Annotated in this window: 54 protein-coding genes, 1 tRNA gene and 1 pseudogene (1 of these 56 running past the window's edge); 28 read left to right on the top strand and 28 right to left on the bottom strand. The window is 47.6% G+C overall.

Annotated features, from left to right (window positions below; all coding sequences use genetic code 11):
• The 3 genes from D6024_RS17720 to D6024_RS17715 all read left to right on the top strand — a co-directional run.
• Positions 1-56: the end of a nuclear transport factor 2-like protein gene (locus D6024_RS17720; RefSeq protein ID WP_121356093.1), read on the top strand. The gene continues 499 nt to the left of window position 1, outside the view; 56 of the gene's 555 nt are visible here — the last part of the coding sequence; its start codon lies beyond the left edge, outside the window; the stop codon is at positions 54-56.
• Between the two features lie 179 nt (positions 57-235).
• Positions 236-409: a hypothetical protein gene (locus D6024_RS26820; RefSeq protein WP_162944856.1), complete on the top strand. Its 174-nt coding sequence runs from the start codon at positions 236-238 to the stop codon at positions 407-409.
• A gap of 265 nt (positions 410-674) precedes the next feature.
• Positions 675-1193 (top strand): CinA family protein, encoded by a 519-nt coding sequence (locus tag D6024_RS17715; RefSeq protein WP_121356092.1) that lies wholly within the window; start codon positions 675-677, stop codon positions 1191-1193.
• 90 nt (positions 1194-1283) lie between these two features.
• Here D6024_RS17715 and D6024_RS26815 read toward each other — a convergent pair whose 3' ends face one another.
• Complete coding sequence (locus D6024_RS26815; protein ID WP_162944855.1) at positions 1284-1436, bottom strand: hypothetical protein; 153 nt, start codon at positions 1434-1436, stop codon at positions 1284-1286.
• 256 nt (positions 1437-1692) lie between these two features.
• On the opposite strand from D6024_RS26815, the gene D6024_RS17705 reads away from it, so the two are divergent.
• On the top strand, positions 1693-2175 hold the full coding sequence (locus tag D6024_RS17705) for a hypothetical protein (protein WP_121356090.1): 483 nt from the start codon (positions 1693-1695) through the stop codon (positions 2173-2175).
• Positions 2176-2401: 226 nt separating this feature from the next.
• Here the strand turns inward: D6024_RS17705 and D6024_RS17700 are convergent, their stop codons facing one another.
• Positions 2402-2890 (bottom strand): DUF6252 family protein, encoded by a 489-nt coding sequence (locus D6024_RS17700; RefSeq protein ID WP_121356089.1) that lies wholly within the window; start codon positions 2888-2890, stop codon positions 2402-2404.
• 237 nt (positions 2891-3127) lie between these two features.
• On the opposite strand from D6024_RS17700, the gene D6024_RS26810 reads away from it, so the two are divergent.
• Positions 3128-3538, top strand: coding sequence for a hypothetical protein (locus tag D6024_RS26810; RefSeq protein WP_162944854.1), 411 nt, complete (start codon positions 3128-3130; stop codon positions 3536-3538).
• 753 nt (positions 3539-4291) lie between these two features.
• Here the strand turns inward: D6024_RS26810 and D6024_RS17685 are convergent.
• Together D6024_RS17685 and D6024_RS17675 are read right to left on the bottom strand one after the other, a co-directional pair.
• Complete coding sequence (locus D6024_RS17685; protein WP_162944853.1) at positions 4292-5299, bottom strand: mechanosensitive ion channel family protein; 1008 nt, start codon at positions 5297-5299, stop codon at positions 4292-4294.
• A 34-nt stretch (positions 5300-5333) separates the two neighbouring features.
• Positions 5334-5951: pseudogene (locus tag D6024_RS17675) on the bottom strand (lysoplasmalogenase).
• 243 nt (positions 5952-6194) lie between these two features.
• Here D6024_RS17675 and D6024_RS17670 point away from each other — a divergent pair.
• Positions 6195-6794: a 5'-methylthioadenosine/S-adenosylhomocysteine nucleosidase family protein gene (locus tag D6024_RS17670; protein WP_121356083.1), complete on the top strand. Its 600-nt coding sequence runs from the start codon at positions 6195-6197 to the stop codon at positions 6792-6794.
• Positions 6795-6885: 91 nt separating this feature from the next.
• Here the strand turns inward: D6024_RS17670 and D6024_RS17665 are convergent, their stop codons facing one another.
• The 4 genes from D6024_RS17665 to D6024_RS17650 all read right to left on the bottom strand — a co-directional run bounded on the left by D6024_RS17665 (position 6886) and on the right by D6024_RS17650 (position 9886).
• Complete coding sequence (locus D6024_RS17665) at positions 6886-7797, bottom strand: phytanoyl-CoA dioxygenase family protein (RefSeq protein WP_121356082.1); 912 nt, start codon at positions 7795-7797, stop codon at positions 6886-6888.
• A 264-nt stretch (positions 7798-8061) separates the two neighbouring features.
• The gene (locus tag D6024_RS17660; protein WP_121356081.1) at positions 8062-8337 is read right to left on the bottom strand and encodes a hypothetical protein; all 276 of its coding nucleotides are present in this window, start codon (positions 8335-8337) and stop codon (positions 8062-8064) included.
• A gap of 265 nt (positions 8338-8602) precedes the next feature.
• On the bottom strand, positions 8603-9142 hold the full coding sequence (locus D6024_RS17655; protein WP_121356080.1) for a GAF domain-containing protein: 540 nt from the start codon (positions 9140-9142) through the stop codon (positions 8603-8605).
• A 162-nt stretch (positions 9143-9304) separates the two neighbouring features.
• The gene (locus D6024_RS17650) at positions 9305-9886 is read right to left on the bottom strand and encodes a hypothetical protein (protein ID WP_121356079.1); all 582 of its coding nucleotides are present in this window, start codon (positions 9884-9886) and stop codon (positions 9305-9307) included.
• A 444-nt stretch (positions 9887-10330) separates the two neighbouring features.
• Here D6024_RS17650 and D6024_RS17645 point away from each other — a divergent pair, with 444 nt between their 5' ends.
• The gene (locus tag D6024_RS17645) at positions 10331-10543 is read left to right on the top strand and encodes a hypothetical protein (protein WP_121356078.1); all 213 of its coding nucleotides are present in this window, start codon (positions 10331-10333) and stop codon (positions 10541-10543) included.
• A 246-nt stretch (positions 10544-10789) separates the two neighbouring features.
• Here D6024_RS17645 and D6024_RS17640 read toward each other — a convergent pair whose 3' ends face one another.
• On the bottom strand, positions 10790-11128 hold the full coding sequence (locus tag D6024_RS17640) for a DUF6799 domain-containing protein (protein ID WP_121356077.1): 339 nt from the start codon (positions 11126-11128) through the stop codon (positions 10790-10792).
• A 312-nt stretch (positions 11129-11440) separates the two neighbouring features.
• Between D6024_RS17640 and D6024_RS17635 the strand changes: the two genes are divergently transcribed.
• Positions 11441-11938, top strand: a complete 498-nt coding sequence (locus D6024_RS17635) for a deoxycytidylate deaminase (RefSeq protein ID WP_121356076.1) — start codon at positions 11441-11443, stop codon at positions 11936-11938.
• Positions 11939-11943: 5 nt separating this feature from the next.
• Here the strand turns inward: D6024_RS17635 and D6024_RS17630 are convergent, their stop codons facing one another.
• The 4 genes from D6024_RS17630 to D6024_RS17615 form a co-directional block, all read right to left on the bottom strand.
• Complete coding sequence (locus tag D6024_RS17630) at positions 11944-12528, bottom strand: M23 family metallopeptidase (RefSeq protein WP_121356075.1); 585 nt, start codon at positions 12526-12528, stop codon at positions 11944-11946.
• A gap of 247 nt (positions 12529-12775) precedes the next feature.
• The gene (locus D6024_RS17625; RefSeq protein WP_121356074.1) at positions 12776-12991 is read right to left on the bottom strand and encodes a hypothetical protein; all 216 of its coding nucleotides are present in this window, start codon (positions 12989-12991) and stop codon (positions 12776-12778) included.
• Positions 12992-13110: 119 nt separating this feature from the next.
• Entirely contained in the window at positions 13111-13680 is a 570-nt protein-coding gene (locus D6024_RS17620) for a TMEM175 family protein (protein WP_121356073.1), read from the bottom strand.
• Between the two features lie 240 nt (positions 13681-13920).
• On the bottom strand, positions 13921-15027 hold the full coding sequence (locus D6024_RS17615; protein WP_240410073.1) for a zinc-dependent alcohol dehydrogenase family protein: 1107 nt from the start codon (positions 15025-15027) through the stop codon (positions 13921-13923).
• A 270-nt stretch (positions 15028-15297) separates the two neighbouring features.
• Here D6024_RS17615 and D6024_RS17610 point away from each other — a divergent pair, with 270 nt between their 5' ends.
• Together D6024_RS17610 and D6024_RS17605 are read left to right on the top strand one after the other, a co-directional pair.
• Positions 15298-16116: an aldo/keto reductase gene (locus tag D6024_RS17610; RefSeq protein ID WP_121356072.1), complete on the top strand. Its 819-nt coding sequence runs from the start codon at positions 15298-15300 to the stop codon at positions 16114-16116.
• 170 nt (positions 16117-16286) lie between these two features.
• Entirely contained in the window at positions 16287-18134 is a 1848-nt protein-coding gene (locus tag D6024_RS17605) for a T9SS type A sorting domain-containing protein (RefSeq protein ID WP_162944850.1), read from the top strand.
• Positions 18135-18247: 113 nt separating this feature from the next.
• Here D6024_RS17605 and D6024_RS17600 read toward each other — a convergent pair whose 3' ends face one another.
• Positions 18248-18679 (bottom strand): hypothetical protein, encoded by a 432-nt coding sequence (locus tag D6024_RS17600; protein WP_121356070.1) that lies wholly within the window; start codon positions 18677-18679, stop codon positions 18248-18250.
• An 815-nt stretch (positions 18680-19494) separates the two neighbouring features.
• On the opposite strand from D6024_RS17600, the gene D6024_RS17590 reads away from it, so the two are divergent.
• Positions 19495-20211 (top strand): SDR family oxidoreductase, encoded by a 717-nt coding sequence (locus D6024_RS17590; RefSeq protein WP_121356068.1) that lies wholly within the window; start codon positions 19495-19497, stop codon positions 20209-20211.
• Between the two features lie 204 nt (positions 20212-20415).
• Here D6024_RS17590 and D6024_RS17585 read toward each other — a convergent pair whose 3' ends face one another.
• From D6024_RS17585 to D6024_RS17565, 4 genes are all read right to left on the bottom strand, one after another.
• Positions 20416-20724, bottom strand: a complete 309-nt coding sequence (locus D6024_RS17585) for an antibiotic biosynthesis monooxygenase family protein (RefSeq protein ID WP_121356067.1) — start codon at positions 20722-20724, stop codon at positions 20416-20418.
• Positions 20725-20859: 135 nt separating this feature from the next.
• Complete coding sequence (locus tag D6024_RS17580) at positions 20860-21852, bottom strand: hypothetical protein (RefSeq protein ID WP_121356066.1); 993 nt, start codon at positions 21850-21852, stop codon at positions 20860-20862.
• Positions 21853-22061: 209 nt separating this feature from the next.
• Positions 22062-23066: a magnesium/cobalt transporter CorA gene (corA, locus tag D6024_RS17570; RefSeq protein ID WP_121356064.1), complete on the bottom strand. Its 1005-nt coding sequence runs from the start codon at positions 23064-23066 to the stop codon at positions 22062-22064.
• 104 nt (positions 23067-23170) lie between these two features.
• Complete coding sequence (locus D6024_RS17565; RefSeq protein ID WP_205573309.1) at positions 23171-24820, bottom strand: peptide ligase PGM1-related protein; 1650 nt, start codon at positions 24818-24820, stop codon at positions 23171-23173.
• A 111-nt stretch (positions 24821-24931) separates the two neighbouring features.
• On the opposite strand from D6024_RS17565, the gene D6024_RS17555 reads away from it, so the two are divergent.
• Positions 24932-25249: a hypothetical protein gene (locus D6024_RS17555; protein ID WP_121356062.1), complete on the top strand. Its 318-nt coding sequence runs from the start codon at positions 24932-24934 to the stop codon at positions 25247-25249.
• Positions 25250-25486: 237 nt separating this feature from the next.
• Here D6024_RS17555 and D6024_RS17550 read toward each other — a convergent pair whose 3' ends face one another.
• Positions 25487-25936 carry a tetratricopeptide repeat protein gene (locus D6024_RS17550; RefSeq protein ID WP_121356061.1) on the bottom strand — a complete coding sequence of 150 codons (450 nt, stop codon included), beginning with the start codon at positions 25934-25936 and terminating at the stop codon, positions 25487-25489.
• A 508-nt stretch (positions 25937-26444) separates the two neighbouring features.
• On the opposite strand from D6024_RS17550, the gene D6024_RS17545 reads away from it, so the two are divergent.
• Entirely contained in the window at positions 26445-27434 is a 990-nt protein-coding gene (locus D6024_RS17545; protein WP_121356216.1) for an aldo/keto reductase, read from the top strand.
• A 64-nt stretch (positions 27435-27498) separates the two neighbouring features.
• On the opposite strand, the gene D6024_RS17540 is transcribed toward D6024_RS17545, so the two are convergent.
• Positions 27499-29928 (bottom strand): zinc-dependent metalloprotease, encoded by a 2430-nt coding sequence (locus D6024_RS17540; RefSeq protein WP_205573308.1) that lies wholly within the window; start codon positions 29926-29928, stop codon positions 27499-27501.
• Positions 29929-30181: 253 nt separating this feature from the next.
• Here D6024_RS17540 and D6024_RS17535 point away from each other — a divergent pair, with 253 nt between their 5' ends.
• From D6024_RS17535 to D6024_RS17520, 4 genes are all read left to right on the top strand, one after another.
• Positions 30182-30937: a ThuA domain-containing protein gene (locus D6024_RS17535; RefSeq protein ID WP_121356060.1), complete on the top strand. Its 756-nt coding sequence runs from the start codon at positions 30182-30184 to the stop codon at positions 30935-30937.
• A 41-nt stretch (positions 30938-30978) separates the two neighbouring features.
• Positions 30979-31485, top strand: a complete 507-nt coding sequence (locus D6024_RS17530) for a GNAT family N-acetyltransferase (protein ID WP_121356214.1) — start codon at positions 30979-30981, stop codon at positions 31483-31485.
• Between the two features lie 250 nt (positions 31486-31735).
• Positions 31736-31978, top strand: a complete 243-nt coding sequence (locus D6024_RS17525) for a hypothetical protein (RefSeq protein ID WP_121356059.1) — start codon at positions 31736-31738, stop codon at positions 31976-31978.
• Between the two features lie 328 nt (positions 31979-32306).
• Positions 32307-32834 (top strand): DinB family protein, encoded by a 528-nt coding sequence (locus D6024_RS17520; RefSeq protein WP_121356058.1) that lies wholly within the window; start codon positions 32307-32309, stop codon positions 32832-32834.
• A gap of 121 nt (positions 32835-32955) precedes the next feature.
• On the opposite strand, the gene D6024_RS17515 is transcribed toward D6024_RS17520, so the two are convergent.
• Entirely contained in the window at positions 32956-33300 is a 345-nt protein-coding gene (locus tag D6024_RS17515) for a HesB/IscA family protein (RefSeq protein ID WP_121356057.1), read from the bottom strand.
• 92 nt (positions 33301-33392) lie between these two features.
• Between D6024_RS17515 and D6024_RS17510 the strand changes: the two genes are divergently transcribed.
• Entirely contained in the window at positions 33393-33890 is a 498-nt protein-coding gene (locus D6024_RS17510) for a DUF7935 family protein (protein WP_121356056.1), read from the top strand.
• Positions 33891-33975: 85 nt separating this feature from the next.
• A complete protein-coding gene (locus tag D6024_RS17505; protein WP_121356055.1) occupies positions 33976-35538 on the top strand; it encodes an acyl-CoA mutase large subunit family protein in 1563 nt (520 codons plus the stop codon).
• A gap of 175 nt (positions 35539-35713) precedes the next feature.
• Here D6024_RS17505 and D6024_RS17500 read toward each other — a convergent pair whose 3' ends face one another.
• A complete protein-coding gene (locus tag D6024_RS17500) occupies positions 35714-36340 on the bottom strand; it encodes a DUF4142 domain-containing protein (RefSeq protein ID WP_121356054.1) in 627 nt (208 codons plus the stop codon).
• Between the two features lie 66 nt (positions 36341-36406).
• Positions 36407-37969 (bottom strand): histidine ammonia-lyase, encoded by a 1563-nt coding sequence (hutH, locus tag D6024_RS17495; RefSeq protein WP_121356053.1) that lies wholly within the window; start codon positions 37967-37969, stop codon positions 36407-36409.
• 56 nt (positions 37970-38025) lie between these two features.
• Between hutH and D6024_RS26805 the strand changes: the two genes are divergently transcribed.
• From D6024_RS26805 to D6024_RS17475, 4 genes are all read left to right on the top strand, one after another.
• Positions 38026-38526: a hypothetical protein gene (locus D6024_RS26805; RefSeq protein WP_162944849.1), complete on the top strand. Its 501-nt coding sequence runs from the start codon at positions 38026-38028 to the stop codon at positions 38524-38526.
• A 61-nt stretch (positions 38527-38587) separates the two neighbouring features.
• Positions 38588-38661: transfer RNA gene (locus D6024_RS17485), tRNA-Arg, on the top strand.
• 280 nt (positions 38662-38941) lie between these two features.
• A complete protein-coding gene (locus tag D6024_RS17480) occupies positions 38942-39973 on the top strand; it encodes a tyrosine-type recombinase/integrase (protein ID WP_162944848.1) in 1032 nt (343 codons plus the stop codon).
• A 114-nt stretch (positions 39974-40087) separates the two neighbouring features.
• A complete protein-coding gene (locus D6024_RS17475) occupies positions 40088-41437 on the top strand; it encodes a DDE-type integrase/transposase/recombinase (RefSeq protein ID WP_162944847.1) in 1350 nt (449 codons plus the stop codon).
• Positions 41438-41517: 80 nt separating this feature from the next.
• Here D6024_RS17475 and D6024_RS17470 read toward each other — a convergent pair whose 3' ends face one another.
• The 3 genes from D6024_RS17470 to D6024_RS17460 all read right to left on the bottom strand — a co-directional run bounded on the left by D6024_RS17470 (position 41518) and on the right by D6024_RS17460 (position 47108).
• On the bottom strand, positions 41518-42183 hold the full coding sequence (locus D6024_RS17470) for a membrane dipeptidase (RefSeq protein ID WP_121356049.1): 666 nt from the start codon (positions 42181-42183) through the stop codon (positions 41518-41520).
• 74 nt (positions 42184-42257) lie between these two features.
• Entirely contained in the window at positions 42258-43082 is an 825-nt protein-coding gene (locus D6024_RS26800; protein ID WP_240410083.1) for an adenylate/guanylate cyclase domain-containing protein, read from the bottom strand.
• Positions 43083-43598: 516 nt separating this feature from the next.
• Positions 43599-47108, bottom strand: a complete 3510-nt coding sequence (locus D6024_RS17460) for a D-arabinono-1,4-lactone oxidase (RefSeq protein ID WP_162944845.1) — start codon at positions 47106-47108, stop codon at positions 43599-43601.
• 349 nt (positions 47109-47457) lie between these two features.
• Here D6024_RS17460 and D6024_RS17455 point away from each other — a divergent pair, with 349 nt between their 5' ends.
• Both D6024_RS17455 and D6024_RS17450 read left to right on the top strand, forming a co-directional pair.
• Positions 47458-49602: a neutral/alkaline non-lysosomal ceramidase N-terminal domain-containing protein gene (locus tag D6024_RS17455; protein ID WP_162944844.1), complete on the top strand. Its 2145-nt coding sequence runs from the start codon at positions 47458-47460 to the stop codon at positions 49600-49602.
• Positions 49603-50044: 442 nt separating this feature from the next.
• Entirely contained in the window at positions 50045-51334 is a 1290-nt protein-coding gene (locus D6024_RS17450) for a metallophosphoesterase family protein (RefSeq protein WP_121356042.1), read from the top strand.
• A gap of 26 nt (positions 51335-51360) precedes the next feature.
• Here D6024_RS17450 and D6024_RS17445 read toward each other — a convergent pair whose 3' ends face one another.
• Positions 51361-51579 carry a hypothetical protein gene (locus D6024_RS17445; protein ID WP_121356040.1) on the bottom strand — a complete coding sequence of 73 codons (219 nt, stop codon included), beginning with the start codon at positions 51577-51579 and terminating at the stop codon, positions 51361-51363.
• 197 nt (positions 51580-51776) lie between these two features.
• Here D6024_RS17445 and D6024_RS17440 point away from each other — a divergent pair, with 197 nt between their 5' ends.
• The 3 genes from D6024_RS17440 (at position 51777) to D6024_RS17430 (ending at position 54213) form a co-directional block, all read left to right on the top strand.
• Positions 51777-52085, top strand: coding sequence for a hypothetical protein (locus D6024_RS17440; protein ID WP_121356038.1), 309 nt, complete (start codon positions 51777-51779; stop codon positions 52083-52085).
• A 93-nt stretch (positions 52086-52178) separates the two neighbouring features.
• A complete protein-coding gene (locus D6024_RS17435; protein ID WP_121356036.1) occupies positions 52179-52715 on the top strand; it encodes a hypothetical protein in 537 nt (178 codons plus the stop codon).
• A gap of 940 nt (positions 52716-53655) precedes the next feature.
• Positions 53656-54213 carry a lactonase family protein gene (locus D6024_RS17430; protein WP_121356034.1) on the top strand — a complete coding sequence of 186 codons (558 nt, stop codon included), beginning with the start codon at positions 53656-53658 and terminating at the stop codon, positions 54211-54213.
• An 854-nt stretch (positions 54214-55067) separates the two neighbouring features.
• Here D6024_RS17430 and D6024_RS17425 read toward each other — a convergent pair.
• Positions 55068-56231 carry a lactonase family protein gene (locus D6024_RS17425; RefSeq protein WP_121356032.1) on the bottom strand — a complete coding sequence of 388 codons (1164 nt, stop codon included), beginning with the start codon at positions 56229-56231 and terminating at the stop codon, positions 55068-55070.
• Between the last annotated feature and the right edge of the window lie 1077 nt (positions 56232-57308).

The raw sequence follows: 57308 nt of genomic DNA, 5'->3' as shown, positions 1-57308 counted from the left end.
AGGTGAAAAACGGGAAGATTGTCTGGTACGCACAATACAAGCGACCGAAAAAATAAACCGGCACTTGCCTGCCTTGCAATCGCTCAACTGCCTTTTGCCGAACGAAAGCCTGCATTACAAACGCAGGCTTTTTATTTTTTGCCTGCACCGGTTATCTATCGTTGTTATCGCTGCAGGGCAAGCCCTCTCCGGGGCATGATTTTCGATTATTCCATTTTTACTAAAATCAAAAACAATGAAAGAAGACGACAAAAAGCCACAGGAGCCGGAAAAAACGGCTGTGAAACCAACCGAAGAAGGCAAGGATGAAACAACCGAGATAGCAGACAGTGCTGTTTCACCCGAAACAGAAGAGAGTGATGACGAAGGCTATGTTGTGGTTGAATCGGGTTTGGGAATTGATGAATAACTAGCCCTTTTCCAGGTCAATTATCCAGTACCGGTTGGCATCCTACAATTTATTGTACAGTGGCAACGTTCGCCGGTAGTGGCGTGTGGCCAGGTTCGGTGTGGAACTGCGCTTTGGTGGGTCTTTTACACGAATTATTTCCTGGAACCTGGCATTGGCAATGCCACTCGTTGAGTCATTATTACGAAAAATTCCGTTTGCAAACCGGGCCTGTTTCAACACAGCATACCGGCTTTTTTATCAAGGCAGTTAATACGAAATCTACATGTTTGATAAAACGATCTTGTTTACCATCGGGCAGCAAATGAAGGATAAAGGGCTGTCCGTGGCGGTTGCAGAAAGCGTGACGAGCGGATTGTTGCAATGCGCCTTCAGCAATATCCCGGATGCTTCCGGCTTTTTCCAGGGTGGAATGACGGCCTATAATATCGGCCAGAAGTGCCGGCACCTGCTGGTGGAGCCGCTTCATGCCATTGCCTGCGATTCGGTTTCAGAAAAAGTGGCGCAGGATCTTGCCATGAATGTTTGCACGCTCTTTACCAGCAATTACGGTATCGGTATTGTCGGCTATGCCGCCCGGGTGCCGGAAAAAGGCGTTCGTTCACTCTACTCTTTTTTCGCCATCGCATTTGATGGAAAAATCGTTCAAACGGGAAAAATTGAAACGGATGCGGAAGAAGGTTTCCCGGCACAGCAGTACTACACCGAAACGGTCTTGCGAAAATTTTTATCCAACCTCGGTACTCATTCAAAAAACACCATTAACCACCACCAGGCGGGATAAATTACCGGGCAGACTGCCGCGTTTTTGTGGGAATTGTGTTACGGGGCAGTCGTTGATTTTCTTTTCCCTGGAAATCGCTGGCCACCTACGTTATTTTCCATGCTTGAAAGCCTGGATTTCTCGTTCGTGCTTCTTTGCCGCTTCGAGGCTGGGAAAAGTGCCAAGGTTTCGCCGCTTCCCGGTTTTTTCATCGGGCTTGCGGGAATAGATACGGTACTCACCTGATTTTAATTTCCTGATCATGTTTTTTTAAGATGCGGAACAATCCGCGTGCCGTATTGCTTCATTCCGGATTTTTGACCAATAACGGAACCGCCCGGAGCAAAAAAGAAATGGAGTTACCGACACCTCTCCTGTCTCGCTCTTTTACCCGGTTGCCCGGGAAAATGCGGAAGCCGGATTTGGAACCCTTGCCGATCCGTTTTAATTTGGGATTGGCTTCAAATTCCGTTGACACCTGAATAGCCAACGGGTTTCCGTAAATTCTTATTGAATAAAAATGGCCTTTTTCCAAACCATATCGGAGGACAAGTTCCAGGCAGATGCCGATTTCGTTGTCAAGGAGTCAAAAAAAATGCGCCGCATCATCGGCTCTTTCTTCCTGCTTATTTCGCTTTTTATGTTGAAAGATGTGTTATGGATGGGACTTCTTACCGCATCCATTGGGATTGGCGCTATCATTGCCAGCATGCGGGATGAAACGATCATGAAGATCAACAGGGACGGCTTTTTTTATTACGGCCGCCTTCTTACCAATTGGACAAATTTTGTTTCTGCCGAATTTATTGATGAAATGCCCGTTCAGTCGAGCAGTTCGGCCGGCCTTTCCGACCAGTTCTTTCTCTACATCAAATATTTCAAAGACGACAGCCCGGGGTGTTTTGCGCTGAAAATTCCGCTCACCAACACGCAGGATAAAGCGGAAGAAGAGATTCTTGCCGCCGTTCGTTTTTATTACCGAAAGAGTACAGTGATAGACTGAAATAGTTTCTCCACATTAATTGAAATGGTGTAAATTTTTGTCGACTAAGGCGGCTCTCCACATTGAATTGTTTGTCCTCACAGTCGATTTAAAATTTGCTCTGTACCTAACAAACCTCTGCTAATTTTATCGCTAAGTCATAAAATCACATTGAGCATAACAAAAGTCGATAAAACAGCAAAAACCCTTGCCTGTGCAAGGGCGAGAGGTTCAAAATGAAAGACCGTTAATTAACAATGATCCGTACATCGGTAAAACTTCCCTCGGTGACTGTCTTCGTCCCGGTTGCATTGGACCCGCCGGTTGCTGGCGCGGTAAACGAGAAAGTCCCGCTCATCTTTTTTGTAGTCAGGTCATATTTTGTGATCGTAAAAGTAGCACTGCCGCCGGTATTTGCTGTCAGGTAAACGCCTCCATCACTCGTTGTGTAAATTCCATCGGTATCGGCATCGTTTGCAGAAGAATGCGTTCCGGCCGTGTTGTTACCCGAAATTGCTATGCTGTTGCCTTTGTCATCGGTTGCAATCAATGTAAAAATATGGCTATCGATCGGCTGTGTGGCCAGGGCATCGTTCGACTGAAAACGGACACCATCAACTTTCGCTGTGACCGATGTATTCTTTGCGGGATCAGGATTGGTTGTCGTTTCTTTTTTGCAGGATGAAAAAATGACGACCAAGGCGGTTGCTACGATGCTTACAATTTTTGCTCTCATGATTTTTATTGGTTTTGAATGAGCTGCAAAAATGGAAATCGAGCCTCATTCTATTCTACGGACAACCAGCGATTTCCGGAAATCCGTAGTACTACGTATGACACCTTCATTCAATTCCGGAAAGGCTGTGATTGCTGCGTCCGTTCTGTGCGTTGGCTGCGTTTACCGATCGAGACTTATCAAATATTTATTTGATCGGTTTGGGGAATCAAAGTAGCTTTAAGAAAACCAATTGACATGAAAACAATTTTTACATGTCTCGCGGGCTTTACTCTTCTTGCTCTTACCACGTTATCCTGCCGCAAAGAAGGTCACGATGAAAAAAGACAATTCGTCGATTCACCCCAAACGGTTACCGCCACTGTACCAGCCGGTCAAACTTACACGATGACGATGGCCACTGAAAGCGTTGCCACCATTTCCCGGCAAGCCTCGCATTACGAACGCAGTGAAATCCTGCGGTCACTCGACGGCAGCACGGTTTACCAGTATGTTGCGGCAAAAGGATACACCGGGGCGGATGAAGTGACCCTACAACAGTCCATCACCTCGGCCACGTCGGGCGGTGGCTGCTCGGGTAGTTATGGCTCCGCACAAGCGACAACGACGTACAAAACGATCGTGATCAAGTTTGACGTCGCGAATTAGTTTTCCCGCCTGCACTTCCATTTTTATGCACGGACAGTATCGGCCTTCGTTTATGACGAAGGCTTTTTTTAAAACCAGTATCCGTGCATAAAGACCGATTACCGTGATTTCGCACGAAGAACACCTGGCCCGTAATTGCCATTCTGCTTACTTGCTGATCGCCTTGCACAATTAATTGTATAGGATTTGTGCTTGTGCCTGGACACGAGCAGACCATCTTCATCGACTACAAAACCAATCAAAGGAAACTGCAGACGTGCGGCGAGTAAAATCGAAGGCAAAGGAAAATTTTAACTCTCCGTAGCCGGTGTTCAATAAAATGAGGAAGGTAGAGTTGCTTCGTGCTAGAGCCGGGGAATTCTGTTGTGGATACGAAACTTGCGGCTGTTTCTGCGAATGCTCCAAAGGTCCATCAATCCGAACCGGTATGTCGCTGTACCCTGTTCTTGTGTTGCCTGCTCCAGGTTTTTTCCGTTTTCTGTTTTAATGTCTGTAGTACTTAAGTCGTTCTGCGTTGTTTGTAACGAGTTGTTCATGTAAAAAAGTTCAGGTTCGTCAAATGCAGTCGTGCGGACCATCTGAGAAAGATTGTATCACCTGTTTGAACACTTGTCCGGATACTGAATTTTTCAAACAGGGGTGCAAAGGTACTGGCGGTTGCGCTGCCAAACGCAGTCTACACGTTTTCGTGATGTTAAAACTCTTTCATGGTTCTGAATTGCCAGGTTTCTTTATTGTACAAAAACTATTTTTTCACCGTGCATTGCTGTTGGGGAACATTACCTTTCCCGGCTCCTTCAACAGTTCGTGTACGATCGCTTTGACCAGGCGGTTGCGAAGGCTCATTGCTTTCTTGGGAGGCACCAAATAGGTCACGACCACTTCAATCCAGGTATTGGCGTTGGTACGGAATGCGACGAAAGGATATTCCTTAATCTCCAGTTCATCCACCGGTGTTTGCTCCACCAGTTCTTTGAATTTACTGATGGCTTCTTTCATATTGTCGCCCAGTTCCCGTTTGGCCACTTCTTTAATGGTCTGTTCTACGTAGGCAAAATCGCTTTCGTAGGCGATGTGAAACGGGATCTCGTTCCAGATGAAAGGAAATTTTCGCCAGGAATAATTGTATACTTCCGATTGCAGTACAAGCGTGTTGGGAAAGCGAATCAGCCGGCCGCTGGGCACATCGTTGGAAAGATAATCGCCGTGGAATTCCCAAAGGGTGGTGTCGAGATAACCGATTTCCACCACGTCGCCGGTGAATTGACCAACCTGTATGCGATCACCAATCCGGTAAGGAGTCCGGATAATGATATAGAACCAGCCAATAAGCGATGAAATAGGTGTTTGCAGGGCAAAGCCGAGGATCAGCGAAACAAGTCCTAGGGAAACGGCCGCGGTGTACCATTTCGAAAAAAGAAACGTAACCACGATAAACGCGGCCAGCAGGATGCTTAGCAGGCGAACAAGACGGATGATATTGTATTCCGCTTTTTTTGTGTGGGCTCTTTTTGCAACGACGGCTTCGATGCTCCGCGCAACAATCAGCACAATGGCGATTGCAGAGCCGGCCAACGCCAGTCGCTGCAAAATTGTACGATAGGTTCCGAAGAGATCAAATACATGAAAACGAAGAAGAAAATAGGTGGCGATACAAACCAAACCGAAAATGATGTAGGTGATGATCCAGGCTTTGTGCGGGCCCTCTGCCTTAACTTCCCTGTATTCCTTGTTGATTTCCCTGTTCGTTTTGACATCCATGAAAAAACCACAGCGATAAATGTGCCGCACCCACCTATGGTCGACTTTCGCGGGACAAAGCCCGGGTTTCTTCGTACCGCAAGGCCCCTCTTACAATGAGGTATTGCGCCGCGGCGTAGGTCGCCATTACCATTGAACCGAGTTGCCAGAGCTTCAGCACGAAAAGATTGATGGCCAGGACGGAATCTGAAAGCACAAAAAGAAAGGCTCATGCCATGAAGTAAGCAGAGACAGCGGGTGAAATTTGCCGGCGGGTATTGACGGCCAGCAGCAACATGGTACCGATGGCCAGGCTATAAAAAATGACCGGCGCTGTCAATTCGCCCAGATGTGGAATGAGAAAAGCCAGCAACAACAAAATATACAAAAGCACTGGTATCGCCACCAATGGTTGCACATGTAGCAAGCCTTTCTTCTCCTTGCCAACCTGTAAAAAATAAAAGACATAGGAAACATGTGCAAGCAGGAAGGCCGAAAGGCCGGGAATGAAAAATCCTTTCGCCTGCAACAGCATATCACCGCACCACGAAAAAAACAGCGCTGCAAGAATGAAAACAACCGGCCGGACTGTTGGAGGTTTATTATAGGAAAATATCGCCAGCAATAGCAACGGCATGAGTAACGGCTTTGCGAGCCATCGCAATTCTTCCATTTGAGTCCAAATGAAAAACTGGTCAAGGAGGACAAAAAGGAAATAAACCCCGAAACATGTTTTGGCTGCTTTCATTACAGGATGATTACCGCACCAAAATAAAAAATTGGTGATCCTCCGGCAATTGTCATTGCTGTGGAATTTTTTGCAGTCATTTTCGGCAGACCGACCCTGTCTTTTGTCGCTAAATTCAAAAGGTCAGAAAGGCTTTGCCGTACAAACGGGGTTGTTTAGGTTTGCAGCATGCCATTACATTTTTCCGATTCGTCTCTTCATCATTTGGATCTCCACCGGGACGCCCTGTTTGTGTTTGCGCTTGGCATTGAAGCCGCCGGCGAGTTCGAAGATGTCAACAAGGTAGTAACCGGTTCGGGAAAGGTGGCAGCGGCCTATGAACTGACAAAAGCCGTTCAGCAGCACAGGCCCAAACTCCTTATCAACCTGGGATCGGCGGGAAGTAACCGGTTTAAACGCGGTGAGGTTGTTTGTTGTACACAGTTTATCCAGCGGGACATGGATGCAAGGGGACTTGGCTTTCAAGCCTACGAAACGCCGTTTTCGGGAATGGAACCGGTTTTGGAATACGGCATCACAATCGAGGGCTTGCCGCCGGGTATTTGCGGCACAGGCGACAATTTCGAAATGAACCACCTCTCCACCGACTATACCGTTGTCGATATGGAAGCTTATTCCTTTGCCTACGTTGCCCAGAAAGAACAAATTCCCTTTCTCTGCCTCAAATATATTTCAGACGGTGCCGACGGCGCAGCTGCAGAAGACTGGCTGGTGCAGGTCCACCATGCCGCAGTGGCGTTCAAGAATATTTTGTTTCCCCGCCCCTGATCGAAGACAAATGTTGCGGCTGACGTCCAGCAAAGCTGGATAACCGGTTGCTTTTTGAATTTGCGCGAAAAGCCATTAAGTAAACAATGGCTCAAATCCAGACCGGCTGCGCTACATAGTTGTCCGGATCGTAGGTTATGTATTGAACAAAGCGGGGGACCGTCCCGTGATTGGCTGTCGCACAATGTGGGAGGGCCTGGTGCCAGATCACCAGGTCTCCGGCATTTCCCGTCACCGGAACAGGCTGCAAGGTTTTTACCGCTTCGTCACGGGGATTGACACCTGGCGGCAATTTCCGTAACCATGATTCGACCTGGTGATGAAATCCCGGTACGCAATGAAACGCACCCATTTTTTCATCCACATCATTCAGATAAAGCAATCCCTGGAGCTTGAATGGAATGGGAAGTGATAGACTGACATCCCAATGCAATGGACTTCCCTTAAAACGAAATGTCGCCGTTTCCGGCGGGTTGAAACTAACCTTGTCGACCACAAGATGAATCGGCGCCTGCCCGTACAACTGGTCAAAAGCCTTCCGGATGCGGGCCGCTTTCCGGTTCGCCTGCAGTGCAGTGTGATGGTAAAATGTTACCATCAGGCCACGCAGGTCTTCCTGTTCATTGTACCAACTGGAAGGGGCGTCCAGGCGAGCACCCAGGTGGTAAAGAATGGCCGCAATTGCATCGCGGCATTGTTCAGGAGGCACGGCATCACGTAAAACGACGTAGCCATGTTCGTGAAAAAAGGCAAGTTCGTTTTCATCCAGTGCATTTACTTCGTGCGTATCTGTTTGCACCACAGAATTTTCAGCAACCATCCACGCCAAAAACGCCTCCAGAGACGGCCTTTCGCCGTAAAGAAAACGAAGCGTTTCTTCCAAGCCCTTTCCCTGCTTGTTTATGATCTGTAACAGCTCGCTCCACTTGCTGCTTTCAACCGTTTTTTGCTGCAGGGAGTTTCGCCATAACTCTTCTAAAATCGCTTGGGTGTCTTGCGCCATTGGGGAAATGTAAAGATTTGTTCACAGGCAATGGCAGGTTCCGGAAACCTGTTTCGTCGTGGGAAAAGCACTGTATTTGTCCTGTCGCTCGTTGAATTATTGAAAAAAAAATCGCAGCCACCGGCGCATGTTTTTATCGCGACGTGTGTTTTGGTGAAATAAGTTGAATGGGAAAACGTATTCCCATAAACCGGTGGCCTGTTTTTGCATTGCCGATGGACCACCTCACCGGCGAATGAGTAGGTTCCAGTGGGAACCAAACGATCAGGCACCTTCGGGCACCTCGCCCAGGTTGTTGTCGGAATAAAACTTATCCCGTACAGATGTAAACTCGCTGATCAGAGACGTGCTTTCTGTTACCATTGCATCGATCTTTTCGTGAAGATCAGGCAATTTGTCTTCGAGCAGTTTATTGGCCAGGTTCATATTTTCCGTTTCTGCCTGCGCCACTTTCTTCAACAAAGCCGTACTGCTGTTTTGGATATCTTCCAACTCACGCAGAATCTTGTTCATAATGGCCAGCTTTTCAGTATTGTCCATGGTATCTTTTTTTATGCGTTGACGAAAATCCCGTAGGCCCGTTGCCGGTTGGGAAAAGTTACGACAATAATTGCAAGTCGACGTTTCAGTTCTCGTTGAGGGCTGAAAAATTGGCAAGTTTATTTAGCGCCGGTTTCAAAGAATAGAGGCAGACGATATGGCTTTGATTAAAGCGTCTATCCATAACCGTCTTTAAGTTTTGGCTGAATGTTGGTGCCATGTTTAAGAGGATCCGTAAAAAATGGAAAAGAAGTGCAAAAAGGAATTAAACGAGCAGTTGTGCTGCGAAATCTGCCAGGTGTTTCACTGCCGCCATTTCTGCATTTGTAGGTTCCCGCTGTTCTTTGAAGTAAGTGCCAAAGGTACCCAATACCTTACCTTCACTTGTTTTGATGGGCATGCTCCAGGCACCGGCAAAACCCAGGGACAGTGGTAAGTGTCGTAATTCGGCCCATTTATCGTCCGATTTAAAATCCTTTGTAATCACAAGCATACCGGTCGCTGCTGCCGACGCGCAGGTGCCGAGAAAAGGATTTGGTTTTAACCCGTCGATAGCCGTTAGGTAATCCGTGGGAAGTTTGGGCGAGCTACCGTTTCGCAGCAAACCTCGATTGTCGAGCAGGAGGATCGAACAGACAGCGCCGTCACCAGCAATTTCTTCACCGGCATTTATAAGGCAGGCAAGCATCTCGCTTTGTTTTTCGCCATCTTTATGCATCTGTAAAGCATGACTCTCCGCTTTTTCTACAATTTCATCCAGTTGACGAAAGTGTGAGGCCATTTCTTCCTGTTGTAGATCGTTCATTTGCACATGTAACCGGTTGATTCGAATGCACTAAATATCCGCATTTTTTGCGGATTCGGGCATGGAAATTCGGGTAAAAACTGTTTCGCCTCACTGTTAGTTACCGGTTATTTTTTGGCATATAAAATCACAATCGTGATCGGCTTGCAGGCAGGAAGCGGATCAGTATCCTGCTTTCACCTCTTTTTCTGCTTCGGTACAAAGGGCTGCACGATGGAGAATTAGTTTTTCTTTATCCATATCAAACGTAAGCTCGACCCACCCTTGGTAATTTTTACCTTGCGTCTCGAGTTGTATGGGAAGATATTTATGAACTGCATTCTTCCAGGCTCCCTCCCAGTAACTTCCTGCAATCATCATGATTTTTTCTGTGAGGACAATAGCGGAAATCTCCCACCAGTCGTAACCGACCATAATTGGAGAAATTGGGTCCATCCTGTTCAGCACCGGCGAGTGGTCGTCCGGGTCATTCAGCAAATTGCTGTGGATGGTAGAACTGGCAATGAATTGCAAACGATCGCGTTGCAACAACGGGTCACCAACCAGTTGCACATGGAACCAAAAATCAGTTTTTCCATCGCCATTGATGTCGAATCCTTTGCCCTGCAGATATTTGACTTCTGCATTGCCTAAGTCGAGGTAATGCATTTGCGGGTGCTGGTTAACCGGAGATGGCCGTTCCGGTTGTTTGTGGCAGGCCGTCAGCAGCAGCGTAGCCACTGTAAAAATGAGAAGATGGCGCATGACTTCATCCTATTTTATAGATGGATAAGTCAAATTTCAGGCTTCTTCTGTCGGCTGAAAAGCAAAAAAGGAAGAATTAGTGAATGTGTTAGATGAACTGTCGAAAAGTGGTCGCAGGTTGTTTAAAGACTAATTTTTTTTCATATTCAACGGTTTGGTCCATGATCTTTTTCATCAACCAGTATAACTGCTCCTACTGATTGAAACCGAATGGTTCGGACACCCACCGCAAGGCAGTTAGCAGTCGTGTATAGACTTGGCCGTCGACTCAAAAAGTACTCGTATTTGTTGCAGCCTACTGCCATATTGACCAACAATTTCGCAGTCCGCAGAAAGTTTTGTATAAAACGAACACTCATTTTTCGAAACGCATAACGGGGTATGCATCGTTATTCATTCGAAATGTGGCCGGTAATTTGATGAAGTATTTTAAACTTTTTGATTATGGCAAATGATAGAAACAATATCAATAGAAATAGATTAGATAACAGGGAGGACAGCAAGGGATTGAATCCTGACCCCGAAACGCTTCATACAACAGACCCACAGGAACACATGGATGGCCCTGTTTCCTCTTTGATGCACAAAACAGGCGAAAGCTTTGAAACAGATCAAACAAAAAATGAGGCAGACAACGAAAAAGAAAGAAAAATGTAGGTTCTGCTTTTACAGTAATTCAAAGGTTATTCACAGTCGTCAACTAATCGTACGGCCTGCATGAAAATTGTAGGCCATTGTCTTTTTCGAGACTCAGATCACTTCAATTTTAGACCTGGTGAAACATCTCCCCATCCGGTTAACGCCCTTGATTCAAACTTTTCGCATGAATTTTTATGGGCAAAAAACCGGCAACCCCACCGTTTGGCCAGTACGATCGCCGGTTGAACAAACCAAAACAAATGATCAGCTGGTTTTATCTTTCATTTTGTTTTTGGTTTTCATTCCTTTTTTCATGCCCATGTGCTTCACAGTGCCATCCATCATCACGCAGTCACCATTTTTTAGCATCATGGTTTTGCCATCTTTCATTTTCACCGTGCCATCTGTCATGACAATGGTGCCGTTTTTCATCGTCATGTCTTTGTCCATCATCATGGTCTTACCACCCATCATGCTCATCATCTTCCCGTCTTCCATCATGACACAGTCTTTGGACATCTTGTCTTTGTGTTTGTTTTTGTCCTGGGCTTGCATCGTCAAAAATCCCAGGCTGAACAGGCAAAGGAGAATCAGCTTTTTCATGATTGTTTGTTTATGGTTAGTGAATAAGAGACATGCTGGTTGGTCAGGGTTTTTCAGATGAAAGGAACTGAACGCTTCACAAGGGTAATGATCGTGTATTGATTTTGTGGGCGGTTTGCAGCCTTTAGTTTCCGTGACGGTCGTTAACAAAGGGTCCGTATCCTAAAATTAAAAATTGGAAGGGGAAATCGCCAACTAATTTTTCCTGCGTCGTTACATGAGTAGCCTGCTTTCCGCGCAGATTTTTAGTTCACCGTGAATCGCGGCAAACGCCTTTTGAAATATCTTCATCTTTTTTTCAACTTACCTGCAATGGGAAAACGAACCGATTACATTAGCTGGGACGAATATTTTATGGGGGTGGCGCTGTTAAGTGGCCTGCGAAGCAAAGACCCCAATACACAGGTTGGCGCCTGTATCGTCAGCCGTCAAAACAAGATCGTTGGTGCCGGCTACAACGGGCTTCCGATGGGTTGCCAGGACGAGGCGTTTCCATGGGAGAAAAACGGTGATTTTCTTCAGACCAAATATCCCTATGTCTGCCACGCCGAACTCAATGCAATCCTAAACAATATTGGAATGGACCTGACGGACTGCCGTATCTACACGGCTTTGTTCCCATGCAACGAATGCAGCAAGGCCATTATCCAGTCGGGTATCAACGAAGTCATTTTCCTGAGTGATAAATACGATGGTTCCGACGTTTCGGTAGCCAGCAAGCGTTTGCTCGATACGGCAGGCATTGTTTACCGGAAGGTGGATGTACAACGGGATGGAATTGTGCTTTCGTTTGATGAAAAAAGCGTGTAGGCTGCCTATCGCCTGCTATGCCGTTTTGCACGACGGCTGTTTTTTGCCACCGCCTTCTTCTTTGCCGGCATTTTCGCAACGGTAACCTTGGGTGAGTATTTGACATAAGGCATCGGGTTCAGCCAACCACTGCCTGGCGAAATCCCAAAATGAAGGTGCGAAGGCATATGGCGTGCATTGCCGGTATTGCCAACCGTACCGATCACCTGGCCCTTGCGAACGTGCTGCCCTTCTCTCACCAGTTGCCTGTCGAGATGAGCATAATAGGCCGTCCACGGATGACTTGCCGATTTCAGCCAAAGCGTATTGCCGCCAATTGGGGTGTGGTCCTTATTGACAATAACACCGTCACAGACTGCGACGACCGGTGTTCCTTTCCGGGCATAAATGTCGATGCCCTTGTGCAGCCGCCGGCCACCATCACGACTATCACCCCAAAAACCTTTGATATTGCTGCGCTTCCCTGCAACCGGGAAATCCAGGGACCGGCTTAGAGCCCTGGTCGGCGACTTCCGCGCCGGGTTTGTGGCAAACGAAAACGAAATGAGAGCAATCGAGAGGAACAGGAGGCAAAGAGACAATTTTTTCATCCGGCAACTGCTTTGTCTTATTAAAGGAATCCGGGATGTTTTATTTTCCGGTTTTTGCTAATAGTTTCTTAATAGCGCGGAAGATTTGCCACCCCTTCACGGTAGAAGGGGTACGAAGGCCTGGTGCAGATGCCACCGGTACAAACTGCAGGTGGCTCCAAAGACCGGAAACATGACAGAAGCATACAATCAGCGCTAGTCCGGCGATTGTACGTTCAAATCTCTTTCGTAATGAATGACCAAAGGTTCAGTAGGCAAGCCCCCGGTTGTGTGAAACGCTTTCAATCCAGGCTTTTACTGCTGGCACGTCCTTGTTCAGCTTTTGCGCAAGCCTATTTAACATCGCGTCTTCTCCATCAGCCTCCAAATCCAGATCTTCCTTTGTCAGTTCCGGGTTAATTTCCAGCAGCATTTCCCGGACTTCCGCCCAAGGCGCCTCCAGTTTCAGCGTATGGTTTCCCATTTTTTCTTTTAAAATTAGGCTATTCTTCCGGCTCAGGAAGAAGAGCCTCCTATCCTGCCGGCTGTATTGCTTTACTCCCGGGCAAGGCCTTCAACCAAGATGGAATTAGCCTCGTTGGATTACTCCCTGTTTTCAAACCGCTTGTCGGGAATAAACCAGATGATGGCCACCAATACATATAATGCAAAGCCGATCAGGGGATGCAGAAAACATAAGCCGATACCGATACCATAAATGGCAACCGACAACTTTCCCTTGCGGTCATTCCCCAGCGCCCTTGCAAAGTCGGAGTTTGTCCCATGCAGTTGAGTGATCGCATGTGCCAGGATGTAATAGGCAACGCCGGCCATGAGCATGATCGCCCCATACAATGCGACCGGCGCCGTCGTAAACGAATTTTCTCCCATCCACCCCGTTACAAAAGGCACCAGTGACAGCCAGAACAGCAGGTTCATATTGGCCCATAGAACGCGGCCGTTGACCTTCTGTGAAGCATGCAACATGTGGTGATGGTTGTTCCAGTAAATCCCGATGTAGATAAAACTTAAAAGGTAGCTGGCAAATACCGGCAGCAGTGGCTGCAGGTCGGCCAGCTTGTCGCCGTGCGGCACCTTCATCTCCAGCACCATGATGGTAATGATGATGGCCAGCACGCCATCGCTAAATGCAACCAGACGTTCTTTTCCCATACGTTAGGATCCGACGAAATTATTGCTAATTGTAAAACCTGCCAATATGCTGGCGACTTGACAGGCCTCCGCATTCCCAAAAAAACGTTTTCAACCAAAGTGCTCTGTTCTTCCGGTCGCCACCTGCCCAGTTGGTCCCAGCCATTTTCAGGAAAAAAAATGGGCCTTTTCAAGCCCATTTACAGAACAGATGTTAATCCCAGCCGTTTGCCGGTAGCATGGTGCAATTACATTAAACGATCATCCTGCAACCATTTCTTCTTTCTTCTCACCTGCGGCCACGTTCAGCGTTTCGGCTCCTTCACAGACAATGATGACTTTGATCGCATTTTCCAGGCCGGCATTCCCAAAAACCTTGTACGCTTCGAGCATATCGCTCAACGTAAAGTGGTGGGTGATCAGTTTCTTCGGCTCCAGTTTGCCGGATGTGACGTTCTTCAGCAGCATGGGCGTGGTAAACGTACTGACAAGGCCCGTCGTCAGGGTGATGTTCCTGATCCACAACTCCTGCAGGCGAAGATCGACACTGTGACCGTGAACACCGATGATAGCGACATGCCCACCCGGTCTGACGATCTGCTGGCAAACATCAAATGTCGCCGGGACGCCAACAGCTTCGATGGCGACATCCACACCGTCCTTTGTTTCTGCCATTATTTTTTTGACAGGATCTTCCGTTTCTGAATTGATAATATCCGTCGCACCAAATTTTTTCGCCACGGCCAGCCGGTTGTTATCGAGGTCGATCATGTAAATTTTTGCCGGCGAATAGAATTGAGCGGTCAGCAAGGCCGACAGACCGATCGGCCCAGACCCAACGATGGCCACGGTGTCGCCGGGCTTTACCTGCCCGTTCAATACCCCGATCTCGTAACCGGTCGGCAAAATATCGCTTAACATGACCAGGGCTTCCTCATCGGCACCGAAGGGGATGTGGTGAAGACTGTTGTCGGCATGCGGTATGCAAACGTATTCGGCCTGTGTACCGTTGATCAGGTGACCCAGTATCCAGCCACCATCTTCGCAGTGCGCATACATGCCTTTTTTGCAATATTCACAGGTTCCGTCGGAGGTAATGCAGGAGATCAGGACCCGGTCGCCTTTTTTAAAATTGCGGACAGCGGCCCCGACTTCTTCCACCACGCCTACCCCTTCGTGGCCCAGTGTGGTGCCGGGCCTGACGTCGGGAACCTTTCCTTTAAGGATACCAAGGTCTGTTCCGCAGATCGTCGTGCGGGTCAGCCTGATCAATGCATCGGTGGGTTTGCTGATCGTGGGAACCGGCACCTCTTTCAACTCGATCGTGCCCGGGCCTCCATAAACCAGCGCTTTCATTGTTTCTTTCATGTCCAGTTTTTTATGTGTGATAAAATGTAGCGTTGTCGCAATCGGGTAACGATTTGTTTGAAAAGGGAGACGGATGATTACCAGTTACACGTTTTTCAAACCCTGAAATTACACCGGCCGACAGCCTCGGGGTCCTGACAGTCATCAACGAACCGGCTGACACCTATTACCCTTTCTGAACCGAGACGATCAAGCCGGCAACGCAATTCCTGCAGAACATCGATTGAGCTTGAACTGTTCTCCGCCCGCGGGACACTGTATCTTTACCACATGCTTACCCGTATTATCCCATCAACCGGTGAAACACTGCCGGCCATCGGCCTTGGCACCTGGCAAACATTTGATGTCACGCCACCCCGCTATCCGGCTTTACAGGAAGTGCTCAGCACCATGCAGTCAGCTGGCGGCCGCTTGATCGATACCTCACCGATGTATGGCAAGGCAGAAGAAGCCCTGGGAAATGTTATTGCCGGTATGCCCGGGCAAAACAGCTTTTTTTATGCCACCAAGGTCTGGACACAGGGCGCAGAAGCCGGGCGGTCGCAAATAGAAACGTCTTACCGCCTACTGAAACGGGACTCGATGGATCTTATCGAAATCCACAACCTCGTCGACTGGAAAACGCACCTGCCCTACCTGCGCCAATTGAAAGATGCGGGACGGCTTCGTTATACCGGCATCACGCACTACCTCGACAGCAGCCACGAAGCCCTTGCGGATGTCATCCGGGAGGAGCCTGTTGATTTTGTGCAGTTCAATTACTCCATTCTTTCGCGGCATGCCGAGCGATTCCTCCTGCCGCTGTGCAGTGAAAAAGGTGTGGCAACCCTTATTAACCGGCCATTTGGCGAGGGAAGTCTTTTCCGTAAAGTTGGCGACAAGCCGCTGCCTTCCTGGGCAATCGAACGCGGCATCAAGGATTGGAGCGCTTATTTTCTTTCCTTCATTCTCTCCCACCCGGCCGTCACCTGCGTTATTCCTGCAACGGGCAATGCTGCTCATGCCCTGCAAAATTTTAAGGCAGGCAAAGCAGCACTGCCTGACGAAGAACTTCGAAATAAAATGACTTCTTATATCACCTCGTTATAAGCAACAGAAATCCGTCAGTTTATCCAAACTGGAAAGTTGATTCAGGTGATTCAAAGCGGAGGAAATTTTTGTACCTTTTATATCCCATTCTCCCAGTGAATTAAACCACAACTCCCTGCTCTGCGAAGACGGCCTCTTTGATTTTTTTCTCCATCAAAACGCTGTCAATCATGAAACGAATCTGTTTACCACTTTTGCTTCTTTTAGGGTTTGTACACGCATCCGGCCAGCAACGACTGCTTACCCAGGGCGCAACCGTATTAAAAGGAACCCTTGTCCGCGTTTCGGACCCGTTTCACCCGGACCGGAAATTCCGTCCCGCAGTGGTCAGGAACGAAGAAGGGATTATTGGCAAAAAAGAACAGGCCGAATTTCAACCGGTATCTCCCTATCCACTCTTGCAACAAAAACGGGATGAAGGCCTGCAATCCACCGCTGCAAATAGGCCGCCGGAGTCAGTTGCCGCCTTCGACGGTCTTGGTTATTCGAATGTCTGTCCCGCCGACCCGACAATGGCCGTCGGTCCAAACCACATCGTTCAGATGGTAAACGACCGTTCCGGCACCGATCTGCAGATCTGGGACAAGGGCGGTAATGTGCTGATGGGGAAAAAATTGCTAAGCGACATCACCGGTGTCCAGGGATATGGCGATTGTATCGCCCTGTATGATGCACTTGCAGACCGGTTTATCCTAACGGAAATCCAGTTTGGAAGTGCTCTTGGATTTACCATCGCTATTTCTGCGACCGGAGACCCACTTGGCGCTTATTACACCTATGTTTTTCCCAATACGGTCCTGACCGACTATCCCAAGTATTCGGTTTGGACAAATGCCTATTATGCCAAAACAAATGACTTCCGTCCGCAGGGCGGTAGTTTCAGCTATGTTGGTGAAACCCTGTATGCCTTCGATAAACAGGGCATGCTTAATGGAAACAAGACGATTGATGTGCAGACACTCAGCTTGCCGCCATCGAATGCGTTTTTCTCCATGTGCCCGGCAGGTTTAGCCGGTGCAACGCCCCCGCCTTCCGGTACCGGCGGCCTGTTTGCCTACATGAATGATAACACGTGGACAAAATCCGGCACAGACAGCATTGGCGTCGTGGAATACAGCGTCGATTTTACCAACCCGGCCAACTCGCATTTGACGTCAACCAGCTTTGCCGTCGCTGCCTTTGATCCCGGCGTTCAAAACATTGCCCAGCCCCGGTACCAACGACTCGATGCCCTGAGCATGCGTATAATGAACCAGCCGGTCTACCGACAACTTTCTGCGTCGGCATCCCTGGCACTCGCTTTCCCGGTGTTGGTGAACAAAGGAAAGCCTGTTGCAGGAATCCGGTGGTTTGAATTGAAAAACGCCTCCGGTAGCTGGCAGGTGAACCAGCAAAGCACCTTTTCTCCGGACAATATGGAGCGCTGGCTTCCGAGTATCAGTATAGATGGCGAAGGCGGAATTGGCCTGGCGTACAATGTTTCGAGCCTTTCACTCGCTCCCTCGATCCGCTTTACGGGGCGACGCAGCACTGACCCGCTGAACACCATGACAGTGGCGGAAACATCGCTCCAGGAAGGAAGCAGCGGCAGTATGTGCTACGGCCGTTATGGCGATTATAACCATCTCGTCATTGACCCTTCCGATAACAGCACATTTTGGTTCACTGCCATGTATAACAGCAAACCGCAATGGTCAACAAAAATCGGCTCGTTCAGCATTGGCAGCAGCCTTTCACCGGCTCTTACCGTGCGAAACACAACTGCCGGCGACCGTGTGGCGGCGAATACATTCCGTGTTTATCCAAACCCGGCTCACGACAAACTAACGGTAACCATTCCCTCGTCAATGACGAAACCCGTTTTGCAGGTTCTCGACATGAACGGAAAGGTTGTTGGCCTTTACCGGCAAACCGGACAAACTGTGGATGTAAACACGGCCGGCCTGCCACGGGGCATTTACCTGCTCCGGATAACCGCAGGAACTACGGTGCGCCAGGTGAAGTTTGCAAAAGAGTAGCCTGCGCATTTTGAAAATTGCATGTGCAACATTTTAACTGCACGCAAATTCAAAGGGCATTTTCGACCGAAAATGCCCTTTTTCAAAACGAACCCTGCCTGCCCGGTGGCAGGTTACTGTTCGATACGCTCCCAGGTGGTTTCACTGGTGGCTTTTACCTGCATGGTGCCATTGGATGTAATTTCGACATTGCGAAGCCGGTAGTAACCGGATACGTAATCTTTGGGAATGGAAAATCCATCCAGCGTGGCTTCTGAAGGAAGGCTTCCGCCATCGCCGGCAGCAGTAATCCGGAGTACTTCAATTTTTTTCATGGGACAGAAGTACAAAACGGCTTCATTCCAAAAACTTTTTTCCAACCTCACTGGCGAAATATTGGCGGTTACCGTCTCGCCGTGTGTCATGTTTTCATCCTGCATTCTTTGTTTGAGAACATGAGGTTGGGAAGAAGTCGTCAGAACAACCTGCGTGGTTTTTTGCTGCGCCGGTGCAGACCCTTTGGCACCGAAAATGCTTCCGAAAAAGGAGGTGTTTTCTTTTTTCATATGTGGTGTTTTAATGGTGAAAAAATCCATCGTGCGTCTATCGGTTACGGATCGGGACAAGAACACCTTTCCTGGCTGAAGATTTTTCCAGATTATTTGTACAAAGCCGGTACAGAAGTCAGTTCTGGAGGAAGACGAACAAGCGGAAGAAAACCATTTTTTGCAGGAGAGCCAGATTAATGCGATGACAAAACTTCTACGTCGCTAAGGCCTTGTTCGCAATAACAATTTAGGAAAAAATGTGCAGACTTCCATGCAGGTATTTTATTTTTCTGATGGCTTTTTTTATACTGCATTCTTGCGGTTCATTTAAGATGGGGGATCGAAATTCTGACCAAGGAAGGCTTTCTGCTGCCGGGAAATTTCTTCATTTCAAAAGACCCCGGAAGATGTCTTTTTAATACTGGTAGCGCACAGGTTATAGAAAGCAAGGAACAGTTTTCCAGTGATCATCCCTTCATTATCCAACGAGACAAAATTTGCCCGAGCAGTGCTTGCCCATCTTAAGCGCAAACTTTCCAGTTCACTTGCGAAAGGATAAATGAAACTAATTTTTTCATTTGCCTTTTGAAGACCATTTTTGACGCCCGACTACAGATAGACGAAACAATCACCGCTGGGGAAAGCATCGCTTTCCTCCCTTCTTTCATCTGTCATCCTTCATCATGCATCCATTCGCGACACCAACTTTGTAACGGGATAATGTAAGTTGCTTCCGCTGGCAGCAAGCTCACCTGTTGGCTTCTGCGATCCTTTCTTTTCTTTGTATTCAAACTACGGCTTTTTGCCAATCATGAGAAAAAACAGAATCAATCATGAACAATTTGAAAGACAAAGTTGCCTATATCACAGGCGGGAGCAAAGGAATTGGTTACGGTATTGCCACATCACTTCTGGAAGAAGGCATGCGGGTCGCGATCACCAGCCGCCACCTGGCTGCGGCACAAGAAGCCGCGTCTTCTCTGAGTAGCGACAGTTCGCGGGTACTGGCGCTGGAATCGAATGTGGGAGAGTTAAAAAGCGAACAGAAAGCAATTGCCGCGGTGCTTGCCCATTTCGGGCAACTGGATGTCGTGATTGCCAATGCAGGTGTTGGACATTTTGCCCCGATCGATCAACTAACGGAAGAAGACTGGAAACAAACGATCGACACGAACCTAACCGGTGTTTTCAACACGGTGAAAAGCAGCATCGACGCTTTAAAGTCAGCACAGGGTTACATCATCACGATTGCCAGCCTTGCCGGCACCAACTTTTTTGAAACCGCCTCGGCCTACAACGCCAGCAAATTTGGCCTCGTCGGTTTTTCGCAGGCCATTATGCTCGATTTGCGAAAATACGGGATCAAGGTTACGACCATCATGCCGGGCTCCGTGGCCACACATTTTAACGACCATACGCCGTCTGAAGCCGATGCGTGGAAGACCCAGCCCGAGGACATTGGTCAAATTGTAAAAGACCTGCTGCACATGCATCCGCGAACCCTGCCCAGCAAGGTAGAAGTCCGGCCATCGCGTCCGGCCAAGGGCTAGTGCCGGATCCAGATTGATATTGGGATAACTGGATAGTGGATGATTTTATGCCAGGGTATTTAAATATCGCAATATCCTGTCAGCCGCTACCGGGGTGAACATAGCAGAAAATTTCAAAAAAGGATACAAAACTTACCTAACATGAAAAGGGGTGCGAAACATTTTGTTTCGCACCCCTTTTTTCAAAAAATCAACTCTCACCTGTTAATGCACGGCAACAAGGGTTTCTTCGGCCTGGTAGGTTTTCAGAACAGGCTCTTTGCTGAAAAAATCCTTTAGCTTTCCAACCAGCTCTTTGTAAAGGCCCGATCTTTCGTACGCCTCGGCATCGGCCTGTGATTGCCATTCGGTCAGTGAAATGAAATCTTCCGATTTGTCATTTGGTTCCAGTAAACGTACGTTCAATAGACCCTTTTGTTTGCGAAGTGCCGGAACGATGTCCTTCATGTAAAGTGCTTTTGCTTCTTTGACAGCTTCCGGTGAGAATTTGCAGAATGTAAGCCGAACGATCATATATGCCTCCTTTTTTTGAAGTTGCTGGACAACGTTTCCAGGGAAGGCGAATTGCTGGATAAAGGTAAATGATTCTGACAGCTACCAGCTTTTATTTCCGGAGTTTTCGAGACCCTGCTTTTTCGCATTGTGCAATTAAAAAATCAACATGCCGGTGTTCACGAGGAACGAAACGCTGAAGTTATCATTGGCCGCGGGAAGGTAGTAATCAAAAATTGCCTGGGGCTGCAGAAAAAACTTTCCCCTGGCATATTCGGTTTTCAGCGTTGCATTCAACGAAAGCGGCTGAAACTTCATGACATTCGTCAGCACCAGGTTTTGCGGTCCCGTGATGGAGTATTTTGAACTGTTCTTGCCCGTTGCCGTCACGTTGCTGGTTTGGTTAAAGCCAAACTGTTGGGTACCGCTTATAAAACCCAGTTGCGGCGTTACCCGCAGGTAATCGTTTGCCGAAAAGACCTGCGGCCAGGAAAAAGTATAGCGTAATGAAGCCAATAAATTGAAGTCAGCAACCTGGTTGATTGTTGTAATAGTGCGGGTGATACGGAGCTTTTTGATCTTTTCACTTTGTACCGTTACGGCTTTTTGACTACCCCAGCCATAATGTAGGGCAAGGGAAGGCCGAAGGCGGGATTCCCGGTAGGTGAAATAAGCAAAAGCCACATTCTGCAAGGGGGAAACATAAAACGGCAGCGCTGCTTTTTCGAAATACCGGGAGTACGATGCACCGGCAATGATGGCTCGACTGCGCAGGTAATCGTATGAACCGGTGAGTAAAAACTGGAAGGGTACGATGCCCGTACCGTCGTTGACAATATCCGTTTCGGCAGCAATGCCAAAACCTGATTTGTGGAAGTAGGCCAGCGATGGCGACATCACGATTTTTTTAGCGACCGTGGCACTCTCTTCCACCCCTCTGACAAAGTTGAAGTAGCCATTGCTGACGCCCAGGTTGACCACCGCAAAACTTCGCGGACTTGCCAGCACGTCGGCCATATCGTCAAGCGCACTTAAAATTTCCTCATCTGTCAGTAAAGTAGAGTCCGCCGCGGCCGGTGCTTTTGTATGCTTTTGAGCATGGCATGTCAGGGAAACAAAAAAAATCACTGCCGGAAGAAAATGCTTCATAAAAATGGCTATTGACAGTTTTGTGCTGGGGAGATAGGCTAACGGGGAAAGGGAGCAAAAAGAATTCCAAGTTCGAGCCGAAACGGAATTGGCAGGAGAAGGATTGGCATTTTGCCGGAAATTGTTTTGCCGTGCCGGAAAACCTGATGCAAATCACGGCGCACTTTAGCTATTTGTACGAGCCGATGACGGCATGGCACCGTTTACTTTCAAAGCCAGCCTGACCGCTTGAAGAACACGTAGAGCAAAAGACAGGCAGCCAGTGTAACCACCAAAATTGCATAAAAGCCAAACTCCCACTCCACCTCCGGCATAAATTTGAAATTCATGCCATAGAAACCTGCGATCATGGTCGGCACGGCGATGATCGCTGCCCAGCCGGCAAATTTTTTCGACACGTCGTTCTGCGAAATGGAGATCAGCGAGAAGTTGGCTTCCAGTGCGGTGTTCAGCAGCTCACGGGTATTTTCCACCATTTCATTGATGCGAATAACGTGATCATACACATCGCGGAAGTACGGTTGTGTGTCGGTCGAGATACATTTGATGTCGAACCGCATCAGCCTGTTACATACATCCACCATGGGCGAAATGCTGCGTTTCACTTCGAGCAATTCTCGTTTCAACTGGTAAATATATTCTGTCGTTTCGCGGCTTGGTTTGCCTTTGAAGATCTGGTCTTCGACCGTTTCCAGTGTCATTTCCAGTTCGTGTACCACCGGGAAATACTGGTCAACAATGAAATCCATCAAGGCATACAGGGCAAAGCCCTGGCCTTTGCAGAGAAGATGGGGCGAGCTTTCGCACATGGCCCGCACATTTGCATAGGAAACGGACGAGTGGTGCCGCACAGTGACGATAAAATTGTCGCCGACAAAAAAATGCGTTTCTCCAAATTCGATCCGCCGTTCCGCGTTTATCTGCGCCGTACGCATCACTACGAAAACGGTACTGCCATACTGCTCGATCTTAGGTCGCTGGTGGGCATGGTGGGCATCCTCCACGGCCAGATCATGCAAGCCAAACTCCTTTTGCACCTGCGAAAGAATTTCTTCCGATGGTTCGTGCAGAGCAATCCACACAAACTGGTCTGGCGCTTTCAGTACTTCGTGCACCTGGTTCAGCTCCACATCGGCCACCCTTCGTCCACGGGAATAAGCAGCGCAATTGATGATCTCTTTTGTGCCTTTATTGTCTGTGGTAACAGCATCCATTTGACTGCGTTTGTTATTTAAAAGGTACGACTTCTAAATACAGGAAGCGTCGGCCGCGTTCGAAAGGGAAAGACAGGTGATCCGGCTTCCAGTCGATCACCGGATCAGCGGCGGCCTTCGCGGTTCAAAACATCAACAATTTTCCGGTAATAATGTTCTGCATGTTCCGGTGTGGCGCCGATACAAACTACGCCAAGTTTTCCGTACTGCGATAAGGCGCTGATCAGGTGAAACATGACTCCTTCCTGCGTTGAGCCATCATAAAGCAGGTCGCTGCACATGGCAATGTCAATCATATCATGTGGCGTAAGGCCCTTGTACAAATCGCTTTGAAGGTTATCGGAACAAACATAAAATCGAGGCTGGCCGTTGGCTGCATAATACATTCCCTTGTCCGCATGATAGATGCCGTTTGTCAGAAACTCCAGCATCAGGAAGGGGTGCGTGGTGCCGCCTTTACGCAAGTTGATCTCGATGGCATAGTGCTTCCATTCGTCCCCGTTGTGTACGGAAATAAAATCGACGGCAAATCGTCCCAGCACGCCGTAAAACCGCAATTCTTCCGCGATCTTCCGGCCCATTTCCGCGATCATTGGCGCATACTCCTGCCGTGCAGGGAACGAGGCGCCCAAATATACCTGCCCGCTTTCCCCTCCCAGCATTTGATCGTGGGTTGAAATGATCTCGATCTTGCCCAGGGGATTGATCCTGCACTGTACGGATGGCGAATGTTTCCGGTCTCCTTCAATGAAGACTTCGACCACGCCGCCTGCCGCGCCGAATTTCTGCATGAATTTTTCCGGAGTCAGGTCTTTGGCGATGACGTGCAGATTTTCCAAAAGATGATCGTTCAGCCAGGTAAAAAGTTTGCTGCCGTTTGGTGCGTTTTCAAACGAAAAAATGGCGTTTCCGTCGCCGGAAAAACCTTCATTGATCTTGACAACGGCTTTTCGCAGGCCCGGTTCATCCATCTTCAGCTGGTGCAGCGCATCGGCAATATCTTCTTTTGTGTAAAGGTCTTCATAACCGGTCGGTGTCGGAATGCCGCACGTGCGAAACAATTTGCGGCTGTTGCTCTTGTTCCCAAGATCCTGCAGGTCGGGATCGCAGCCAAAGACAGGGATTTCCAGTGCCACCGAAAGTTTGCGTTCCGCCTCTGTCACGTTGAAGCAGGACAGGTGCGCCTGGAAACGATCCTGTATACAGTCTTTGATCCGTTTCAAAAGACGCGGACGGGCTAGAATTTTTTCCGTAAGCGAACAACTCGATGCGTCAAAACAACTCAAAAGTGTCAGTCGCTGTACCGCGTGGTAAGCGGTAATACCCGGCAAGAGGTGGAGGTAATAATCGACAATGGCCGGATCGATGGGCATGCTGGTGACATAAACCACATGTGTGCGGGGCATGCGGAGCAGCATGAGCAGGCAAAGCATGCGTTCTTCATAATAATTGGCGCCGTCGATTTTCTGCAGGATTTCGCTGTCGAGTGTGAGGCTGGGAACAATCACCACTGTCTTGGGCGCCATGCGATCCGGAAAGGAGCTTTCAAATTGCGATGCAAAATTTTGTTGCAGCTTTTTAAACTGAGCTCTTTCCTCGTCCAATTCCGGTTCGGCAGAAAGTGGGGCAACGGTGCATTTGGCTATCGGTTTGGGGAAAACTTCCATGTTGCAGTTTGACGTACAGTTGATCGTTTCTTTAAATTTAAAGATCACCGGAGGAGTTACCAAAAAAGGCCGGGTGATTTTGTTCATGTTTTTTCAAAGTCATCACGGGAAGAAAAACGTGATCTTTATTCGGTCCTTTCAATTGAAAGAATTTTGTCTGTCGGAAAGTTCCGGTTTCGATTCCAAAAATGTCCTGCGATGAATAAGCATTTCCTTTCCCTTCTCATCCTTTTCAGCAGCCGATCCTCTAATGGACAATCGCCTGTCGATACTTCGTTAACAGGGTCATGGCAAGGCCGGTCCATTTGCCAGATCAGGCCCTCTCCCTGCAACGATGAAATCGCCGTATACCATATTTCAAAGGATGGCAGTGACAACAGTTATCATATCGTGATGAACAAAATGGTGAATGGTCGTGAAGAAAGCATGGCAGAATACGACTACCGGTATGAAAACACCAAACGAACGCTGACTGCAACTGATAAAGTACACAACCTCACCTGGCATTTTTGGTAAAAGAAAAACAGATGGAGGGAACATTGGTTCGCCGCGACACCGTTTACCGGGTCATTCACCTGCATAAGACCTGGTAGTACATATGAAAATGCCTTCAAACCTTTCTTTCATGCCGGGTCATGTATTTTGAATTCCTGACCAGGCGATGGCAAAAAGACTACTTTTTGTTGCCGGGAACGATACACCCTTGCGCAACTGCTCTATTTAAAGCGCACCCGTTCAATGGTTCTCGGATTTTTATTTGGGAAGAGTCGATTTTTCATCGCCGTGCATCCCGGAAGAATTTAATGTCAATCCGGTGGAACTGGTTTCCCTGGCAAAGCGTTCTTTGAGCGAAGGATAAGCAGCAAAGGCTTTTGCGAGGTAGTCCTGAACATTCTTACTGTTTACAGGTGTGTTTTGCCGTATCAGGCAAATGGCTAACTGGTAGTTGGCATAGGCATTCGCAGGATCTTTGTGCAAGACATCTTTGAAAAAATGGGCGGCTGCCGGGTAATTTTTGTTGTCAAACTGTCCCTGTCCATAAAGGAAAAAGCTTCCGGCTGACATGGAAGCTGTTTCTACACCACCCACCGCCTGTGAAATGCGCAAACGGGTCACGTATTTGTCCAGTTCGTCTTGCGCCAGCACTTTTTGCGCCACAGCCAAAAACAAAAAAGCCATAAGTGCCGAACGTACTCGTTGCATAAGATGCCTGCCGTTTTTCAAAGCAGTAATGGAAAATTAAGAAAACATCTCAATGGCTGTTGCAGGAAACAGCCCTCCTTCCATTTTCTTGATGCAGGTAAAGCGTAAACGACTGCTTCGTTGTTTTGCCGATCTATTCAATTACACAAACGAATCATTTGCTACGGACGTTTTGCCGTCGCTGCTCAATCACTGTTTGAGAGAAATGGCGTTGCGTTTTCCAGTTTAAACCTGTTTTCGTTTTCCTGCTGTCCGGCTTCGCAAGTCTCGCGTTGATGTCATCCGTCACTATTTTTCGAGGATCGACAGGATGACGGATATTGGAAAGCTAGAAAATGAGATCGTTTCTGCTTATATAAAACACAACGCAACATCTACGTTCAATCAGACTAAGTAAAAACGGAAGAAACAAACCTTTCAAAACGCTGAAAATTATTTCATCAAAGTGGCCTGTTGGGATTTCCAAAAAACAATCCGGTTGTTTCTTTGCAAAACAAAACCCGTGAACATGCAAATGAAACCTCTTGGCAGCACTGGCCTGCAAACAACCCGCCTTGGCCTTGGATGTATGGGTATGAGCGATTTTTACGGCCAGCGAAACGACGAAGAATCAATCCATGTCATCCGCCGAGCCTACGAACTCGGCATCCGCTTTTTCGATACGGCCGATATGTATGGTCCCTACACCAACGAAGTTTTGGTAGGGAAAGCTATCAGCGATTTCCGAAGAGAAGTTACCCTGGCCACTAAATTCGGCATTGTCCGTGATCCGAACGATTCAACGAAACGCGGCTTTAACGGCAGCCCGGAGTACGTTCGCTCTGCCTGTGAAGGAAGCCTGAAACGGTTGGGTGTTGAAACGATAGACCTTTATTATTTGCACCGCAAAGATCCCGACACGCCGATCGAAGAAACCGTCGGTGCAATGGCCGATTTGGTGAAAGAAGGAAAGATCAGGGCTATCGGCCTGAGCGAGGTAAATGCCGATACGCTGCGCAGAGCCCATGCAGTGCACCCGGTCAGTGCGCTGCAATCGGAATACTCGCTCTGGACCCGCGATCCCGAAGACGGGACCTTGCAGGCCTGTCGCGAACTGGGCATTTCCTTTGTCGCCTACAGCCCTCTTGGCCGGGGCTTTCTAACAGGACAGTACAAGTCGTTCGACGATTTTGCACCGGATGATTACCGCCGGCATTCTCCGCGGTTCCAGGGAGAGAACTTTGCAAAAAATCTTCAACTTGTTGAAAAAATCAAATCGCTGGCCGCACAAAAAAACTGCTCGGCCGCACAACTGGCACTGGCCTGGGTGTTGGCACAGGGCGATGATATTTTTCCCATTCCCGGCACCAAGCACGTCACTTACCTTGAAGAAAATATCGGGGCACTTGATGTACGCCTGACAAAAGAAGACCTGCAGGAAATTGAAGCCATCGCACCAAAAGGTGTTGCGGCCGGACTGCGCTACCCGGAAAACATGATGCATTCGGTGGGGCGATAAATTCTGTAACCCCATAAAAAAAACAGGCTGCATACATGCAGCCTGTTTTTTTTAAGAAACATTTTTACCATTCCGGCTCACAGGCCGCCTGCATATCGCCGATCGGTGCTCCCGGTGGAATGACAACGTGCTGCGTCGGCTTTGCTTTCTCCGGCGCCTTGATTCGTTCGAGTGCCAGCAGATAATTGCCTTTGGTTTTGCCAGCAGTCCTTGCCTGTTTTGTCGCAATCGATTTAATATCGTCGATCGCCTTCAACGCGGCGGCTTTTGTGGCAAAGCTGGCATCGTCGCTAACCGATGCTGCCAGCAAATAGGTCAGAACCAGTTGGCAGTTCTGCGCTTGAATCAGTCCCAGTGCGCCTTCAACCGGCGTTGCTTTCCAGGTACGGTCAATCACCGTGTTGATCATTTCACTTAAGCCAAGCGAATGATCGTCCGCCGCATTTTGTGCAAGGCGGTTGAGCCGCGCCGTGTTGAAAAGAAAGGAAAGCGGCAGGTCGGCCGCTGTTTCGGCCGCTGCCAGCGGATCGAAGGACAGGCCTGTACGGCGGTTGAAAAGTTCCCGGTTATAATCGTATCCTGCTGGCCGTGGTGGCAACAACCTGACAATATTTTGTGGCAGATGAAGAAATACCGGGTCGATGCAATCCAGAGCAGCGTTGAGTGCTTTTACCTGTTCTTCCCTGGAAATGGGTTTGGTGACCAGTTGCCCGTCGCCGCGAACAGCGTACGTGTACTGCTGTCCACCCACAAGCTTGGTGACGGCTTCCACCTGGTAGCGGTGAAAAAGGTAAACAGGAACCAACACGTCTTCCAGCAAAGCCATTGGCTGCCTGGCACGGATATTGGCTTCGCCGAATTTCGACAGTGCTTTTGCCCGAACCTGTACAACGTCGTGTAAACCTTCAATTGCGCTGCGGCCTTCGTCCCATAAATGGGCTGCAGGATGCAGGCCAGCAGGATCGCGGGCATCCCTGTCGGAAATAAAGGTGAGTCCTTTGTTAGCCGCTTCTTTCAAAATACCATCCAGCGATGCTTCTTCGTCTGTCCCCTGTTGAAACTGTGTGTAGCCATAACGGATACTCACTTTGTCCCAGTCGCCGATGCTGTTGGTATAGGCATCGCTCAGATCGATTTCTCCTTTCGCTGTGAGCTTGACAACCGGTGGCGGGTAGTCCATTACGCTTGCCCTGCCCTGCGAGCTGGAAATATAATTATGCATCAGGCCAAGGGTATGTCCTACTTCATGTGCGGCCAGTTGCTTCAACCGTTGCAGCGCCATCTGGAGCATTTTGTTGTCGGCCGGAACACCGTTTTCGAAGGGCGCCAGCAGTCCCGTGGCAATCAGGTAATCCTGTCGTACACGCAGCGAGCCGAGGGTCACATTACCTTTTATGATCTCTCCCGTCCGCGGATCTACCACCGAAGCGCCGTACGACCAGCCACGGGTAGAGCGATGGACCCAGTTGATCATGTTGTAGCGAAGGTCCATTGGGTCGGCTGTATCGGGAAGGATTTTCACCTGGAAGGCATTTTTGTATCCTGCTGCCTCAAACGCCTGGTTCCACCAGGAAGCGCCTTCGAGCAACGCACTCCGGATTGGCTCCGGCGTGCCATTATCGAGATAGTAAACAATAGGTTTAACTGCTTCGCTGATGGCGGCACCAGGCTCCTTTTTTTCGAGCCGGTGGCGAAGAATGTATTTTTTTTCGATAGGCTCAGTCACCGGAGTGCTGTAATCGTAAAAGCTGCGGGCAATAAACGGTGAACGGGCATCGTACAACCGCGGCCTGTACTTATTATCGGGCAATTGAACAAACGAATGGTGCAAGCGCAGGGTGACGGCATCGGCTGCTGGCGAAACAGCGGAGACGAATGCTCCCGGCCGGCCGTCGGTGTTGACAAACGTCAGCGTAGATTCCATTTCCGTATTGAGCGGAAAGTTCCTGGTCCGCGGCAGGTAAATGGCCGAACGGCTGACATCTATGTTATAAGACCCCTGCCCGGTTCTGCGAAGCGTGTTGACAACCTGCATGGCGTCCCGCAACAAAAAAGCCGTGGCATCTACCAACACCTCATTCCCGTTTTCGGCCTCAATGGTAAAGCCCCAGAGCGTGGACGAAGCAAAGGATTCTTCAACGGCTTTGCGTTCGGCCGCCTCATCACGTAAAGCCCTGTACTGGTAATTGGGTGCGGTGAGGAGTATTTTGTTGCCAACGCGGTTGAATTTTACGATCTGGGTTTGCCCAACAATACCGCGGTCGAGACCAACGTCATTCGAACCAAGTCCGGATGGAAGTGAAGGCTGGTAAAGCACCTCCTCGTTGAATTTCCCGATTTGCAACCAGATCTTGCCGGTCGATTCTTCCCAGTAAAACGGGAAGAACCCGGGAAAGGGTTTCATGTTCTTTGTCTTGTCTTCAATCGATACGACTTTCTGCGCCAAAAGAAGAATCGGCAGAAAGCAAAAAGTGAGAAAAAGGCATTTTTTCATAACAGTGCATTCGGCACTCAAGATACAGTCCTTTGCGAAATACCCATCGCAAGACAATGCATTTCCGCAAAGGCAATTAATGGACCTATGATTGCAAGAGTACCATTCCTGCATTGCATCAAAAGCCGGCTTTTTGTAATTGGTACAGGTATTGACTTTTCAGCTAAAATCCGATCCAATCCAACTTTGGTTCTTCGCTCCCGCTTCTTTCATCAACGTATCCTCCTTATCTTCCGGTTAAATTGCTTCTGTCATGAAATTCCGTTTGCTCTTCCTGTTTCTTCTTGGCCAATTCTACTTCACCGGCGTACATGCACAAAAACAGTTTAAAGCCCTGATGGTTACCACCACCCGTGGCTGGCACCACGAAGCCTTGCATACCGCCGTACTGACCCTCCAGCAACTGGGACAACGAAACAATTTTGACGTCGTGCTGCTGGAAGATCCCAATGGCTTTACCGACAAGTACCTATCGCAATTCAGCGTCGTCATTTTTGTGCACACGACAGGCGACATTTTCGACACGGCACAGCAGAAAGTCATGGAGCGCTTCATCCAGTCGGGCAAGGGGTATGTTGGCATCCACAGCGCATCGGATACCGAATACGATTGGGACTGGTATACGAAGCTCGTAGGCCGTATGTTCCACATCCACCCGGCGGTGCAAACGGCAAAGCTGACCGTGAAAGACAACAGCTTTCCCGGCTTGCAGGGATTTGCCGGTGGGCGGCTTTGGACGGACGAATGGTATGAATTCGGACCTGAAAAAACGTCGGGCTTACACTATGTACTTGCAGTTGACGAAACCAGTTACAATCCAAAAGTGCAATGGGGGGAAAAGAAAGGTGAAGGCATGGGTGCGTTGCATCCTGTTGCCTGGTACCACGACTACGATGGCGGACGGGCATTTTACACGGCTCTTGGCCACGTGCCGCAAAACTTCAGCGATCCCGATTTCCAAAATCATTTGCTGGCCGGCATCCGGTGGGCAGCAACAGGCAGGAAGTAAACCCCGTTGCGTTGCAGGCTCGGCCATCTTACCTTCGCGTCATGAAAATCAGACCAGCCGTTCCTGCCGATGTGCCGGCTCTTAACCAACTTGTGAACAGTGCTTACCGCGGCGACAGCTCTCGTGCAGGCTGGACGACAGAAGCCGATCTTCTCGAAGGCATTCGCACCAGCGAACCAGCCCTCGCTGCCATGATCCAAAAAAACAACGCGGTCATACTTGTTTGTGAAGATGACGATCAAATTGAAGCCTGTGTTTACCTGGAGCAAAAAGGCACGGTGCTTTACCTCGGCATGCTAACCGTGCGGCCTCCTTTGCAGGGGAAAGGAATGGGTGCGCTTATGCTGCAGGCAGCAGAAGACAGGGCTCGTGCACTTGACTGTGCTGCAATTCAGATGACCGTCATTACTGAACGAAAAATCCTGATTGACTATTACACACGCAAAGGGTTTGTCGATACCGGCGAACGGCAGCCATTTCCAAATGATCCCGCATTTGGTATTCCCAAAATCCCACTTTCATTTCTCGTCATGGAGAAAAAAATTTAGATTGGAAGTTTTCTCAAAAAAAGTTTGGAGATTTCTTCGTGTGCTAAAAAGTTTTTGCACCAACATATTCAATCCATTGCACACCCGGCAGGGTATTCAGTTGGAGCTGCAATCTTCTTTCCGTGTCCGTTGAACCGGCTAAGCCTTTAGTTTGGAACGTCCTTTGAGCAGTTAAAGGGCAGCACTTACAGCGAATTGACTGGAAACGACCTTTTGAAAATAGATTTCAGAATTGCAAAAACACCAACAAATGAAAAACATTTTACCAGTTGCCCTGTGTATCGTGTGCTACTCCTGTTTTCCCTCCCGTGACATCCAGGCCGAAATGGTAGACGCCACGCTTGTAAAAGTGCAAGAAATCAGCCGCTATCCCGACATCAAACAAAAGATGCTGACCTGGCAAACCAACAAAGCCGTTTCTTTTGTGACCTACGAATCGGTCACGGTCGACATACCTATCGGAACACAGGCGAAGGTACTGTTACAGAAATAGGCAGGTTGCCCAACGGCTCCAATCAAAAAATGATAACTGCAAAAAATGTGGTCCGGCGGGCTTTGTCCTGCTTCAGGCGGTTTGTGTCATGCCCCGGCAGGTCGGCCGGCAAACGAAAAACGGAAACCCTGAACTTGCCTGTATTCTCATGTGAAACGGACCTTTGGTCTCACTGGTCTTCGATCTTTAGAGTTAAAATGATTCGCAGGCAGTTTCCACTGCCTGCTTTCTTTTGGTGGTGCAGGCGAAAAATCCAGGTTGGTTTCGAAAAACGGCGGAGAGACGTCTTTGCATTCAGATTACCGCAAATTGAATTTACTTTGAAGACATGACGAAATCTCCCCTTCCCGAATACTGGCTAAGGGGCCCAGTTGATGGCATCGCTCCGCTATTGCAGCCGGTTGCCCATGCCCTGCTCCAGGCCCGCGATGAAATTTCGGAACTGGTAAAGGACTTCCCCGAGCACCTTCTTTGGGAAAAACCGGCCGGCCTGGCCTCTCCCGGTTTTCACCTCCAACATGTATGCGGCGTAATTGACCGATTGTTTACCTATGCAGACGGCAGGCCGTTGACGCTGGAACAACTGGCGGCGCTGAAAGCCGAAGGCGTACCTGCAGAAGGGTTGACTGTGGAGAAACTAATGTCGGCTTTCCACCAGCAGGTTGACAAGGCAATCGAAAAGCTGAAATCGACTGATGAAGACTCACTGACTTCTGTTAGAGGCGTCGGCCGCTCCCAGTTTCCTTCAACTGTATTGGGCCTGTTATTTCATGCGGCTGAGCACACTATGCGACACACGGGCCAGTTGCTGGTGACAGTATATGTAGTCAAAGCAAAAGGAAAACCAGCATTATAAAACGAAATCAGCAGGCGCCGAACCGGCAAGACTGCGAAGGACAGTGCAGCTGCCGAAGCATTTATCTTATAACACCAATTGTTTTCGATGCAATCTGCCTAACAACCAGCTGCCATTAGGGTTATACACCAAAAGAAGAACCGCATCCACAAGTAGAAGAAGCATTGGGATTGTTGAACGTAAAGCCGCGGTTGTTCAGGCCGTTTTCCCAATCGATCTCCATCCCTGCAAGGTAAAGCTCGTGGGATTTATCCATGATAAAACGGATCCCATCGATTTCATAGGCCGTGTCCTTCTCTCCTTTTTTGTCGAATCCAAGAACATAAGAAAGCCCGGAGCAGCCGCCACCTTTCACGCCAATACGCAATTCATTTGTGTGATCAAAACCCGGTTCATTCATCAGGCGCTTTATTTCAGTCACTGCACCGGTGGTAAACCGCACAGGTGCTTCGAGAGTCGTATTCATCCGCCAAAGGTACGAAGGAGCCGTTGTCATTGTTGAAACCACGCACTCGGCGCATAGGCTTTCACAGTATTTTTGCGCCTCAAGAACAAACAATGGAAGAATCAACGCTTAGTCTACTTCTTGCCGCCGTCGCTCTTGCCGTTGGCATCCTTGCGTTTTTGCGTACCTATCGTGAAAAAGCACCGGCACCCGTACACGACTTCAACAGCATCCCGCTCCGTCTGCAGGCATTCGAGCGGCTCGTGATCCTCTGTGAACGCATTTCGCTACCCAACCTGATCAGCCGTGTTAACCAGCCCGACATGTCGGCCAGGGATATGCAATTCATGCTCATCGAAAACATCAAGCAGGAATTTGAGTACAATGCCTCACAGCAGATTTATGTAAGCCAGACAGCCTGGGATTCAGTCCGCAACCTGCGTGACCAAACCCTTCTGATCATCAACTCCATTTCGAAAACCCTGCCGGCCGATGCGAGGGCACACGATTTGAACAAAGGACTGTTGGAAGCGATCATGAACCAGGAAAATGCAGCGCTGCACACGTATACGCTCAACCTGCTGAACGAAGAAGCCAAGAAAATCATGTGATTGTTTCGGCGGAAAACCCTTTTCTTTTGGTCATATTTTCCGCCAACCTTTCTTTGATTGTCGCCAACCAAATTGAATCTGATTTATGCGCAAAGAAGTAGTCACCGATTCGGGGATTGAAATCAAACCGGTTTACACCCATGCGGACTCGGAGCAGTTTCCACCACCATCCGAGCTCCCGGGAGAAACACCATTCACCCGCGGGATACAGCCCGATATGTACCGGGGTAAACTGTGGACCATGCGCCAGTACGCCGGCTTTTCCACTGCTGAAGAAAGCAACAAGCGCTATCACTACCTTCTTTCCCAGGGGGTGATGGGATTGAGCGTTGCATTTGACCTGCCAACGCAAATCGGTTACGACAGCGACCACCCGCTTGCCGAAGGCGAAGTGGGCAAGGTTGGGGTTGCGATCGACTCTCTCCGCGACATGGAAACGCTTTTCAGCGGAATCAAACTGGAAGATGTTTCAACCTCTATGACCATCAATGCCACGGCGTTTATTCTGCTCGCTTTTTATGTTGCGCTGGCAAAAAAGCAGGGGGCCGACCTGGGAAAAATTACCGGTACAATCCAAAACGATATCCTGAAAGAATATGCTGCGCGGGGAACTTACATTTACCCGCCCAAGCCATCCATGCGAATCATCACCGATATTTTTGACTGGTGCAGCAAGGAAGTTCCCAAGTGGAACACCATTTCGATTTCGGGCTACCATATCCGCGAAGCCGGGAGCACGGCCGTACAGGAAATCGCCTTTACCCTTAGCAACGGCAAAGCTTACGTCAAAGCTGCTCTTGAAAAAGGAATGGATATTGATGTTTTTGGCAAACGTCTCTCCTTTTTTTTCAACGCACACAACAACCTGTTTGAAGAAGTGGCTAAGTTCAGGGCCGCCCGCCGTATGTGGACTGCCATTATGAAAGAACTGGGCGCCACCGATCCCAAAGCCATGATGCTGCGTTTTCATACGCAAACCGGCGGCAGCACATTAACGGCACAGCAGCCACACAACAACATTGCACGGGTAACGGTTCAAACATTGGCCGCGGTTCTGGGTGGCACGCAATCCCTGCACACCAACGGTTACGACGAAGCACTGAGCCTGCCAACCGAAGAAGCGGCACGAACGGCGCTGCGAACGCAACAAATCGTTGCCTTTGAAAGCGGCGCACCGGATACAGCGGATCCGCTTGCCGGTTCATTTTACGTGGAAGCGCTGACAGCCGAAGTGGAAAACAAAGCCTGGGAGCTGATCCATAAAATGGACGCCATGGGCGGCAGTGTCCCTGCGATTGAAAATGGTTTCATGCAGGAAGAAATTGCGCGGAGCGCCTATGCCTACCAGCGCCAAATCGAATCTGGCGACAAAATCATTGTCGGCATGAACAGGTTTTCGGTCAACGAAAGCCAGACGATTCCAATTTTTAAAGTCGACGACAGCATCCGCGAAACCCAGGTTGCCAAACTGGCTACGTTAAAAAGCGAGCGGGATCAAAGCTCCGTAATTGCTGCGCTCCAATCGGTACGCCAGTCGGCGGCAGACGGCACGAATATCATGCCTTCTGTGGTCAACGCGGTGGAACAGCTTTGCACATTGGGAGAAATTGCCGATACCTTGCGCAGCGTGTTTGGCGAACACCGGTGATGTGCTTTGGAAATAACCGTCGGGTGAAAATGCGCAGACAGTTGACAGTTTGCAATTGGCAGTGGAATATTCACTATTGTTGAATGCGGCTCCAGATTATTTGAACCGTCCAAAGAGATTGAAAACAAAAAGCGCCGGTTTTACCTCGGCGCTTTTTGTTTTAAAAACGTACAGCTTACATTTTTGCCTTATTGAGAGCCTGTGCGGAATCAAGGTGCGTCTTCAATACCGGTAAGGTTTTCGCCGCCCACGATTTCAGTTCGGCATCGTTGGCGCTGGTTGATTCTTTTTCAAATTCACCTACATCTTTTTTGTGGTCGCTCAACATCATACCAATGTAGTGATTGTCGAAGGCTTTGCCCTTCATGTTGCGCATGCCGTCAAGGTGCTTTTGCATATCGGCCGGAAGTGCTGTTGGAAGAGTCAAGCCCCGGCTTGAGGCGAAGGTGCTCAATTCGTTATTGGCATTTCCATGATCGTTTACCATCATGGTACCAAATGCTTTCACCCTTTCACTTTGTGCATTTTGCTGGGCAATTTTACCTGCTTCTACTTCCATCATCCCACCCATCGCTGCTTTCATAACAAAGGTCGAGTCGTCCTTGTTAAGAGGTAGCTTAGGGCTTGCTGTTGTGGTTGCCGCAGGAGCGTTGGCATTCATGCTGTCTGCCTTTGTAGCGGTGTTGTCTGTTGACGTCGTGGTTGTGGTCGTTGTGCTTTTGTCAGCATCGTTACCGCCACTGCAAGCAGTAAATCCTACCGTGAGTGCCAAGCCTGCCAATGCAAGAGGAATCTTTTTCATAATAGCGATTTTGGTTAACTCACAATAAATTTTATGCCAGTCGGTCTATGCTGGCAAGGTTGACACTTAAAGTGAAAAGGCGTCGAAATCTTTGTTGAGCGGAATGTTCTTATTCACAGCAAATTGCTGCACGTGGCGAACAAAAGAATAATCCTGTAGATGGTTTTTTATCCGACCAATGTCATCGGCAAAGACGCGGTCCTCTTCCGCAAAGCCAACATAGCGCCGAACAAAATGATGGGCTTCTTCCAAGATGGCACTGCTTTTTAACGGCCGCCTGAATTCAATTGCCTGGCAGGCACAGAGCAGTTCGATTGCGAGAATTGATTCCAAATTGTCAAGTACCTGCAGCAATTTCCGGCCGCTGATACTTCCCATACTGACATGGTCTTCTTGTCCAAGTGAGGTCGGAATGCTGTCGGCACTGCTGGGAAAGCAAAGAGTCTTGTTTTCCGAAACGAGAGCTGCCGTCGTGTATTGGGGAATCATAAAGCCGCTGTTGAGCCCTACCCGCTTCATCAACAGAAGCGGCAGGCCCCACTTCCCCTCCAGCAAAAGATAGCAGCGACGGTCGGAAATATTGCCCACTTCGGATGCGGCGAAGCAGGCATAATCGAGCGGAAGTGCCAGGGGCTGGCCATGAAAATTCCCACCACTAATCGTGTCGTCTTCGCCAAAAACGATCGGGTTATCCGTTACTGCACCTGCCTCAATGGTAGTCAGCTCTTTCAGGTGAAGCCAGGCATTGCGGGAAGCGCCGTGCACTTGCGGCATGCAACGCAAGGAATAGGGATCCTGCACACGACCGCAATCCATGTGGCTTTGCATGATCTCGGAATTTTCCAGCAGATGGCAGAGCCGCTGCGCCACCAGTCGTGCACCAGTGAATGGACGAAGGCGATGGAGTCGTTCATCAAAAGGTGCTTTTGTACCGGTTAGAGCCTCGAGGCTCATGGCACCAATAATATCGGCCGCTTCGAGACAGTAGTGCATCCGCTCAACGGCCTTGATGGCCAAGGCCAGGATAAACTGGGTTCCGTTGATCAGCGCCAGTCCTTCCTTAGGCCCAAGCGATACCGGTTTGGTGCCGGTTTGCTGAAAAAGGCTTGCTGTTGTTTGCCGTTTCCCTTTGTAAAACACCTCGCCAAGACCAATTAGGGGCAGAAACAAATGTGCCAGCGGTGCCAGGTCGCCAGATGCACCCACGCTCCCTTTTTCGGGTACAACAGGAATTGCGTCGACTTCGAGGTGCCAGAGAATCCGTTCCAGCGTTGCCAGTTGAATCCCGGAATAACCCTGCGCCAGTGAGTGCAGTTTGGTGATCAGCATGAGGCGGGCAATTTCTTCGGGCACGGGATTGCCAACGCCAACACTGTGACTTTGTAGGATCTTGTATTGCAATGTCGCCGCGTCCTCTTCGCTGATCTTTGTATTGGCCAGAATGCCAAAGCCGGTGGTAATGCCATAGACCGTCTTGCCGTTATCGACCATATGTTGCACATAACGGCTGCTTTGCTGCACCTTTTGTTTTGTCTCCTCACTCAGCCGGCCGCCAATCGTTTTTTTGGCTAAGGCTATGGCCAGTTCAACGGAGAGAATATCTTGTCCGTAGAAAAATTCTTTCTGCATATCAAAGGCATAAAAATATCTTTTATCTTACAGCAACAAGCACCAATTTAGACACTATGGAAAACCTTATCGCACTTCTTGCCACCAGCCTTGTTCTTCGCGCCGCCAATTCTCGTTTCCGGCGTTATGTTATTTGTCCAGGATGTTCTGCGCTTCTTCATCCCGCAGCAAAGAGACTACATGTTCGCCGGACAAAAGACGGAGACCGGCTACTGTTCAATGAACACAAGATTGGCACTGTCAAATACGGAATGATCTGTGTGCAACTGAACAAAGTTTACAGCCTTGAAAAATCGGAAGAGATTTTGGTGAATTTCATCAACCGGTGCCGGAAACCCCTGCAGATCGAATGCAACCAGTCGATGGAAATCGAACAGGGCGCCGGCCAGCTTTGCCTGACGGACTACTGGCAGGACAAAGACGGTATTGACTGGAAGATTAAAGGCTCCACAAATGGAAAGATCATTTCACTGCTCTATGTCCGTAATATCACAGATACGACGGTTACATCGCACGACGCATTTTTGAACGGATTTAGATTTTCTCCCGTACAATAAATTGAATCCCTGATTCTCTTATCTTTGCGCCGTTCTTTTCGGAGAACGGCCTTTTTATTAAGGTCCAGTAGCTCAGCTGGATAGAGCAACTGCCTTCTAAGCAGTAGGTCTCAGGTTCGAATCCTGACTGGATCACAAAGTATTGACAATTGAAAACCAATTGTTTATATTTGCTCTACTTTCCTTTTACTGTAGCATTTTTTCACAAGAGTTAACACTAACGTTAACACTTTTAAATGCTACATGTATGATACAACTACCCAACGGCTGCAAGTGCAGCGAACTCAAAGTCAATCCCGCCAATTGGGAAACGGCTAAGGCATCTCTGAAAAAGAATTGGTACATCTATTACCGTTTTTATGACCCCACGCTGAAAGAAAAGTACCCGAAAGGAAAGCTCCGCATCATCAAAGGCATGAACGAAGCCAAGACGCTTGAAGAGCGGCGTGCCGTCACCAAAGCGCTCATGGAGCTCGAGCTTAATGAACTGAAGAAGCTGGGCTTTAATCCCATTTTGGAAAAGCACATCGCTCCTTTTGAGCAGAGCCATTCCATTTTCCCGCAAACCCCATTTCTGGAAGCACTCCGGCTTGCCTTTGCTAAAGCTGGTTTTCAGGGTCGTACTCACACTGACATCAAAAGTGTTCTTGGTTATGTGGAAAAAGCATCCATTCAAATAGGTTTGGATTATGTCTCTATTTCTGAAATCAAACCTTCGCACATGCTGCTCCTACTGGAGCAGTGCGGAAAGATCAAAGACCGGTGGACCGCCAATACGTACAATGTGTATATCAAGTATCTCTCTATTCTCTTTGGTCAACTCCTTCAGCACCAAGCCGTGGAGTTCAATCCCGTTCGCGACCTCAAAAAGAAGAAGACCATCAAGAACATTCGTCCGGTTCTTTCACTCGAAGAATGTGCCCGTGTAGATCAGTTCACCAAAGCATATGATGAACGGCTCTGGCGCTTTGTTCATATCTTTTTTCATTCCGGCAGCCGTACGACAGAAATCCTGAAGGTCAAAGGTGAACATGTGGACCTAAAACGGCAAAAAGTCAGATACTTGGTGCTAAAAGGTAAGAATTACGAGTGGGTGGAACGCACCATTAAAGATATTGCCGTTCCCTTTTGGCAAGCGGCCATGGAAGGTTGCTCAAAAGGTGATTATGTATTTAGCAAAGGACTGCAACCCGGTGCTAGTTCCATTCGCGCCGAGCAGATCTCGCGAAGGTGGCGCAAACACATTAAAGGAAAGTTGGGGATTGATTGTGATTTCTATTCATTAAAACACCTGAACACAGACCAAACAGCTGCCCTGCTGGATTTGAAGACTGCATCTGCACACAACAGCCACAAGTCAACAAAAACTACACTCACCTATGCTGTTAATGAGCGAGAACGGGTACACCAAAAGTTGAAAGAGGTGAACAATAGCTTTGCCGATTAACAAGGCGAAGAAAACAACTTTATTTTATAGCAGCACCGGTTCACAACTATGTTAGTGACCCGGTGCTTTTTTGTGTGGCATGCCAGTGGTTTTGCTTTTATAAAACTTCTTTTTATGAAAAAGAGAAAATACGACACGGCTGTGGTGATGCTGTACCTCTTGGGCAAAGAAGCGCTGCTGCCCCACTCCTTTCGCAAACAGATTCCATTTTCCACCATTTCCAGTTGGCGAAAAGTAGATTACACCTCCTACATTGGTCACGAGTACCGCTTTTTGTTTGAAGACCGCTGGGATGTTTTGGTTTTGCAAAAGCAGGTTACGGCCTTAAAGCGGCAGCTATCAGCTATTTTGAAAGCATGGCTGCCTTTTAAACGGGAAATACAGGTGCTTATTCACGACGCCAAAAATGATCGATTATTGCAAAAGAAGATTGTTGCGGCGGTTGATGTTTTATCAAAAGTGCTCAGCCTTAAAACAGCGCTTCGGCTGCTGGGGCTGAATGCGACGCAGTACCGGGAGTGGAAGGTATTATATCATTTACGTTGTGGCTGTTCCCAAACCTCGCTTTGCCTGAGGCGCTTTCCTAATCAACTTAGTCAGGAGGAAGTCCGCAAGATCAAAGCACTGCTGACCTCTTCCAAGTTTCAGCATTGGCCTGTTGTCTCCATTGCCGCCTATGCGCTGCGAAAAGGATTTCTGAAGGCCAGTCTGTTTTCCTGGTACAAGTACTCCCGCTTCTTGCAAATGCCACCACGTGTTGGTAAACGCTGGGGCAACCTGACAGGACTTCAAGCCACCGCTCCCAATGAGTACTGGCATGCAGACAGCACCTACTACGAGCTTTATGGGGCAAAGAAGATTTGCATCACCTTTGTCATGGATAACTATTCCAAAATGATCTTGGGTTTTGCCGTTAACGAGAAGCGTTGCTTTGCTCTCATCAAGGAAGCCTTGACAAACGCTCTGCAAACAGCAGCAAAGCAAACTGAATGCAACAGCAGTTATCTTGTGACGGATGGTGGTGGTGAAAACAAGAGCATTGAGGTGCACAAGTTTCTTACTTCATTAACAGAACACAAACTTGTCCAGAAGATCGCACTGAAAGACATACAGTTCTCCAACTCCCCTGTAGAGTCCATCCACCACATTCTGAAAAGTCGGTACTTACGCAATCAGAAGTTTCGAACACTGGAAGAGTTGACCCAGTTCCTAAACTTGGCCGTGCAGGATTACAATTGCAAGCGCCCGCACTGCCGCCTTCAGCTGAAAACACCTGAGGAAGCGTACTTTGGAATTCCCCTCAGCTTTGATCCAAAACAGCGTATGCTGGACGCGGTGAAACAACGAGTGCAGAAAAACAAGCAAACCGCCTGCAACGCTTGTCATGTAATACAAGCCTACTCCTTCCACCAGCCCACTCTTTCAACTTCCACGACAAAAAATAGCACCTACGATCAATCGTAGGTCGAAGCACTCGATCCCGCCCGTATAAACGTGGGACCCTGAGTTCGAGTCCCAGCGGGATCACAGAGTAAGTCTCAAAATCAGTCAATCCCTTGCACGGTTGTTGAAAGGGGGTCGTTCCCCGAGGGAACATATTGCATACCAACGAGCTTTTTTGTTCGCGGGGGTACGCCTTCCGTCGGAGACGTAATGTTATTGGGATACCAATGCAAAAGTGTGATAAGGGCAACGCCTTTATGCTTCAGTACCCTGATGTGTTCTATGTATTGTTCAACGGGCAAGTCCCTGCCCAAATGATGGCCCCCTTCCAGCGCATGAATAAAAATGGTTTTCTTTTGTGCCAAACCTTCTTCCAACTCCTGGTAATTATGGGCAACCATGGCTGCATTCGAAGTTGTATTACTTTTGACGTTCTCTTCAAAATTGTCGATCATCTTCAGCGTTTGCTCAAACGATTTTGTTTTATCCTCAAGTTTTCGGATATATCGGTTAGCTAATTTTCGCAAGCCGGGAATACTTCTGATTAATCTTATCCTTTTCCAATCGTTTTTGATTTTGTACTCGGGAAGATAGTGCGCTGCCAACCCAACATACACATTGCCATCCCGCATGGCCTTCACGGTCATCAGAATATCCGTATAATTTTGAGATTTGCGAGGCGGCGTCGTATAGTTGTGATAAATTGACCAATCGAACAAATAACGCTTGAGAGTTGGGTGGCAATGAGCATCAATGATTGTTGGCATAATTTGTTATGTGGCTTTTTTTTGAAAAGGGTCTTTTATGTGACCTCTATAACGAGAGATGAAGAAATTTATCGTTAGACATAAAGCACGGGAAGAGATGAAAAGTCAAAAATCTTTTCGACAAAATACATGTCTACCATGCCTTTATTTTTGGCATTGATCTTTCCTCTGTGTAGGCATTTGAATTTTTCTTTTACCCGTTCGTAAGTTGACTGGCTAATGTTGATTCTTCCTTCCTCACCACAACTCTCCATGCGGGAAGCTACATTCACGGTATCGCCCCATATATCGTAAACGAATTTCTTAGTTCCGACCACCCCTGCTACCACAGGCCCGGTGTGAATGCCAATTCTCACCTCGAAATAAACTTGGCCAGCAGAGAGCTTTTCTTGTTTGCGCTTCTCAATAAAGGCAACTATTTCAAGGGCGGCACAAATCGCCATTACTGCATGATCGTCTTTTGGTACGGGCAGGCCGCTGGCGCACATATAAGAGTCCCCAATGGTTTTAATTTTCTCAATGCCGTAGCGACTTGTGATGCTGTCGAAGGAACTGAAGCACAAATGAATTTCTTCTACCAACATCTCCTGCGGCATTTGAACAGCCATTTGTGTAAAATTGTGAAAATCGGTAAACATTACTGTGACTTCCTTAAAGTAACGGGGCTGTGTAAATCCGGTAGCCTTTAATTCTTCCGCGGTTTCGTAAGGAAGGATATTCAGCAGTAGTTCATCAGACTTTGACTTTTCTTCAGCCAGTTTTTGCTTTTGGTCAGTTAGTAGAATCTCCTGGTAGTTGCTTTCTGTTTTAAAATATAACACAATCAGAAATGAAACAATAAATAAGAAAAAATGATTGGCGATGAAGATGTCGGAAGGAAGAACAAAGATCGGCTTCATCACCGTAAAGGAATATTTGCAAATCCAGAAAAAAAGAAAGTTCAAAAACAAGTACAGAAGAACGACCCTTGTTTTTTTGAACAATACCGCTGCCGCCATGCCGCTTGGCAGCAATAAGTATTCGGCAGCATCTACCCTGCCATGCGTGATGGCAAAATAACTATAGCAAAGAACGTTATAGATGCAAAACAGGTGGCACGACAAGGAATGCTTTTTGTGCTTGTTCAGTAACAGGATGCAGAGATAAAAAATAGCTGATTGAAATGATTCCCAGTACACGACTTTGAACGCAGGTTCAGTATTGTTGAAAACAAAGCAGGAATGGGCAAGGAATCCCATGATGCAAATGCCGTTTAACAGGCGGATACGCTTTCTGTCCCACAAGGCCATGTTGCCATCAACGCCAAGATTGATAAGAAAGCTCCACCAATAAGTGAACCACTTGCCCATGTTTGTTAGCATTGAGACCATTTTCTCTTTAAAAGAAACATGGTTGCTTTTCATAGTTGCTTTGTTTTAAGGAATGTTCAAATGGTCTTGCCAATACTGGTTAACAAAAATTTTATCCGGGTCCATTTTGGCCCTCAAATCCATAAAGGCCTGCCACTTCGGGTAACGTTTCTCTAAATAAATATGGTTTTGCGGACTTCCTGGCTTTGGCAGAAAATAGCCCCAGTGCAAACGGAAGCCAATCTGGTTCACAAAAAACAAATCCCAGAACTGCTGAAAGTAATCGCACGGTTCTTCGGTAGCAGCCAAGAGCGAATAAAAATTGATGCGTACCCATTTTTGATTTTGGTCCTTGCTATAACCAGGGCTTAACCAAAACAAATCACTTTTACCACCTAAGATCTCGTTCACATAACAAACATTAGCGGTGTTTTTATTGATCATGTTCGCGTCAATCAAAAACTGCTCCCGGTAAAATGCTTCCAGCATATTCATTACTTCGACTGTTTGTTCAAGCGGTACCCAAACCTCGGTACGATTTGCGAGCAACAGGTTGTTGCTGTATTCGTTTTTATCATTGTTCAAACCATTCAGCCAATCGTCCCAAAACTCCTGCGGCGGATTGGCAGGTATATTATGCGACGGATCGCCGTCGTGATTTATTGGCATGAAAAAGTTCAGCAGTCGCGTATAAAGTTTTGGCCATGCCGCCTCGGCTATCTTTTGCAGCTCTTTTGTTTTACGGCCCTCGCCTTCTTTAAATTCTATTTCATTACCCAGATCGAGCAGAATTTTTGGCCATGTATCAACCACTTTAAAGATGGCACTTACCGCTAACTCCGTGATCAGTTCAACCACCGCTTTTTCCCTGTCGCCAAGGTTCGACGGAAGAAACGAAGGATAGAAGCCGGGACGGTAGGGCTTTCTTTTAAATTTATCGGGCTTCGGGCCTGTTCGCTCGTCGTACTCGCCGGGATCTGTTGCCGTCGGCTTTTTCATTTGATGCGCCTGCCATATTACGATGCGTTTAGATTTTTGCTCTTGCTGCTCTTTCTTCTCTGGATCTCCGGCTCGTTGGTCATCGTTGCCGGGGGCAGTTGATTCTGCCTTTTTCATTTGCTCTGCCTGTCCAATCGCAATGGATTTGGTTTTTTGCTCCTGCTGGTCTTTCTTCTCCGGGTTTAGATCTGAAACCTCAAAAGGCCACCAAATCAAACGAGCAAATTCAACGTCTCGCAATACATCTGTCAGCCCTGGCAGACGATCAACCTTTTGCGGTCCGGTGGGTTCTGCTACATACTTAGGGATGAACAACGTATCATCATTTATAACCAATTCCTTTCCTTTGATGTGAAAGAAATCCACGCACTTTAGTGTTACGGAATAGATCACGCCCATCAAACCCATCGAAACTACAACACCGTAAAAATCATCGTTAGGATTCTCAGGTACAGGACGTGTATATGTTTTAAAGTTACCTGTTCCATCTACCAGGCTTACCGAAATCACAGCCTCCAAAAAAGAGTGATGTGTGCTGCCCGCTGCCGACCCGGTGCTCAGGAAACCGCCAACTGTTTGGTGAATGGCATCGGCTACATTGGGTATGGCAAGACCGGCTTCTCTTAACTGGTAAAACAAGCTATTGTCTTCGGTCGAAATTTCCGAAGGATCATAGGGATCAAAACCAAGATTGCATCCCGCCTGCACGGTCACTTGTTTCTTATCCTTATCAATATCAACGCGACGCATTAGACTCAATATGATAACGATCTCCTTCGGATCATTGTTCTTGCCTCCCGGTTCGAAGTGATCGGTATAAATGCTTCCCTTAGCCGATTGCCCGGCCCCTCTTACTCTTATTTTTTTGGGATGCAGCTTGCTCGCAATTGCATACTCGATGAGTAGCTTGATTTGATATTCATCTTTCGGCTGATAAAAGCCGTTTGCATCAGGCTCTATGGGCGCCGATGGAGGAGGAAATTTCGTGGGCGGATCCGATGTTTTAAGGCCTAAATGTTCTTTCCAATAATTGTTCAGGAAAATTCCCTTAGGATCGTATTTTTTACGCAGTTTTAGAAAATCATCCCATTTATTGTACTGCTTCTTCAAATACCCCGGTCCCAGGTTTCCCCAGGCTGGCGGCAGGTATTTCCCCCAATGCGGACGGAACTCAAAATCAGCCAGCTTCTCCCAAAACAAAGGAAAATAGTTCTCCTCCGGTTTGTCCGAATTGCGCTTGAACCAAAACACATCCACTCTTAGCACATCGGTTTTGTAGGAAGGACTCAACCAAAAATCGTTAGCTTTTGCTGCATACAATTCAACACAAAAAGAGCCATCAGCAATGCGTGGATTGTTTTCTTTATCGTAATAATTCTCAAATAGCTTGTTCAGTGATATTAATACGTCATCCACAACACCAGGCTTGTTCATCGGGATCCACAATTCGGTAAACTCCACCGGAAATAAATTGTCGCCAATACCGTCGTCCATTGGCAAACCCTGGTACCAGGTATCCTGGAACGTTTGCGGCTCACCGAAGTGGGTTGCACTTTCGTGGTTGGTAGGAACAAAAAAAGGAAGAAGTTTGGGAAAAATAGTATCGTAGTATTTCTGACTAACAAGCCCATTCAAATTCTTATATAGTAAGGTGTTGGTACCCAGAAGGTCTCCAAGCCATTTCGGCCACCGCCCAATGGCCGTGTATGCGGCATCGGCGAGAAATACCGGCAATAATTTTGAGCCAAACAAAGGTTCGAATTCCAGGTAAGGCTTTCGTTGATAAGGTTCGTGCGGCCCCATTCTTTCGGCCTGCCAAACCACTACCCTGCCTCCATGAGGTTGCGGGTACCAAAGAATCCTTGTGTACTGCGTATTGTTAAGGAATGTTTGCAACGGAATCTTCCCCCCCTGTACAAGGATATCAATAGGGCATTCCTCAATTGACGTAATCGATTCCTGTCCCTTGATATAGTATTTTTCACCCAGTATAAATTTTGCAGAAACGATAATGCCCAGCAAGCCCATAGAAACGCCGACTGCGTAAAAAAGATCTTTGTCCGCCTTCATTTTAGCGTTTCTGCTGACTGTGATCGGTTGCGGGTCATCCGAATTAGCAGGAACGAACGTGATGCTTTCCAGTGCATCCCAGAAAGAAAACTTTATACTTCCACCCGATGAACCGGTAGAAAGAAATCCGCCTACTGTTTGATGGGTAATGCCTCCCATATCGGGCAAGGCACATTCTTCAGCATCCAACTGGGCAAACAGGCTGTTTGTTTGTGAAGAAATACCAGTCGGGTCAAAGGGATCGTAGCCCAGATGGCAACCTGCTTCCACAATAACAGTTCCTGCTCCCTTATCTATCTTAACGCCGTTCATCTTTGAAAGCATGATACGAATGGTCTTGTCAAAGTCCCCGGTGTTGTCAGGCTCCCGGGATGCCTCTACCGAATGCCCGGCACCGCAAACACGTATTTTCAGGTCGTTTTTTCTTGCTTTCTTAATAAGGCCCTGCAGATCGGTAAGTGTGGCCGGCAGGTAATAAATCCGGTTGTTGACTTCAACTGTATCCATTGCCCAGCAATTTGTTTTAGTATATAAATCGGAGCCGGATTTTTGCGTCGCAAAAGGCATTCAAAGGAAGTAGATAAGTATTTCCTTAACAGTACAGAACGAGGGGTTAATTCAAGAGGCGGGACAATAAAATGAATATATAATAAAATTATTGAAAGAACAAAGTTCTAATCAGCCAATTCCGGAATTAACGATTACGAAACCAGGCTGCTTTAAAATCAGATAGGTGTATATGCTTTTTCCGTTAGCTTTTAGATGCGCACAAACACATTAGTTTTTTTGTACATTAGTAGAGCTGTTTATGCTTTGTGACGTTGGCCTAACGTACATAAACCACTTACCAAACAACATGAAAAATTTTTTTATCTCGATTTTATCCGCGATTCTCGATTTATTTGACCGCGGTTACAGCCGCGTGATTGACGTTCCCAAACCGAAGCCGTATCCAACACCTAAGCCTTCGCAAATGATTGCCGGAATAGAGCAGGCAGAGCTTACCCTTCCACCCGGTTATCCCATGTCAGGATACAGTATAAACGGGCGGATATCACGTGGGTACTGGATACGGCCGAAAGCAACGGCCTTATACCTGCGTGATGAAGACGGAACACCATTTGTTTTCGTTACAACTGATCTCTGGGCCATTACGGAAGCACAAAAGATGGCTGTATTGGAGGCATTACACAAAGATCCGACGACCTGGTTTATCGGTGAAAGCGAATTGCTGCTTTGCGCCATACATGCACATCATAGTTCTGGTACGATTGAGTTTGATAAGGCATTCGCTTCGACCTCTATCGGGTTTGGACTTGATGTGAAGGCATTTGACTTTACGATCGAAAAAATCGTTTCCGCAATTAAGGGCGCAGTAGGTAAGGCTGAAGCAGCTACCCTTACTTTTTCATCTGAAACGATTGAGGGCATTGCAAAAAACCGGAGTCCCCTCGCCTATTTTCGCAATCACCCGGGCGAGCGGCAAGAATATATACCGAACAAAATGAAACCCGAAGAGAATAAATTCTACAGGTCGGAAGAAGAAAAAGAGTCAACAATTGATCAGCGGTTTACTGCTATAACGATAAAGAATGCCCAAGGTGTAATCAAAGGCATCCTTGCTTCTTACCCGATGCACCCGACCGCAACCGGAGACGCCACTGAGGTGTATAGCGCAGATGTTTTCGGGCTTGCATCCGGCAAAGCCTCACAGGAACTTCCCGACAATCCCATAGTAGCGTTCTATAACGGAGCCGAAGGAGACGTTGCTCCGAAGTACAAATTGCATAACCGTCGTGATGCAGTAGACATATCCGAGTGCCTTTCAGGAGCCATCAAGCGGGCAGGCCAGTCAGGCGAACAACTATCGCTGAACGGGAAAATCATACACCGTACAGCAACAATCGACATTGCATCAAACCAAACTTCAGTGGATCCCTTCGACGCAGATTGTTATCCGGGACCGCACACAGTGGCAAAAAGAGCTGCCAAGCCGGTTGTTGGCGCTGCTGTGTTTGCCGGCGCCTCAGATGGCAGAACCTCGCTGAGTTCATTTGGCATAAGCGACGGCGTTGTGAGTAAAAAATGGGACCCTGTGCAAGGCCATAAAATGCCGGCCATCCAATTCTTATCGGAGGCTGTATTGGGACAAGTCCTGCCTGGATCCATCAGATTCCTGGCAGAAAAGCTGGTCAAAATAAAACCCAAATCACAACTGCACATTAGCATTCATAAGGTAGGAGAAGTCTGTTTCGTTGGAATTCCAGGCGAGTTTACAACGATGCTGGGGCGACGCGTACGGAAAACAGTCGCAACAAAATTGGGTTTAGCAAAAAGTTCTATTTCTCTTGTTGGACTTGCTGATGCTTATATCTCCTACGTAACCACACCACGTGAATACGAGGGACAGTTTTATGAAGGAGCCTCCGATTTTTTTGGAATCTCAACGGGACCTGCCTTTGTGAATGCGTACAGAAACTTAGCAGGTAAAGATCCGGACAAGGAGGAGGAGAGACAAGGAAGAAAAACCCGTTTTTATGCGGGCAAAGCTGTAACGTTCGGCCCCCGGCACCTTGGCGAACTTCAAACCTGGAATGCCGGGGAAGGATTACACAATCTGTTAGTTTCAGCGGACGGGTCTAGTGTTTATTCTCATGAGATTCCGCCTATAAATCAATATGATTCTGCAAGAGGGCCGATACCGATTAAACCATATGAAATCATCGCCTACTCCTTTCCAGATCAGGTAAACTCAATAAATTCAACTACGTTTTATCCAACCATCGTAATTCAAGGAGAAGATGGAACAATAGTTCCTCTCTCGGAACATATTCTCACCGTTGATCAATACAACAAATCGCAGTCTGTCTGGACGGTCAGGATACTCAACACATCGCGGCTTGCTGACGGGAAAACATACCAGATTGCCGTGATCCCACTTTCCGGTAAAGTGCCGCCCGTATCATGCCCTTTTCGAGTAGAAGGCTTTGGAGTAATGTAATCAGCGGATGTGTTGTTTACACTATGGTTGGATAATAATTGCGTCAGTTCTTCATACTTCAGGATTTGTTTAGACTACTTAGTTAGAGGCTATTTTAATTCTTTATTACAAATCCCAGAATGCGCAACGAAGAGTGGTGAAGGTGCATTTACAGACTCCAGCCTTGAAATTATTTAATTATGATGCCAGTACTATAAAACTAAATGGGCAAGAGATTAAATACATCATTCAAGTTGTCCAATCCATTCCAAATTGCTTCTCTCACGGTATTGCATAATTTAATTTTTTATAATATTTTGTTTTATCCGCCGGAGTACTGTAGCATAACCATTACTGTGTGGTACCACTTAGTTAATCAATCACGTACTTACCTGAAAGCAACCGTTTTCGTGCCTTGCTGAATACGGCAACCACATTACAATGTTTAAATCAACTTTTTCAAATGGAACAACCCTCTTCGATAAAACAGAGAAGTGTCGATGATTATGTTGGGCTAAGCCGGTCCCTGGCTGTCAACCACCTCAAAACGGAGGTAAAAAAATCGGAAACAAAAACTGATGTTTTGCAAGAACAGGGAGCCATTAAAACCACAGCCGGTCGAAAACTCCACCTGTTAAAACAATTCATGATGGAACGCCTGTGGGACTGGCTTAAGTTTTATATCATCAATCGTTTTGGTGAAAGACATGACTTTCAAACCTACAGCGATGGAATTAAGGGCATTTATCGATTGGACGCTGACGAAACTATAAAAATCGGCATCCTTAGCGACTGGGCCACTTTTACGGAAGAATCTTGCGCCCTTGCCAAACGCATGAATGATATTCACGATCCCCAATTCACGATACACATTGGCGACACTTACTATGTGGGTGAACCCAAAGAAATTGCTGCAAACTTTCTTGGTGAGAATAGCCCCTGGATTAGAGGCTCCAAAGGCAGCTTTGCCCTACTAGGCAATCACGAGATGTATGCGCGGGGGATTTCTTATTACCGGGACTTGTTGCGAACATTAGGCATGAGGAAGGCGGACGGAAGTTACCAAGGACAGCAAACTTCTTTTTTCTGTCTTGAAAACGATCATTGGCGCATCCTGGGACTTGACACTGGATACAATTCGATTGGTAAAATTCCTCTTCTGGAATTGATTCCTTTTCTAGCACCCAACTGTCGCTTTGAAGAAGCGCTTATGCATTGGTTGGACAAAGACGTGAAACTGCATCCTAATGACAAACGCGGCATTGTTGTGCTGACGCATCATCAATACCTCACAGCTTTTAAAGGTGAGGGTGAGTTTACCCAACCTGCTAAGCAACTGGCAAAACTACTTGGTACCGACAAACCCATTCTATGGCTTTTTGGTCACGAGCACAAGTTTGCCATGTACCACAAAGCTCAAATCAACGGGGGTGTCGCGGCTTATTGCCGCTGCATTGGTCATGGAGGCATGCCCATTGAATTCAACAGGGCATTCAAATTGGACAATGGAAAAAATGGGTTTTCTAAACTGGCTGTTGTGGACAACCGGCGGAAGCAGGGTTCTCCTTTTGGCTACAATGGATACGCTTTGCTAAGCCTGCAAGGCAACCGGCTGAACATCGATTATTATGATCACCATGAACAAATCGTTGGTGAAGAATGGCTTTCTTCCAATGGTACAATCAAGGGGCATGTCAACTATGTGATCCCAAGTTTACAATCTTCATATTTCAGCTCCGGAATGGAATGGTGAAAAGAGCCATTTCTCTCTAAAAGCTGTTACGAGTTCAGTTTTCGAAACTTTTTGACATTGGCGCCGGTGTGCTTGCCCAAGACTTTCATCTTTGCAGCAGTGACCCTTCCCATCCCAAAGAACTTTTCGACAGTCAGCGCTTCCTTAAAGGCTTCGACTTTGGAGGTTCCGATGAAGCTAAAACCGTCTGGCTTTTGCAGATCAGAGGCAACCTTGGCGAGAAACTTATTGATGGAGACACCCACGGAGGTGGTTGCTCCAACTCTTCGATGACGCGGCGCTTGATTTCCTTGGCAATCTCCAGGACTGAACCAATCCCTTGCTTGTCACGGTGACATCCAGCTAGGCTTCATCCAATATCTAAAACCTTTTAAAAAATACTCTTTTCGGGTTATTGCTTTCGGTGATGTTTTGGGTTAATATCAGACCGCAAACCTAATTTATGAGAAAATCGAGCAAAAGAGGGGCAATTATATTTTCACTAATTGGCTTCATACTATTGTCATTTGCAACATTATTGGAGGAGAAATATCATGAAGTTCCTGTCGTAAGTTTCTTTATAAATCTTGTAGGGCACATTGGGATCGGTTTCATAGTGATTGGAGTACTGAGTATTCTTGTTGAAACAAGTCATTGGGTTGACTACTTCAAAGAAAGGCTGACCGAAATTGTTATTGATCGTAAGTACCTGGGAAATCTCTCGCAAGATGAACTGATAAACCTACAAACAGACATATTAAAAGCTTTCTAAAAAAATGATGACATTGGTGGCAGAGATGGCTTCCTGCAGTATTTTCAACAAAATGTCCAAAGATTTGTTGCCTCCCCTTTCAGGATCAATCTCGTGTCAGATAGACGAATTGAGTACCCAGACGTCGATAAGAAAGACCGGGTAAAATCTGTAGAGATACTAACCTGGAATTGTAAAGCCAATAAAGGCAGAATTCAAGAATACCTGGGCTGGGATCCTAACGAAGGTGAGGTTGAAACAGTAATGGATATAAAACTTAGACTTGAACATATAGCCATACCGGGCGGTTTTGACGAGTTTTCATATGACGATTTGAAGAAAACTGGTGTTACCAAAACCGGCGGTATCAACTTTTCTCTGGAGAAGTACATTCATTTTGACGACCTAAAAATCAAACTAACAATTGAAACTATTGCCGCGACGAACAAATTTTGGGCCTGGCGTATGGGGCATCCGTCTAGAGGAATTACTTTGACTGTACGCTATCCTGCCGAATTGAGTATAAACAGAGAATTGTATGGAATTGGCGACGATTGTGATGAAAATAATGACAAGGGGAAGGGCTATTACAAATTGAGCTCGCAAAAATGGGTTCTTCCAAGAGAGGGCGTAGTATTCGAATTGGTTTGATATGGTACTGTACGCGCCGATAAAGTTGGTTCTTCTTCACTTTGGATGGAAGATTAATGGTATACCAAGTGCAATTTCATACAAAAACACATTCCGCAAAGCGGCTTGCGTCATAGCTGGACGGCTCAGTAGCTTGCATTTCTACACGCTTGCTATGATCTTGTGCCAATTGTTGAATTTACAAGCCGGTCATTTTACCCTCCGCCACGCAGACGTCAAAAAAGGCGTAGTTACCCTTGTCATGGAAAGCCGCTCGAAGCGATGCCGCTGCCCACTTTGCAATCAGTTTTCTAACCATGTGCATAACAAGGCAAGTTGTAGAGTACTGAAGTTTCTAGCTTTAAAACACCATTGGCAAAATCGAGCGATGTCACCTCCTATATATCCATACCGCATATTGCACGAAACCAGCAACTTAATCATTCGGGAAAGAAGCCTGGTCACGAATGCTACTGGAGATATTAGCGATAAAACATGAGCAACTCTCATATGAATACTACGTTGTATCGAAGGTTTTCTATTTCTGGGAAGATTTTATCCTACCGTCTTTTTACATAAAAGAACCCGATTATCTTTGCTTTAGTTCTCAAAACGGGCCAAAACGACCCAAAGCGTGACTCGTTCACTGGTTTGTCACCTGTTGAATATTTGCATACGTAAGTTGCTGATAAATATTTACTTATTGTCGAAAGCTCGAGTCCCAGCGGGATCACAGAGTAAGTTTCAAAATCAGTCAATCCCTTGCAGCGATATTTATACTAAGGGCCATTTTGAGTGATGGTGTTCGACAATCGTCCTGTCAGCTATCCTACTGCTCCTTTCATCTACGATGTATCGAAGGTCGAAGCGCTCGATTCCGCCTTTGATGTAAGCGGTTTAAGCCATAGTACTAAGTGGAATTAAAAATCGATACTCCGTACCTAGCTAGGGTACCGATAAGGTGATGGCGTATGCATTTCAGCCAACAGAGACAAAACGGCTGGTTCCGGCAACTGCACCGTTCACAAAAGTTGTCCCGGGAAGCGGTCCTCGCCATCTCACATTTCACCCAAATGGAAAATATGCTTATCTCGTGGAAGAAATGGCAGGCGCCGTAGTTGTTTACAACTACGACAAAACCACCGGGAGATTCGATTCCCTGCAGCAGATTTTTACTCATCCGGAAGGGGCGAAAGCACCGTTCGGGGCAGCCGATATTCACATTCCGCCTGACGGAAAATTCCTGTACGTCTCCAACCGAGCCAACGAAAACAACATTGCTATCTTCTCTATTTCTCCGTCCGGAAAACTGAAAAACATGGGTTACCAGTCCACCCTGGGCAAAGTGCCGCGGAACTTCACCCTTGATCCTTCTGGTAAATTTTTATTGGTTGCCAACCAGGAAAGTGACAATGTTGTTGTTTTCAAACGAAACAACCGAACAGGAATATTTACAACTACTGGTATCCAAATCAGCATACCAGAACCGACTTGTTTGAAAATGAAAAATTGCCAGTGATTTAGGTTTGCAAAAGAAAGTTCGGTATAGCAATTTTATTTTTCAATTCAATCAGAACAGGGGTTACGAAACGGCTACAAAGTAAGTTTAACCCAACAAGTCACCGAAAATCCCATTCCACTTCTCTCCTATCCATTTCCATCATTGGCTGAATCGAGCGATGTGACCTTCGATCTATCGAAGGTGGATGTACACTATTCTGCGCGGCAACCTATAGACAGCACAGCAAATTGTTGAATACGGAAACTTCATTTTACTAAACACCAATGGCAAAATCGAGCGATGTGATCTTCGGTGTACCGAAGGTCAGCTATCAAGTCCCTTTACTGAAAGTCAAAGCAAAAGATTGAATACGTTATCTCAGTTGTTCTTTCTATCAGATTCAGCACCTTTGGCAAATCGAGCGCTTCGACCTACGACACACCGTAGGTATCGAAATTACCGATTGTTTTAGCCTTGCCTATCTTGCTTAAAGAAAGCCGTATATCTTTACAGCAGTTCTCAAAACGGGCCGAAACGAGCCAAAGTGTGACTCGTTCACCGGTCTGTCACCTGACGAAAGTTTGCATACGTAAATAACTGATATGCATTTACTTACTTCTGAAAATTTGACTCCCGGCGGAATCACTGCGTACATTTCAAAGTCAGCGGGTCTCTTGCAGTGATGCGTGCGCCTTGTGTCCGTGTCCCGGCTGATATTCCTGGTCCTTGAAAAAGTTTTGAAAGACTGCCCGGTAAAAACCCTTACCTGACAATGCTGTTTGCAATCTGTATGTCAGCAAAGTTGTCAACCTTGTATCAGTAGGATCCGCTATTCATGGCCTCGGGGAATAACCACCAGGCAGCCCCACTTTTTATTTAGCAGCCAATCCAACAGCGCTCACGGGAAGACCACCAAGATTTTGCAGAAAACCAAGGCCACTGTCGTGATCGACCGAGAAGGCACTAATGCTTTGACTTCTGGAATTCAGCACATACAAGTATTTGGAATTATTGCTTAAGGCGGCATCAATGGGCCCACTGATCTTTGTATTGGCAGCAACCGCTCTTGCTACCTGTAAAGAACCACCATGGCCGGCAAGAAAAGAAGAGACAGTACTGCTACCGGCATTCGTTGCATAGGCATATTTCCCGTTGTTTGTGAGCACCACCCAGCAAGCGGCTGTTTGGCCTGCCGATACCGGACCGTCCAGCAACGTAATCACCCCCTCCTCATCAACCCGGTAAGCAGAAACCGAACTACTGCCAGGTGAACCGCCGGCTTCAGAAACATAAAGCAGCCCATTGGTGCCAACGGCAAAGCCAAACGGGGTGGCATTGGCAGATGGGAGCGTGTGTATTGTACCCGGGGTACCGTCTCCGTCAATGGTATAACTGAGAATGGTATTGGCCGCTTTTTCTGTGATCACCACCCCTTTCCCCTCCCTTGCAAAAGCGATTTCTGCCGGCCCAGCGCCTGACGAACTCAACGGCCTGGCAGAACCTGAAAGCGGCTCTAAGCTTCCACCGGCATCAAGGGTAAAGCCAGAGATGTTCCCGCTTCCACCGGCATTCACCACATAAACCAAGTTCCTGTATACCGCAACGCTTACCGGCAAAACACCACCGGATGGCACCGTCGATTGCCATCGAAGATCACCGCCGTCTGAAACAGTGAAAGAACTGACCGAGTTGCTTGCGGCATTGACCGCTAGCAAAATATGCCTATCCGCCGATAACGTGATCGCCCCCTGACTCCCCAAACCACTCCCGGTTCCACTCCCCCCCGTTGCATAGGCAGCTTCATATGTTAGCGTGCCTGTCACCGAACGGGAAAAGGCTAACACCCTGTTTGCTGCCACTTCATTGCTCAAGGTGTACACATAGCCGACGCTTGTCTTTTCTTTGGCCCCTTCGCTTTTGCCTGCTTTTGCGGCCAGCGCTTCATTGGCAGGCGTACTCATTGTTTCTTTTTTACAGGAGAAAACCAAAGATGAACCCGCGACCGCAAGGGCCAGAAAATACCTGCTCTTTTTCATACAATTTGTTTTTGAGTGAGGAAAATTGTCAATGCCTGTTTGGTCTTCCAGGGCAGAGAGAAAGCATGTGGTTTGCACAAGGACGATCAATGTCTACGCCGTGTAAAAGATTTCAGATTCAGGAGTAAAATCCAGTGGTTTTAAGGGGTCGTGTGGGGCATGCCGACGAGAGATCAGCATGCATCACCTGCAGTTCCTCTGGGCCGACGCGCCTTAAAGCACAAATTTGCACTTCTCTTATTTACGTCGCTTCTTGCCAAACAGTTTTCTCAACGCGAATCATATGCAGGCACTCCTCCTTGGCAGAAAAGACAGGGTTACGCTTCCTTCGTCTCACTGATTGAGCCGAAGCACCTTGCTGCAGCCCAAGGAAATTTGGACAATGACGCCCCTCCACCTTCCGATGACATTCCAAGGCGAAAGTGGAACCAGCCAGTTGAACAGTTTTCCCTCAACTCAGAAGCGCCGTTTTAACCTGCCTCTATTAAATTACAAAATAATTGAATAACGAAGCCCTTGTCTGATTCGATTCCCGGGAGAGACAGAGACCATCGACCAGCTCTTGAACCGCTTCTGAGAAGTTTGATGATCGTTTATCAGCAAAACGCTGATTTCATCTATCTCTGTGACGGTCTTCCTTGTCCATGTTCGATCACTGTTTGCGGTCATTCACCCTCCTGGCAGGTATTTAAAAACCGCAAAAGGAAATAGCGGATAACAAGCAGCTCACCAGAAAAGCTGGTCACTCTAGAGGAGTTGGGGCGAGGCACAGATTGCTTCGTCAGGAAGCAATCTCCCAAACAAAAGAAGAACGCACCCGAGCAATAACTTCCTACCTCTTACACTGTTGGGATTTTAACAATGATCCGACACCCTTCTCCTTCGGCCGTCAGGTGGAGCTGACCGAACAGTTATCGAACACCTTATTACAAGAATTGATCATGTTTTGTCAGTTAAAATATTGATTTTGCGATATTTATACTAAGGACCATTTTGAGTGATGGTGTTCGACAATCGTCCGGTCAGCTATCCTACTGCTCCCTTCATCTACGATGTATCGAAGGTCGAAGCGCTCGA

Source organism: Flavisolibacter nicotianae, from assembly GCF_003628535.1.
Lineage (GTDB): Bacteria > Bacteroidota > Bacteroidia > Chitinophagales > Chitinophagaceae > Flavisolibacter > Flavisolibacter nicotianae.
The sequence above is the reverse complement of the archived record's forward strand: the minus strand, read 5'-3'. Positions and strand labels throughout refer to the sequence as shown.

Bases quoted from the DNA above. Each gene is read 5' to 3' on its own strand.
- D6024_RS17525 (WP_121356059.1), top strand. From the start codon at position 31,736: ATGAAAAACATTTTACCAGTTGCCCTGTGTATCGTGTGCTACTCCTGT.
- D6024_RS17500 (WP_121356054.1), bottom strand. From the start codon at position 36,340: ATGAAAAAGATTCCTCTTGCATTGGCAGGCTTGGCACTCACGGTAGGA.
- D6024_RS17600 (WP_121356070.1), bottom strand. From the start codon at position 18,679: ATGAAAAAAGAAAACACCTCCTTTTTCGGAAGCATTTTCGGTGCCAAA.
- D6024_RS17620 (WP_121356073.1), bottom strand. From the start codon at position 13,680: ATGGGAAAAGAACGTCTGGTTGCATTTAGCGATGGCGTGCTGGCCATC.
- D6024_RS26800 (WP_240410083.1), bottom strand. From the start codon at position 43,082: ATGAAGCCGATCTTTGTTCTTCCTTCCGACATCTTCATCGCCAATCAT.
- D6024_RS17505 (WP_121356055.1), top strand. From the start codon at position 33,976: ATGCGCAAAGAAGTAGTCACCGATTCGGGGATTGAAATCAAACCGGTT.
- D6024_RS17715 (WP_121356092.1), top strand. From the start codon at position 675: ATGTTTGATAAAACGATCTTGTTTACCATCGGGCAGCAAATGAAGGAT.
- D6024_RS17510 (WP_121356056.1), top strand. From the start codon at position 33,393: ATGGAAGAATCAACGCTTAGTCTACTTCTTGCCGCCGTCGCTCTTGCC.
- D6024_RS17630 (WP_121356075.1), bottom strand. From the start codon at position 12,528: ATGAAAAAATTGTCTCTTTGCCTCCTGTTCCTCTCGATTGCTCTCATT.
- D6024_RS17475 (WP_162944847.1), top strand. From the start codon at position 40,088: ATGAAAAAGAGAAAATACGACACGGCTGTGGTGATGCTGTACCTCTTG.
- D6024_RS17665 (WP_121356082.1), bottom strand. From the start codon at position 7,797: ATGGCGCAAGACACCCAAGCGATTTTAGAAGAGTTATGGCGAAACTCC.
- D6024_RS17625 (WP_121356074.1), bottom strand. From the start codon at position 12,991: ATGGGAAACCATACGCTGAAACTGGAGGCGCCTTGGGCGGAAGTCCGG.
- D6024_RS17450 (WP_121356042.1), top strand. From the start codon at position 50,045: ATGGAACAACCCTCTTCGATAAAACAGAGAAGTGTCGATGATTATGTT.
- D6024_RS17700 (WP_121356089.1), bottom strand. From the start codon at position 2,890: ATGAGAGCAAAAATTGTAAGCATCGTAGCAACCGCCTTGGTCGTCATT.
- D6024_RS17540 (WP_205573308.1), bottom strand. From the start codon at position 29,928: ATGAAAAAATGCCTTTTTCTCACTTTTTGCTTTCTGCCGATTCTTCTT.
- D6024_RS17565 (WP_205573309.1), bottom strand. From the start codon at position 24,820: ATGAACAAAATCACCCGGCCTTTTTTGGTAACTCCTCCGGTGATCTTT.
- D6024_RS17580 (WP_121356066.1), bottom strand. From the start codon at position 21,852: ATGAAGCATTTTCTTCCGGCAGTGATTTTTTTTGTTTCCCTGACATGC.
- hutH (WP_121356053.1), bottom strand. From the start codon at position 37,969: ATGCAGAAAGAATTTTTCTACGGACAAGATATTCTCTCCGTTGAACTG.
- D6024_RS17705 (WP_121356090.1), top strand. From the start codon at position 1,693: ATGGCCTTTTTCCAAACCATATCGGAGGACAAGTTCCAGGCAGATGCC.
- D6024_RS17550 (WP_121356061.1), bottom strand. From the start codon at position 25,936: ATGCAACGAGTACGTTCGGCACTTATGGCTTTTTTGTTTTTGGCTGTG.
- D6024_RS17455 (WP_162944844.1), top strand. From the start codon at position 47,458: ATGAAAAATTTTTTTATCTCGATTTTATCCGCGATTCTCGATTTATTT.
- D6024_RS17660 (WP_121356081.1), bottom strand. From the start codon at position 8,337: ATGGACAATACTGAAAAGCTGGCCATTATGAACAAGATTCTGCGTGAG.
- D6024_RS17530 (WP_121356214.1), top strand. From the start codon at position 30,979: ATGAAAATCAGACCAGCCGTTCCTGCCGATGTGCCGGCTCTTAACCAA.
- D6024_RS17460 (WP_162944845.1), bottom strand. From the start codon at position 47,108: ATGGATACAGTTGAAGTCAACAACCGGATTTATTACCTGCCGGCCACA.
- D6024_RS17605 (WP_162944850.1), top strand. From the start codon at position 16,287: ATGAAACGAATCTGTTTACCACTTTTGCTTCTTTTAGGGTTTGTACAC.
- D6024_RS17585 (WP_121356067.1), bottom strand. From the start codon at position 20,724: ATGATCGTTCGGCTTACATTCTGCAAATTCTCACCGGAAGCTGTCAAA.
- D6024_RS26815 (WP_162944855.1), bottom strand. From the start codon at position 1,436: ATGATCAGGAAATTAAAATCAGGTGAGTACCGTATCTATTCCCGCAAG.
- D6024_RS17650 (WP_121356079.1), bottom strand. From the start codon at position 9,886: ATGCGCCATCTTCTCATTTTTACAGTGGCTACGCTGCTGCTGACGGCC.
- D6024_RS17470 (WP_121356049.1), bottom strand. From the start codon at position 42,183: ATGCCAACAATCATTGATGCTCATTGCCACCCAACTCTCAAGCGTTAT.
- D6024_RS17590 (WP_121356068.1), top strand. From the start codon at position 19,495: ATGAACAATTTGAAAGACAAAGTTGCCTATATCACAGGCGGGAGCAAA.
- D6024_RS17640 (WP_121356077.1), bottom strand. From the start codon at position 11,128: ATGAAAAAGCTGATTCTCCTTTGCCTGTTCAGCCTGGGATTTTTGACG.
- D6024_RS17520 (WP_121356058.1), top strand. From the start codon at position 32,307: ATGACGAAATCTCCCCTTCCCGAATACTGGCTAAGGGGCCCAGTTGAT.
- D6024_RS17425 (WP_121356032.1), bottom strand. From the start codon at position 56,231: ATGAAAAAGAGCAGGTATTTTCTGGCCCTTGCGGTCGCGGGTTCATCT.
- D6024_RS26820 (WP_162944856.1), top strand. From the start codon at position 236: ATGAAAGAAGACGACAAAAAGCCACAGGAGCCGGAAAAAACGGCTGTG.
- D6024_RS17645 (WP_121356078.1), top strand. From the start codon at position 10,331: ATGGCAAATGATAGAAACAATATCAATAGAAATAGATTAGATAACAGG.
- D6024_RS17635 (WP_121356076.1), top strand. From the start codon at position 11,441: ATGGGAAAACGAACCGATTACATTAGCTGGGACGAATATTTTATGGGG.
- D6024_RS17440 (WP_121356038.1), top strand. From the start codon at position 51,777: ATGAGAAAATCGAGCAAAAGAGGGGCAATTATATTTTCACTAATTGGC.
- D6024_RS17670 (WP_121356083.1), top strand. From the start codon at position 6,195: ATGCCATTACATTTTTCCGATTCGTCTCTTCATCATTTGGATCTCCAC.
- D6024_RS17535 (WP_121356060.1), top strand. From the start codon at position 30,182: ATGAAATTCCGTTTGCTCTTCCTGTTTCTTCTTGGCCAATTCTACTTC.
- D6024_RS17655 (WP_121356080.1), bottom strand. From the start codon at position 9,142: ATGAACGATCTACAACAGGAAGAAATGGCCTCACACTTTCGTCAACTG.
- D6024_RS17515 (WP_121356057.1), bottom strand. From the start codon at position 33,300: ATGAATACGACTCTCGAAGCACCTGTGCGGTTTACCACCGGTGCAGTG.
- corA (WP_121356064.1), bottom strand. From the start codon at position 23,066: ATGGATGCTGTTACCACAGACAATAAAGGCACAAAAGAGATCATCAAT.
- D6024_RS17555 (WP_121356062.1), top strand. From the start codon at position 24,932: ATGAATAAGCATTTCCTTTCCCTTCTCATCCTTTTCAGCAGCCGATCC.
- D6024_RS17610 (WP_121356072.1), top strand. From the start codon at position 15,298: ATGCTTACCCGTATTATCCCATCAACCGGTGAAACACTGCCGGCCATC.
- D6024_RS17480 (WP_162944848.1), top strand. From the start codon at position 38,942: ATGAACGAAGCCAAGACGCTTGAAGAGCGGCGTGCCGTCACCAAAGCG.
- D6024_RS26805 (WP_162944849.1), top strand. From the start codon at position 38,026: ATGGAAAACCTTATCGCACTTCTTGCCACCAGCCTTGTTCTTCGCGCC.
- D6024_RS17615 (WP_240410073.1), bottom strand. From the start codon at position 15,027: ATGAAAGAAACAATGAAAGCGCTGGTTTATGGAGGCCCGGGCACGATC.
- D6024_RS17685 (WP_162944853.1), bottom strand. From the start codon at position 5,299: ATGGATGTCAAAACGAACAGGGAAATCAACAAGGAATACAGGGAAGTT.
- D6024_RS26810 (WP_162944854.1), top strand. From the start codon at position 3,128: ATGAAAACAATTTTTACATGTCTCGCGGGCTTTACTCTTCTTGCTCTT.
- D6024_RS17545 (WP_121356216.1), top strand. From the start codon at position 26,445: ATGCAAATGAAACCTCTTGGCAGCACTGGCCTGCAAACAACCCGCCTT.